At 60.0% G+C, this 40,657-nt stretch carries 45 protein-coding genes; 12 read left to right on the forward strand and 33 right to left on the reverse strand.

All coding sequences use genetic code 11. From position 1 onward, the window contains the following. Positions 1–171 (reverse strand): DUF4062 domain-containing protein (locus EDD52_RS24420; protein WP_132248586.1); only part of this gene is annotated, 171 nt, incomplete at its 3' end. Positions 172–803: 632 nt separating this feature from the next. Next, positions 804–1,097, reverse strand: coding sequence for a hypothetical protein (locus EDD52_RS20990; RefSeq protein ID WP_132248587.1), 294 nt, complete (start codon positions 1,095–1,097; stop codon positions 804–806). Positions 1,098–1,724: 627 nt separating this feature from the next. Here EDD52_RS20990 and EDD52_RS20995 point away from each other — a divergent pair. From EDD52_RS20995 to EDD52_RS24135, 4 genes are all read left to right on the forward strand, one after another. Continuing rightward, on the forward strand, positions 1,725–2,282 hold the full coding sequence (locus EDD52_RS20995) for a helix-turn-helix domain-containing protein (RefSeq protein ID WP_165907617.1): 558 nt from the start codon (positions 1,725–1,727) through the stop codon (positions 2,280–2,282). Beyond that, the gene (locus EDD52_RS21000; protein WP_132248589.1) at positions 2,272–4,680 is read left to right on the forward strand and encodes a relaxase/mobilization nuclease domain-containing protein; all 2,409 of its coding nucleotides are present in this window, start codon (positions 2,272–2,274) and stop codon (positions 4,678–4,680) included. Before EDD52_RS20995 ends, EDD52_RS21000 begins: the two co-directional genes overlap by 11 nt. Positions 4,681–4,692: 12 nt before the next feature. Further along, a complete protein-coding gene (locus EDD52_RS21005; RefSeq protein WP_132248590.1) occupies positions 4,693–6,750 on the forward strand; it encodes a type IV secretory system conjugative DNA transfer family protein in 2,058 nt (685 codons plus the stop codon). Positions 6,751–6,951: 201 nt separating this feature from the next. Beyond that, positions 6,952–7,671: a thermonuclease family protein gene (locus EDD52_RS24135; protein ID WP_243652047.1), complete on the forward strand. Its 720-nt coding sequence runs from the start codon at positions 6,952–6,954 to the stop codon at positions 7,669–7,671. 220 nt (positions 7,672–7,891) lie between these two features. Here EDD52_RS24135 and EDD52_RS21015 read toward each other — a convergent pair whose 3' ends face one another. Continuing rightward, the gene (locus EDD52_RS21015; RefSeq protein WP_132248591.1) at positions 7,892–9,103 is read right to left on the reverse strand and encodes an MFS transporter; all 1,212 of its coding nucleotides are present in this window, start codon (positions 9,101–9,103) and stop codon (positions 7,892–7,894) included. A gap of 355 nt (positions 9,104–9,458) precedes the next feature. After that, entirely contained in the window at positions 9,459–10,010 is a 552-nt protein-coding gene (locus EDD52_RS21020; protein ID WP_243652048.1) for a DUF305 domain-containing protein, read from the reverse strand. Between the two features lie 96 nt (positions 10,011–10,106). On the opposite strand from EDD52_RS21020, the gene EDD52_RS21025 reads away from it, so the two are divergent. Beyond that, positions 10,107–10,382, forward strand: coding sequence for a metal-sensitive transcriptional regulator (locus tag EDD52_RS21025; RefSeq protein ID WP_132248592.1), 276 nt, complete (start codon positions 10,107–10,109; stop codon positions 10,380–10,382). Between the two features lie 96 nt (positions 10,383–10,478). Here the strand turns inward: EDD52_RS21025 and EDD52_RS21030 are convergent, their stop codons facing one another. From EDD52_RS21030 to EDD52_RS21060, 7 genes are all read right to left on the reverse strand, one after another. Beyond that, on the reverse strand, positions 10,479–11,906 hold the full coding sequence (locus EDD52_RS21030) for a multicopper oxidase family protein (RefSeq protein ID WP_132248593.1): 1,428 nt from the start codon (positions 11,904–11,906) through the stop codon (positions 10,479–10,481). A 14-nt stretch (positions 11,907–11,920) separates the two neighbouring features. Next, positions 11,921–12,799 (reverse strand): copper resistance D family protein, encoded by an 879-nt coding sequence (locus EDD52_RS21035; protein ID WP_132248594.1) that lies wholly within the window; start codon positions 12,797–12,799, stop codon positions 11,921–11,923. A 3-nt stretch (positions 12,800–12,802) separates the two neighbouring features. Next, positions 12,803–13,147, reverse strand: coding sequence for a copper resistance CopC family protein (locus EDD52_RS21040; protein WP_132248595.1), 345 nt, complete (start codon positions 13,145–13,147; stop codon positions 12,803–12,805). Next, positions 13,144–13,608: a c-type cytochrome gene (locus tag EDD52_RS21045; protein WP_132248596.1), complete on the reverse strand. Its 465-nt coding sequence runs from the start codon at positions 13,606–13,608 to the stop codon at positions 13,144–13,146. Before EDD52_RS21045 ends, EDD52_RS21040 begins: the two co-directional genes overlap by 4 nt. Next, entirely contained in the window at positions 13,605–14,099 is a 495-nt protein-coding gene (locus EDD52_RS21050) for a DUF411 domain-containing protein (RefSeq protein WP_132248597.1), read from the reverse strand. The genes EDD52_RS21045 and EDD52_RS21050 overlap by 4 nt, the downstream gene beginning before the upstream one ends. Before the next feature lie 92 nt (positions 14,100–14,191). Further along, positions 14,192–14,473, reverse strand: coding sequence for a hypothetical protein (locus EDD52_RS21055; RefSeq protein WP_207906072.1), 282 nt, complete (start codon positions 14,471–14,473; stop codon positions 14,192–14,194). A 99-nt stretch (positions 14,474–14,572) separates the two neighbouring features. Next, a complete protein-coding gene (locus EDD52_RS21060; protein ID WP_165907618.1) occupies positions 14,573–15,160 on the reverse strand; it encodes a hypothetical protein in 588 nt (195 codons plus the stop codon). Between EDD52_RS21060 and EDD52_RS21065 the strand changes: the two genes are divergently transcribed. Continuing rightward, a complete protein-coding gene (locus tag EDD52_RS21065; RefSeq protein ID WP_165907619.1) occupies positions 15,159–15,746 on the forward strand; it encodes a Crp/Fnr family transcriptional regulator in 588 nt (195 codons plus the stop codon). The two genes, EDD52_RS21060 and EDD52_RS21065, sit on opposite strands and share 2 nt — an antisense overlap. A gap of 313 nt (positions 15,747–16,059) precedes the next feature. Here the strand turns inward: EDD52_RS21065 and EDD52_RS24475 are convergent, their stop codons facing one another. Then, a complete protein-coding gene (locus EDD52_RS24475; RefSeq protein WP_481374238.1) occupies positions 16,060–16,368 on the reverse strand; it encodes a TSCPD domain-containing protein in 309 nt (102 codons plus the stop codon). A gap of 226 nt (positions 16,369–16,594) precedes the next feature. Here EDD52_RS24475 and EDD52_RS21070 point away from each other — a divergent pair, with 226 nt between their 5' ends. Further along, entirely contained in the window at positions 16,595–17,698 is a 1,104-nt protein-coding gene (locus EDD52_RS21070; protein ID WP_132248601.1) for a Gfo/Idh/MocA family protein, read from the forward strand. A gap of 315 nt (positions 17,699–18,013) precedes the next feature. On the opposite strand, the gene EDD52_RS24145 is transcribed toward EDD52_RS21070, so the two are convergent. The 5 genes from EDD52_RS24145 to EDD52_RS21095 all read right to left on the reverse strand — a co-directional run bounded on the left by EDD52_RS24145 (position 18,014) and on the right by EDD52_RS21095 (position 21,994). Beyond that, complete coding sequence (locus tag EDD52_RS24145; RefSeq protein WP_243652051.1) at positions 18,014–18,232, reverse strand: site-specific integrase; 219 nt, start codon at positions 18,230–18,232, stop codon at positions 18,014–18,016. Positions 18,233–18,704: 472 nt separating this feature from the next. Continuing rightward, positions 18,705–19,451, reverse strand: coding sequence for a sulfite exporter TauE/SafE family protein (locus tag EDD52_RS21080; RefSeq protein ID WP_132248602.1), 747 nt, complete (start codon positions 19,449–19,451; stop codon positions 18,705–18,707). A 59-nt stretch (positions 19,452–19,510) separates the two neighbouring features. Further along, positions 19,511–20,557, reverse strand: a complete 1,047-nt coding sequence (locus EDD52_RS21085) for a LacI family DNA-binding transcriptional regulator (RefSeq protein WP_165907620.1) — start codon at positions 20,555–20,557, stop codon at positions 19,511–19,513. Between the two features lie 49 nt (positions 20,558–20,606). After that, a complete protein-coding gene (locus tag EDD52_RS21090) occupies positions 20,607–21,383 on the reverse strand; it encodes an inositol monophosphatase family protein (RefSeq protein ID WP_165907621.1) in 777 nt (258 codons plus the stop codon). Positions 21,384–21,391: 8 nt separating this feature from the next. Beyond that, complete coding sequence (locus EDD52_RS21095) at positions 21,392–21,994, reverse strand: AAA family ATPase (protein ID WP_132248605.1); 603 nt, start codon at positions 21,992–21,994, stop codon at positions 21,392–21,394. 186 nt (positions 21,995–22,180) lie between these two features. On the opposite strand from EDD52_RS21095, the gene EDD52_RS21100 reads away from it, so the two are divergent. The 5 genes from EDD52_RS21100 (at position 22,181) to EDD52_RS21120 (ending at position 27,819) form a co-directional block, all read left to right on the forward strand. After that, positions 22,181–23,770 carry an ABC transporter substrate-binding protein gene (locus tag EDD52_RS21100; protein ID WP_132248606.1) on the forward strand — a complete coding sequence of 530 codons (1,590 nt, stop codon included), beginning with the start codon at positions 22,181–22,183 and terminating at the stop codon, positions 23,768–23,770. A 70-nt stretch (positions 23,771–23,840) separates the two neighbouring features. Continuing rightward, complete coding sequence (locus EDD52_RS21105) at positions 23,841–24,812, forward strand: ABC transporter permease (RefSeq protein WP_132248607.1); 972 nt, start codon at positions 23,841–23,843, stop codon at positions 24,810–24,812. After that, positions 24,809–25,774 carry an ABC transporter permease gene (locus EDD52_RS21110; RefSeq protein WP_132248608.1) on the forward strand — a complete coding sequence of 322 codons (966 nt, stop codon included), beginning with the start codon at positions 24,809–24,811 and terminating at the stop codon, positions 25,772–25,774. Before EDD52_RS21105 ends, EDD52_RS21110 begins: the two co-directional genes overlap by 4 nt. Positions 25,775–25,787: 13 nt before the next feature. Next, the gene (locus tag EDD52_RS21115; RefSeq protein ID WP_132248609.1) at positions 25,788–26,804 is read left to right on the forward strand and encodes an ABC transporter ATP-binding protein; all 1,017 of its coding nucleotides are present in this window, start codon (positions 25,788–25,790) and stop codon (positions 26,802–26,804) included. After that, positions 26,797–27,819 (forward strand): ABC transporter ATP-binding protein, encoded by a 1,023-nt coding sequence (locus EDD52_RS21120; RefSeq protein ID WP_132248610.1) that lies wholly within the window; start codon positions 26,797–26,799, stop codon positions 27,817–27,819. The genes EDD52_RS21115 and EDD52_RS21120 overlap by 8 nt, the downstream gene beginning before the upstream one ends. Positions 27,820–28,144: 325 nt before the next feature. Here the strand turns inward: EDD52_RS21120 and EDD52_RS21125 are convergent, their stop codons facing one another. From EDD52_RS21125 to EDD52_RS21195, 16 genes are all read right to left on the reverse strand, one after another. Next, the gene (locus tag EDD52_RS21125) at positions 28,145–28,492 is read right to left on the reverse strand and encodes a TSCPD domain-containing protein (RefSeq protein WP_132248611.1); all 348 of its coding nucleotides are present in this window, start codon (positions 28,490–28,492) and stop codon (positions 28,145–28,147) included. 99 nt (positions 28,493–28,591) lie between these two features. Further along, the gene (locus EDD52_RS23775; RefSeq protein WP_165907623.1) at positions 28,592–28,738 is read right to left on the reverse strand and encodes a hypothetical protein; all 147 of its coding nucleotides are present in this window, start codon (positions 28,736–28,738) and stop codon (positions 28,592–28,594) included. After that, positions 28,738–29,757, reverse strand: coding sequence for a TrbL/VirB6 family protein (locus tag EDD52_RS21130; protein ID WP_132248612.1), 1,020 nt, complete (start codon positions 29,755–29,757; stop codon positions 28,738–28,740). The genes EDD52_RS23775 and EDD52_RS21130 overlap by 1 nt, the downstream gene beginning before the upstream one ends. Before the next feature lie 6 nt (positions 29,758–29,763). After that, the gene (locus tag EDD52_RS21135; protein WP_132248613.1) at positions 29,764–30,195 is read right to left on the reverse strand and encodes a hypothetical protein; all 432 of its coding nucleotides are present in this window, start codon (positions 30,193–30,195) and stop codon (positions 29,764–29,766) included. Then, on the reverse strand, positions 30,192–31,166 hold the full coding sequence (locus tag EDD52_RS21140) for an ATPase, T2SS/T4P/T4SS family (RefSeq protein WP_132248614.1): 975 nt from the start codon (positions 31,164–31,166) through the stop codon (positions 30,192–30,194). Before EDD52_RS21140 ends, EDD52_RS21135 begins: the two co-directional genes overlap by 4 nt. After that, positions 31,163–32,608, reverse strand: coding sequence for a TraB/TrbI/VirB10 family type IV secretion system protein (locus tag EDD52_RS21145; protein WP_132248615.1), 1,446 nt, complete (start codon positions 32,606–32,608; stop codon positions 31,163–31,165). Before EDD52_RS21145 ends, EDD52_RS21140 begins: the two co-directional genes overlap by 4 nt. After that, positions 32,601–33,281, reverse strand: a complete 681-nt coding sequence (locus EDD52_RS21150; RefSeq protein ID WP_132248616.1) for a TrbG/VirB9 family P-type conjugative transfer protein — start codon at positions 33,279–33,281, stop codon at positions 32,601–32,603. Before EDD52_RS21150 ends, EDD52_RS21145 begins: the two co-directional genes overlap by 8 nt. Next, the gene (locus EDD52_RS21155) at positions 33,281–33,931 is read right to left on the reverse strand and encodes a VirB8 family type IV secretion system protein (protein WP_132248617.1); all 651 of its coding nucleotides are present in this window, start codon (positions 33,929–33,931) and stop codon (positions 33,281–33,283) included. The genes EDD52_RS21150 and EDD52_RS21155 overlap by 1 nt, the downstream gene beginning before the upstream one ends. A gap of 13 nt (positions 33,932–33,944) precedes the next feature. After that, entirely contained in the window at positions 33,945–34,739 is a 795-nt protein-coding gene (locus EDD52_RS21160) for a type IV secretion system protein (protein WP_132248618.1), read from the reverse strand. A 1-nt stretch (position 34,740) separates the two neighbouring features. Next, positions 34,741–35,904: a lytic transglycosylase domain-containing protein gene (locus tag EDD52_RS21165; RefSeq protein ID WP_243652049.1), complete on the reverse strand. Its 1,164-nt coding sequence runs from the start codon at positions 35,902–35,904 to the stop codon at positions 34,741–34,743. Between the two features lie 6 nt (positions 35,905–35,910). Continuing rightward, the gene (locus EDD52_RS21170) at positions 35,911–36,249 is read right to left on the reverse strand and encodes a hypothetical protein (RefSeq protein ID WP_132248619.1); all 339 of its coding nucleotides are present in this window, start codon (positions 36,247–36,249) and stop codon (positions 35,911–35,913) included. Beyond that, positions 36,246–38,615, reverse strand: coding sequence for a VirB4 family type IV secretion/conjugal transfer ATPase (locus EDD52_RS21175; protein WP_132248620.1), 2,370 nt, complete (start codon positions 38,613–38,615; stop codon positions 36,246–36,248). The genes EDD52_RS21170 and EDD52_RS21175 overlap by 4 nt, the downstream gene beginning before the upstream one ends. Continuing rightward, on the reverse strand, positions 38,605–38,889 hold the full coding sequence (locus EDD52_RS21180) for a VirB3 family type IV secretion system protein (protein ID WP_132248621.1): 285 nt from the start codon (positions 38,887–38,889) through the stop codon (positions 38,605–38,607). Before EDD52_RS21180 ends, EDD52_RS21175 begins: the two co-directional genes overlap by 11 nt. Before the next feature lie 33 nt (positions 38,890–38,922). Beyond that, positions 38,923–39,240 (reverse strand): TrbC/VirB2 family protein, encoded by a 318-nt coding sequence (locus EDD52_RS21185; RefSeq protein WP_132248622.1) that lies wholly within the window; start codon positions 39,238–39,240, stop codon positions 38,923–38,925. Between the two features lie 18 nt (positions 39,241–39,258). Beyond that, the gene (locus EDD52_RS21190; RefSeq protein WP_243652050.1) at positions 39,259–39,885 is read right to left on the reverse strand and encodes a lytic transglycosylase domain-containing protein; all 627 of its coding nucleotides are present in this window, start codon (positions 39,883–39,885) and stop codon (positions 39,259–39,261) included. Beyond that, positions 39,864–40,238: a hypothetical protein gene (locus EDD52_RS21195; RefSeq protein WP_132248623.1), complete on the reverse strand. Its 375-nt coding sequence runs from the start codon at positions 40,236–40,238 to the stop codon at positions 39,864–39,866. The genes EDD52_RS21190 and EDD52_RS21195 overlap by 22 nt, the downstream gene beginning before the upstream one ends. Between the last annotated feature and the right edge of the window lie 419 nt (positions 40,239–40,657).

The raw sequence follows: 40,657 nt of genomic DNA on the forward strand, positions 1-40,657 counted from the left end.
AAAGGCGTCGCAGTTGCGGATGTCCTCTCGCACTCTGGCAAGTGGTGTGCGGCTCTCGGCGCCGTAATATTCCATCTGCAGGACGAGGCAGCCTAGGCGACGCAGGGCGACCTCGGCGGAACGGCGGTAGGGTTGCAGATCGCGGAAGGTTGACGAAAGATAGATGCGCATGAGCTGACCTTTCCCAAGTGAGTGTCGGTCGACAGCATGGTGCCATTCGCAACCCCCACAGGCAACGCTTGTCGAGCCGATGCCGCCACTACAAGCGGTCAAGCACCTCCGACAATACTTGCCCGGGATACGTTTCTCTAAGCGTGATGCTCAAATTCGGTGCGCGCCCAATCGGTGAACCGGCAGCGCGCCTCCTGGCATTTGCATTACATAGCCCATCTGGATGACGTCGGCATTGCTACGCTGGCAATTGAGGATCGGTCGCTCGCAGTGTCCGCCTCACGAAAAAAAATGACGATGCTATTCTCTGCTAAGACCGGCGTTGGCTCAAGTTTTCTGAATTGTGGATAACTACAGCATTCCTGCATTGAGCAGAAAAAAGGCGGCATCCGGGAGGAGGTGGATGCCGCCTGATACTTTGGATTGGCTCAGGGAGGAGGAAGAACCAATCTCTGTAGTTGAAGATAGGGATCTTGCTGCGACTGCACAATGGCGGCAGCCAAGTTTCGCTGCGGTGCAGCATAGATTTGGGCGAATGTGCATCGTTTTTCAGCTGACCCAGGGGAAGCTTAAGTTTCCCAGTAACCCGGTTTGCCCTACGCTGGAGCTGATCGGCGACGAACATTTTCCTGTCACTTGTTCCCGTCGATCCACTTCGACATCAGACCCTTGTCGCGGAAGCACTCGTCCGGGACTGCCCGACGCTTGATCCGGGCAAGCTTTTCGGCAAAGGCGACCTGCTTTGAGGTCGGGCGGCTGTCTTGCGTGACAGGTTTCAGTTTTGCCTGGGCCTCGATCCAGGCACTGAGGGACCGGCGATCCTGTTGGGCGTCCCACGGCAGATGGGTCCGGTTGCGCGATGCGAGCGCGCGCGCATAGGCGATCTGCTTTGGCGTGGCGGGCAGGACATAGCTGGTGTTTTCCATCCGGTAACTCCCTTTCTGGGTCACCCAACAAAATAGAACATAAAGGGAACAAATTCAAGATGGCGCTCGAGATCAAGAGGTTTGAGACGCAGGAGGAGGGCGGGGCGGGTCAGGCCTGAGGCTGCCCGACAGAGGGTGTCCGGGGGTGATCTCGTCGCTCGTTCCGGAGTTTGGGTCTGTCTCTCGCGGCGACGTCAGCTTGTGACCAGTGATCTGTTGACGAGTGGTTTAGCAGCTAGTGATTGGTGACCTGCCAGGCAATGACCTGTGATGCCATGCAGCAGCGACCATGCCAGTTGTGATCCACCGACCTCTGCAGCAGTCGCGCGCTGACCATTTGCTCTGCGCTGCGGCAGCTGCCCCAGCCGTCTTCCCGCCACCCAACCTCTCCATCCAACGCACCACCTCCTTCAACCCTTCCCAAGCAAATTGGCGCGGCCTTTGGCCGCGACTGTCTTTGTTTGGGCGACCGCTTTGGCGGTCGTTCGGTCGGTTTCCGACCGAGAAAGAATACTCTCGCGCCGAGTCAACCCAAGGTTGATTTGCGGCGCTCAACGGCGTATTCTTTCAATTGCAGGATATGTGCATTGCATACGCAACAACATGTGCCAGGCCGGTGACGCACCGATGAAGAAGCTGAAAGCTCAACAAAGAGACCAGATTTTCCGGCTGCTGCGGCAAGGTGCCAGCCAGGCCGACATTGCCCGCGATTTTGGCGTCCATCGCTCGACCGTCAGCCGGTTGGAGCGGCGGCGGATCGCGTTGACCGATGAGAGCCGGGCAGGGCCTTCGGTGAGTGTGCGCATCTCGGAGAAGGAGCTTCTGGAGATGGAGGAGGCGGCGCGGCGTCTGAAGTTTCGCAATCGGTCGGAGTTTCTGCGTGCGGTGATCCGTGCGGCTCTGTCTTTTCCAGAACTTGATGAGGGTGTTTCGACCGAGCTGTCGGCGGTGAAGGCATCGTTTGACCGGGCAGGGGGCAATCTTAACCAGGTTGCCCGCAACATGAGCGCGTCGATGAAGAGGCTGGGGCGTGCTGAGCCTTCGGCCAAGGAACTGGCGCAGATCTACGCGCTGCATGACGAGGTGATCGAGGTGCGCCGGGCGCTTGTCGCCTTGTTGGGCCGCAGCCAGAAGCGGTCAGACGTGCTGAGCCGGATGATTGCGGAGGGCTGCGATGCGCTATGAGATCTCGCCCGTAGATGCCATTATGGGGCGGCTGGTCGACCGGCCTGCGCGCGGATCGTATCGTTACAACAACCGGAATGGGCGCGGGGCTGGATCGAGGTCGCGCAACCTGGTGCGGGCCACCACGGGGCGGCCGTCCGCCGTGTTCAAGCTGATCAAGAAAGGCGGTTGCGTCGACCGCAAAGGGCTCAAGGGCCAGCTGGACTACGTGTTTTCCAAGGCCGAGCGGGTGCTGGATTCCCAAGGCCGGTATGAGGGTCAGGACACGCTCTCCGACACCGACATGAACCGGGTGACGCGGCAGTGGTCGGTGGATTGGTGGGGCACGGCCTCTACCGGCTATACCAGCCACCTGTTGCTGAGCTACCCGATCGGCACCAGCCCCTATGACGTCGCCGCGATTTCCAAGGCGGTCTGCGAAGAGAAGTTTCAGTCCGGCAAGGTCAGATATGATTACGTCGCGGGGCTGCACACGGACCGCGACCATCCGCATGTTCATGTGATCGTCAACAGGCGGGGCAGCGACAACCGGTTGCTGACACTCCGCCAGGGCACGGACATGTCCTATCAGGGGTTTCGCGAGGCGATGGTTGCGCATGGCGAGGCGCTTGGCGTCCACATGGCCTCCGAGAGCCGGTTTGACAAAGGTCTGGTGCACCGCGCGCCAACGACCAGAGAGATTTACGACGCCAAGGTAGAGGGGCGGGAGCCTCGGGAGCGGGTCCGGACGGGTCCGGATCTCGCATTTGCCTTGGGACAGATTGAAGAGCGGGCCGATATCGTCGGAGCACTGTCGGTCCTTGCTGCACAAGATCACCTGCCGACGATTTCCCGGGCGTTGCAGCGCGCCGAGACATTGCTCCGAAACGGTGAAACCATTCTCGGAGGAAAGGCCATGGCCGCTGAAGACACGAATATTGTTCTGTCCGAAGCCGAGGTGCTGGATGCAAGGTTGCACGCCCTCGATGAAACGCTCAATGACTTGCAGGTAGAGATCAACGAGGCTGATCCGGCTCTGAGGCCGGGGTATCAGCAAAGGGTGATCGAGATCATGGCAGAGCTGTCTGTCGTCAACCCGGGCAGTGCTGCCTCGCAATTGCTGCGCGTGGCCCCCGGTGAGGTCAGCCCCTACCATGCGGGTCTGCTCAAGGATGCCGAAGGATTGTCTACACCGCAGCTGCGTCAGCAGGTGGGTGAGATCCTGGACGGGACCGGGATCAACCCAGACGAGGTTCTGGCGCGGATCGAGGTCGGTGCCGAGCGCGAGTATCTGGAAAGGGCGTGGACCAGCAGTGACGTTCAAAAATTTGCGGCGGCGCGCAATCTCGATCTCTATGACGACGCCCAGCGGGAACAGGCGGTTGCCACTCTCTCGGAGAAATATCACGTGCTTCGACAGGCTCTGGAAGAGGCCAATGTCTTGCATGAGACGCCCGAGGACGCAGTTCTCGAAGAGGTAAATGATCGGTTCCGCGTAGAGACGGATGCACGTGCGGAGGCGGACGCTTTGCGCGCGCAGGCGGGCATCGAAGGGATCGCCGCCCAAACCCGTGAGGAATGGAATTCCGCAGACATTGTAGAGAAGGCGCGCTCGGAAGCGATTTTGGACGGGATTACAGCCGAGGTGGCCCGCCTGAGGGCGCAAGGTCACTCCAAGGCGTATATTTCCGAACGCAGTTTCGAGATTGAAGACGCCGTTACCCGGCGGATCGACACCTATCCCGCGCTTGCTGAGCTTGCCCCCGAGGAACGCCGCGACTTTGAAGTGCTGGAGCGGCGGTTTGCCGAAACCGACTTCAACTACGGGTCTTCGGATGATCCCGTTATCCGCGATTATGGGCGGGAGCAGGTCGCACAGGCCAGCTCTGCCTTTGAGGCTTACGCGGCCAGATCGTCGTTTCATGCAGAGCTTGCGTCCCGCGCCTGGGACGTTTCCACAGACAGTGTGATCCCGCCTGGCAGCTATGTTCGCGAAGATCAGCGGCGCTACATCGTCGCAGATCGCGAAGAAACGCTGGAGGAAACAGATCTTGAACTCAAGCAGGAGGCCCCTGCCGACCGTGCGGCCGTAAGACGACTTCAGCAGCTGGAAGATGCCTTGCTGCGCCGCAGCCGCGGCATGGAGATCGGATCGGTCGAGGAACGCGCCGCCCTCGCGGCTTGCGTTCGGGGTCAGCTGAGCGACTTGCAGATCGAAGAGATCAAGGCGGGACGCATCGAGGCATTGGCAGAGGTGACGGACGATCCGACCGAGCAGAACTACCTGGCCCTGGAAGTCCTTGATGATGAGATCCGGCGCGGAAACCCGATCAATGAACGGGTGCTGCATGAGGCGCGCGTGCGGGTTGTCGAGGACCGGTTCCGGGGACGTGAAGAAGACGACTACGTCCACGAATAGGAGGAAGGTGTCATGAAACGGCTGTTTATGGGATACCTTCTCTTTTCTCTTGTGGGCCTGTCGCTGGCCTACCTCATGGTGGGTGTCTATCTGGCCTGGGTGTTCGACCGGGGCGTCGACCATCTCTTCTTCGTTCAGCACTTCTGGTGGCTGCGCGCCAACTTCCCGGCCGCGGCCGATATGTCTTTCGTCATTCTGGGCGGCGGGGTCATCGCGGGGCTGGGGCTTGCGCTGGCAGTGGTGAGCGAGTCTCTGTCAACCTTCGGCGTCACGCATTGGCAGAGCAAGGCCGAGCTGCGGCGGAGCAAGATGCTGGAGAAGCCGGGGAGCGGGTTCCTTCTGGCGAAGACCGCAGGCAAGACCTCGAACGCGCCCTTCATCTGTTCGAAGCAGTATCCGCATTGCATGATCGTCGCCCCCACCGGCCGGGGGAAGGGCAGGGGGTTCGTGATCCCCAATCTTCTGACCTTCAAAGGCTCGACGGTGACGCTCGATGTGAAGGGCGAGAATTTCGAGAAGACCGCGCGGCGCCGCGTGGCAATGGGCGACAAGGTGTTCCGCTTTGCGCCGACGAACTTCAAGGTCAGGTCGCATCGCTACAACCCGCTCTTGCGGATTTACGAGATGCCCAACGAAGACCAGCGGATGTTCGAGCTGGACAAGATGGCGAACCTGTTTCTGCAAACCGAAAACCCCGCCAACCAAAGCCTGCTGCGCGGCGGGATCACCGCCTTCATCGCGGCCGGAATGCTGGCCTTTCAGCGTGGCACGCCCACGATGGGAGAGATCTACCGGATCGTGAATGGCGGCGGGAATGAGTTTGGTCCGCAATATGCGCTCTACGCGCTTGAAGCCAAACACAAGGCGGTGCAGCTCATCTGGACGTCGCTGAGCAAGATGAACGAAAAGACCCTGTCCAGTTTCATCTCCTTGCTCAACAATTCCGGCCTCGATCCGTGGAAGAACGCGCATTTCGACCGGATGACAAACACCAGCGATTTCGACTTCGACGCGCTGCGCAAGGAGCCGCATTCCATCTACCTGACGATCAGAGCCCAGGACATAGAACCCCTGGCGGGCCTCATCCGCCTGTTCTTCTCGGATCTGATTGCCACGCTGGAGCATCATGAACCCGACCCGGAGACAGAGCCATGGCCGGTCATGATCATCATGGACGAGTTTCACAAGCTCGGGAAAATGCCGATCGTGGCCGACTCGATCACCACGCTGCGCTCTTATGGCGGGCGGCTGGCGATCATCACGCAGACCATTCCGAAGCTCGATGAAATCTATGGCCGCAACGAACGGCTCAGCCTTGAGGGCGGGGCAGGGATCAAGTCGTACATGACGCCCTCGGAGGAACTGACCATCGAGAACCTGTCAGACGCGTGCGGGATGACAACGAAGCGACGGGTGCAGAAATCCCGGCAGGTGGGCTTTTTCCAGCGCACGACCATGACCGAGCGGACCGAAGAAGTCCCCTTGCTGACCCAGGACGAAGCGCGGCGGATGAGCAAGGATGATGTTGTGCTTGTCATCGACGGTGACATGCCGGTGAAATCCAGGGCCATCGTCTATTACGACGACCCGTATCTCAACAAGCTCTACATGGACCAGTCCGGACCTTACCCCGAGCGGGATGCAACCGCTGACCGCCTCGATGATCTGGAAGCTGGCCGACCGGCTTACAGGGTTGAGAAACCCGCCGAAGAAGAGGCCCCCGACGCCGACCAGCAGCGCGCAAACCTGGACAAGTATGTGCAGCTGTTGAAGGAAGCGGCAGCGGCGGCGGAGAAACAGGTCGAGAATCTGAGGGACGTTATTCAGGCTGGTGAGAAGGTTGAGCCACACCCTGTGAGCCAGACCAGAGCCGCCCTGAAGCCAAAGGTCCAACCCGGCCAGTTTCAGTTTGCGTTGCCGAACTTGGAAAATCACGAAACAGAAGCCGACGACGACGTGGATCAAGAAACCCAGCCGGGCGACGACGTGGATCAAGAAGCAGAACCCGACGACGATGCGGTTCAAGAAACACAGCCCGACGACGACGACCTTCAGGGGAAATCTGTGTGACGCTCAACGAGCGTTAATCCCATGGATCATTGATCAAACGTAATCTGGCCGCACCTTTCAGGCGCGGCCAGATTAACCTTTCCGTTCACCCCGCACACCCGGAGGTCAGACGTGCGAGAACGCGCAGGAAGCCGACCCTGCAAATTTGCGAACCATAGTCTTCCTCCGGGACGGGAACGGCCCAAAGGAGACTTTCGCCGATTGACACGGCGCTTCGTCGCAGCGTTTCAGAAGTGGTCATTCGCGCATCTCGCGGCATTGAATACAACAGGCTTTGTCGAGTACTGTTCTCAAATGTTAAAATCTATTTTGAGAGCGCTGTTTAGGCCCGCTTATCGGCCAAAAGCCAAACCATACAAGAAGCCGGTTAGCGAAACGCTTGCCTACAAGGCAGGACGCAGCATCACCGCGCCTTCCGCCCCACCCAAAACGCCACAATTTGGCGCGTCGGCAAGGGGCGAGGCATTTGATGCAGCAACCGCTCACACAGTTACGCTGCCGCGCGTGCTAGAAGGGCCAGCTTACGTTACAGATGGTGATACAATTACGATCCAAAAGACCCAAGTGCGTCTTTACGGTATAGACGCCCCGGAACTCGATCACCCCTACGGCAAGAAGGCCAAGTGGGCCATGGTGCGCCTGTGTAAGGGCCAAAATATACGCGCCGAAATCACTGATGAAGACGAATATGGCCGCACAGTTGCAAAGTGCTTCCTACCCGATGGTCGTGATCTATCCGAAGAATTGGTTAAGCTAGGACTCGCTATCGACTGGCCAAAGTTCTCAGGTGGTAAATATAGCAATCTTGAGGTTGCAGGCATCCGCAAGAAGCTTTGGCTTGCCGACGCCCGACAAAAAGGCCGCATGCATGTTTGGGAAAAGTTTGACGCGCGAAAGAATGGTGAAAGCAAGGAAAAGTGAAGAACCGGCCCGGAGCCGCCGTCCACCAGAGCTGCCTGATGCTGCGGTGCGGCCCGTCGAACCGGCCGTTCGCTGCAAGTGCAAAAAATGAGGGTGTTCGAACTCACACAACGCGGACTTTGGTGACCTTTGCGCCATGGCCTCTTTGGACCTTATATCGGAAAAATAATGGGCGCAGGGCAGCGCGTCGCAAAGAAGTTGCTGTTGCAGTGAAGTGACTTCAGCGGGCGTCTGTTTCGGCGCGGGCGAGTGGCCCGGGTTCCTCGCGGATAGGGATGTGGATGAGTGCTGCCAGCAGTCCAAGAACGACCGCCGCCCACCACATAGGCGTGTAGTCCTGATTGAGGTCGTAGATGCGCCCGCCAAGCCAGGCGCCGAGGAAGCTTCCGGTCTGATGGCTTAGGAAGACCAGGCCCGCAAGCGTTGATAGAAACTTCAGCCCCTGTGTCTGTGCGACAAGCCCGATGGTGAGCGGCACAGTGGCGAGCCAGAGGAGCCCCATAATAGCGGAAAAGACGAGAACAGAACTTTCGGAAATTGGCAGCAGGATGAAGATTGCAATGACAATCGCGCGACCCGTATAAATCCCGGTCAACACCCACCTTTTTGAGAGGGCCTGACCGGCCCAACCGGCGAAGAATGAGCCCACGATGTTGAAGAGCCCGATCAATGCCAGCGACCAACCGCCGATCCACGCGGCGAGGCCGAGGTCGATTACATAGGCGGGCAGGTGCGTCTGGATGAAGGCGACATGGAAGCCGCAGACGAAGAACCCGAAGAAGAGGCAAAGATAGCTTCGGTCGGAGAAGGCCGTCGAAAGTGCGGTGCCGAAGTCTTTCGCAGAGGATCCTGAGGCTGTCGGTTTGGACACGCGGGCAATGAAGACGAGACAGGGCAGGATCAGCGCGAAGCTCGCGCCGATCAGCAGGATCGACGGTTGCCAGCCAAACCCTCCGATCATCGCCGTCGCGGCGGGCGCCGAGACGAACATGCCAAGTGACGCGGCAGCCGTGCCAAGCCCCATGATGAAGCTCCGGCGCTCTGCCGAGACGATCTTGCCGAGTGCCCCGATCACGATGGGAAAGGATGCGGCGCCTGTGCCCGCTCCTGTGAAGATGCCGGTGAGAATGAAAAGCGTCGGGTCGGTAACGATGCCTCTGAGAAGAAAACCTATCCCAGCCAGAACGGCGCCCGCGGCCAGAACTCGTGCTGTGCCATAGCGGTCGGCTACAGCCCCTGCGATCGGTTGAGAAATGCCCCAGGTGAGGAGTTGCACGGCGACGGAGAGCGAGAAGACCTCTCGACCCCAGCCCAGATCGGCAGACATTGGCGCCATGAAGATGCCGAATGTCGCCGAAAAGCCAAAGCTCAGAAAGGCGATAACGCATCCAGCAAAGATCGCGGCGTTGAGGTGTTTACTCTCTGTCGTCATGGATTGGTCTCCCAGCCGGGTGAGGCTGTCACGCCTGCTAAGCGGGATCAATGCCTCGGAAGAAAAAATAGCTTCATTGGAAGGCCAGCCTCGCGGACAGAGGGGACAACAGGGATTTGGCGGTGATCCAGCACTCTCGGCGCTTCCTACCATTCGCGACGGGGTGAAATGCTGAGGTGCGGCGCGTCGAACCTGCCATTCGCTGCAATCGCGAAATCAGGTGAATAGTGAATTCACAGATTGAGGGACTAAGCCGACTTTCTCATGCCTGGGTAGTACACGTGCGGGCGTTGTTTACGTCCCGCACCTGTCGTGTTGGGCAGCATTGTCTTTCGGCATCGGGGGTCCCTTCGCCTCAGGGTTTGTTTCGGGGAGTGCCTGGGGCTGCGTCTCCGCTGGCTTCAATTTCCAAGATATATTGCTTCATTTCCCCGATCTCGCTGCGCTGCGCCTCAATGATCGCATCGGCCAGTTCACGCACACGCGGGTCGGATATGTTCGCCCTTTCGCTGGTCATGATCGCGATGGAATGGTGCGGGATCATCGCTTTCATCCAAGCCACATCGCCTACCGTTTCCTGCGACCGGACGAAGTAAATTCCGGCAGCAAAGGCGATGGCCGCGCCTGCAAAAATCGCGACATTGGTTTTTCGGTTGGAATACATTCCAAGCATGAAGGCGAGCATGATGATTGCCATCATACCGCCCATGTAGAGGGCCATCCACATCCGCGTCTGCGAGAAAAAGATGTGATCGAGGGCGTAGGTATTGAGATACATCAGACCGTACATCACGACTGTGGAGGTGCCGATCATCGCAAAAAAACGACCGTATCCGCTGCCTTTTCCTTCATCGCTATCGTGATGCGCAGAGCTTGAAGTCATTGTCGGATCGCCAAGACGAGCCACTGTCTGTCTCCTCAATATACCCATATGGCGAATAACGGGTTTAATGGAAGTTGGTTCCAGAAAAGGGAGCGACGCCGCGCGAAGGCCAACACCGAAATGCCTTTGGACCGCCTGTTACTGCCCGATGGGCAGGTCCGCGGTGTTGCCAAGACGGTCGAGCGTGACCGCTACTGTATGGATATCTTGGCGCAGACGTCCGCGATCCGGTCAGCCGTGCTGGGCGTCGAGGATCTCGTTCTGGAAAAGCATGCCAAGCACTGTGTCGGGGACGCAATCGGAAGCGGCGACCCCGAGAAACAGCGGGCCAAGTATGACGAGATGCGTCCACCGATGATCGCCAAGGCCACGAAACCCACCGCAAGGCCAGTATGAACGATGATTTCCAACATCTCGCCCGATTGGGTCGAGAATACCGCGTAGAAAGACGCGATGCCTATCCCGCCAAGAAAGGAACCGCACCGCAGCAGGTCAACCCACCTCGAACCAGCCCATCATGCCGGACGCCTGGTGAGAGAGCATGTGGCAATGCAGCATCCACTTACCAGGGTTGTCCGCGACAAAGGCGATCTCCAGGGTTTCGTCCGCGCCGATCAGAACGGTATCCCTGACATCACCCGGCGTGTTCAGTGTCCCGCTGCGTGCCAGAACCTCGAAATGATGGCCGTGAAGATGGATGGCATGCGGGAACATAGAGCGATTGGTCATTTCCAGATGCACCGTTCGGCCACGTTCGGCGCGGAACATCGGCGCGTCCATCCCGTGCGCAACGCCATTGAAGGCCCAGACCATGCCATTCGACGCCAGTCCACGGAAATCCATGGTTTCGCCACGATAGATGGCCTCGCTCATGCCCCGCATCGCGCCGCCCTCCATCACCAGGGTTTCTCTTTGCGAGGTCGCCAGGTCAGGAGCAGGTAGCGTGCCCCAGGCAGGCAGGGGCAACACAGTCTCTTCAGAGGGTTCGGTCCGTTGCCCCGTTGCTGCGAAGGACGCAATACTTACCCGCTCTCCGTTGCCAGGATCGATCAGCAGGGCGGTTTGCGCTTCAAGTTCCAGCGGCATATCAACGACCACATCCGCGCGCTGTGCAGGTCCCAGAATGATCATTTCGACTTCGCGTGGAATAACCGGGTGGCCGTCCAATGCGATCAGACGAGGCGAGAGGCCCGGCAGGGCCAGCGGCATGATCCGCGCCGTCGCGGTGTTGATCAGGCGCAGCCGCACCCGCTCGCCTGGTCGAACGTCCAGATCGGGATAGGCCATACCGTTGACAGTAACGGTGTTGCCAATGCGTCCGCCATGGGCCGCCGCATGGAGATCATCCCAACGGTCCTCGATCAGTTCCGCATTTGCGTCGAGGAGCCAGTCATCGAGAACCAGCGTCAGTTCCCGGCTCGCGGCCCCCGGCTCACCCAGCCACGGCTCTCGGTCCTCGACAATCAAAGGGCCTGCCAAGCCGCGCGCGACCTGTTCCCAGCCGCGATTATGGGAGTGATACCAGTAGGTGCCGGGATCCCGCGCCACAAAGTCATAGTCGAAACTTCCACCCGGCAGTACAGGGGCCTGGGTCAGCGGCGCCGCCCCGTCCATTGCATTTTGGATACGGATGCCGTGCCAGTGAACCGCAGTCGGTTGCGGCAGGTCGTTGACCAACTGACGCCGGACGCGTTCACCTGCGCGCAGGCGGATTTCCGGGCCGGGGATCACGCCCGCCCCGTCCGTCGCATAGGACCAGACCGGTGTCGCCGGGTATCCGGCCGGGGCAAGCTGCGCCATGGCGGGTGCGGCCCGCAATACCGGCATGGCCGACTGCGCAATTGCAATGCGAGGAACGAGCGCCGTTCCACCAAGAGCGGCAGCGCCGGTCAGGAATGTTCTTCGGGAGCGTGATGTCATGAGGGGGTTTCCAATCACAGGTTCACCGGAGGCGTGGTGACCAAAGTCAGCGTAGCCGTCACAAGAAGAATAAGGGTGACGGCGAAAATTTCCTTACGGATCGAGCGACGCAGTCTGTCAGAGCCCGAAGGATCGCCAGAGGCCAATGCGGGCACGAGACGGAGCCTGTTCCTTGCGGCAAGGCCAAGAAGGCCAGTGACTAAGACGAGCTTGGCGATAAGCGTCCAGCCGTAGGCCGCCCCGAACAGCCCGCCCGGCGAACCGATCATCAGCCATGCGAAAGTCAGTCCGACGACAATGAGGACAGGCACCGTCCAGCTGGCGATTGTGCCGAAGCGGTGCAACAGGTTTGCCCCGACAGTCCGGCCCGCCGCGCGATGCAACGGAGCCAGCGCCCCGACCCAGAAAGCCGCAGCCAGCAGATGCGCACCTACCAGCCCGGCAAGAAGCCAACGCGGATCGCCCAGGGAATGACCGATCAGGGTGAATGAGCCCGCCACCACCAGCGCACCCAGAAGGCTCACCGCCAGCCCGAGTGTGCCCTCGATCAGAACGGCAACGATCAGCAGCTCGCCCACCCCCCGCCAGAGCGCCGCCGTGCCGAGCGGGCTGTCCCAGACGAGGCTCAGCATCATGGGATCGACAGCACCCGCCAGCCCCATCCCCGAGATGCGAGCGGAGCGAACACCGAAACGCAGGGCGAGAACCGCGAGGCCAATGGCAGCAGCGACCACGGAGAGTCTCCGGGCGAGGCGCAACACGTCGTCGGGCCCGGACCGAAAGGCCGCGACAAAGAGCGGGCCGCCCATGGCGACGAGCGCTGCCGCATATCCGGCGGCTTTTGCCAGGATTGCCAGAAGCGCCCAGGCGTCTATCGGGGCCAGCCCCTCCACCTCTCAGTCCTCGACCGTGAAGCCGAAGGTGCCCTGCATCGGGTGGCCGTCCGCTGACAGCCCGCGCCAGTCGACTGTGTAGGCCCCGGCGGGGATAACATCGGGAGGTAATGCGCGAAACGCCGTCACGGGATTGAGGCCGGTTTCGCGGGTGATGTCCAGGTCCCCGTCCGGCCCGGTGACTTTAATCGCGGTGACACGCATCGGGTCATCAAATCGCAATTCGATGACCGCAACGGTTTCCACGGTCGTCCCATCGGCCGGAGTCGTGTCTTCGGCCTTCGAGTGCGCCAGCGCGGCCGTCACTGATACCAGCGTGGCCGCGAGTGCCAGAGTGATACACTTCATTGCCTGTTCTCCATTTCGTCATGCCTGTCGCGGATCTCCCGCGGCCAGGTCGATTTGATGTAACTGAGAACGGCAATAATCTCGTCATCCGTGAGGACGTTCTCATAGATCGGCATGTTGGATTCGTAGTCAGGATCGCCGATCAGAGCGCCGGTTCCGTATTTGGTCAGTCGGAACAGCGTATCGCCGCCGTGATGCCACGTGTGTCCGGTTTTATCGTGGGGCGGTGCCGGGAGCCGCCCGTCAACACCGGGCGACCGCCAGTTGGGCTGACCTTCAAGCTCCGCGCCGTGGCAGGAGGCGCAGTTGTCAGCATAAACTGCCTGCCCAGTTGCCACCACCTGCGGGTCCGAAGGTTTGAGGAAGGCTCCTTCCGGGGCAGACGTTCCCCGCCCGAAGGCGAGGACCACTGCTCCAACCAGAACCGCTGCCCCGAGGCCGAGTGCCAAGACCCGCTTCATTGCCCGGCCTTATGGAAGACCTCGCCTTCACCGGCATCGCCGCCGAAAGCCACCACGTCGTATCGCGCGGTCGGGTCGTTCCCCATACCGGGCGAGCCGTCTGGCATCCCGGGCACCGAGATGCCGGTAATCTCCGGGCGTTCTGCGAGCAGCTTGGCCAGCGCTGCGAACGGCACATGGCCTTCGACCACATAGCCGTCGATCATCGCGGTATGGCAGGCCCACATCGTGCCGGGGATGTTGTTCTTCAGCTTCACGCTGGTGATATCACGCGTGTCCGTGACCTCGATGTCGTAGCCCTCTTGGCGGGCCAGGGCGACCCAAGCGCCGCAGCAGCCGCAGGTCGGGCTCTTGGTGACATGCATGGTGCCGTGATCTACCGCGGTGCCATGGCTGTCTGCCAGGGCCATACCGGCAGCACCAAGCGTGGCGATACCAAGCGCGAGGGCAGCGACAGGAACGAGGGTGAAAAGTGTCTTGAACGGTTTCATGAGGATATCTTTCGACGGGTGGGCGCACGGGCGAGGCCCATTCAGGTGTGATTTCATTTTCCAAGGCCGCGCCCCGAAGGACGCGGAAAGCATCACACCGCGCGCGGCGGCTCGAGAGGTCCGGAAAGCTCGATGCCGGTCAGCAGAAGGCCTTGGCCAAACAAGACTTCCTCGCAGGCAGCAGGGGTCGGCCATTGAAGGTCAGTCGCTGGAAGAAGGACAGGAATGAGATGACAGGTCAGACTGCCCTCGGTGCTTTCAGAACAGCAAACTGGATGATCGTCTGCCGTTTCAATCACCGCGGCGTGGCTATGCTCCATGATGGCCGCATGGCCCGCGTCCATCGCCGCAGAAGCGCAGGCGGTCAGCGTCATCAAGACGACAAGAAGGAGCTGGAACAACCTCATGCTCAAAACCTATGCGGGGTATATGGATTCTGCAAGTTGCCGCAAAGTCATAGCCCGTCGCGGACCTCAATGCGCGTGCGCATCTTCCCCGCGCGCCATCATCAGGTGATGTTCGCGATGATGATCCTGGCTCGCCATCAATCCAAAGAACCCAAAGCCCTTGATCCGTGCAATCACTGCGGGATCTTCACTGGTGACGCGCAATTCCATCCCGCCTTCAATCTCCAGGGCTTCCACTCTCCAGCGATCGTCCTTTGCCAGTTGCGCGGCGTGAGCCGGAACCATGCGCCGAAGCGTGGCAGTCGTTTCAACATCACCCGTGGCTGACACAGAAAGACCATTCGGCAATTCCGTCTCCGTCACGACCGTATCCGAGATCAACCGATCCATGTCGACAAGATGCGCTCGCAGGCCTGCCAGATCGACCCTTGACCAGTTGGTGTTTGGATCAGCTTCCAGCACGCGGACAACCTCGGAGAGAGCCGCGAAGGCCCCTTGCCCCGGCTCCGTCAGCAGCGCGCTCTCAGCCGGGCGATCCTGACCGTGGGCTGCGTGATCCATTCCACCGCCATGATCGGCGTGTATCGTCTGCGCCAGTGCTATGGCTGAACCGGCGACGACAGCGGTACCGGCAAGGATGATCTTCAGTCGCATGTCGAAACCCCATTCAAATTTGGCTGAACTCTACCTGATCCTGCTAAAAGGAAGTATGATATCTATCATGTACGACTGGCAGCACATATTCGATGACGCGCCGCTCCGTGCCGTTGAACAAGGGATGGTTCTGTTTCGGCGGGGAGATAGCATCACGTTCATGTACCTTGTTAAATCTGGCGCTGTAGCGCTGGAACGGCCGCTGGAAGATGGAACTGTGTTGACTCTACATGTCGCGACGGCAGGCAATGCACTGGCAGAAGCATCTCTGTTCGCCCAAGAATATCATTGTGATGCGGTTATCCGCGCGCCTGCCCAGGTCGCGATTATGCCCCGAGCGAATTTCTTGTCAGCTTTGCACGATCAACCCGGCGCGGCCCTGAGCCTCATCGAAACCCATGCCCGCGAGGTACAAGCGCAGCGCGCGCGCATCGAGATACTGCGCCTGCGTCGCGTCTCTGACCGGCTGGATGCCTGGCTGGACGTTCATGGAGAGCCTGAGAAAGGTGCATGGATCAGGGTTGCCGACCAGATTGGTGTGTCTCCACCAGCGCTCTATCGGGAACTGGCACGACGGAAAAAGTAATTCGGGAAAAGAGCAATATCGAAGAAGCAGGCAATCGCTTCGATACAACATCTCGGTAGACAAGTTCTCGGAGTCGTCTCGCAACAATGACAGAAATGAACTCAGCGTCATCTGAATGTCAGCTTCAGCTGTAAACGCCCGGTCGTATCGCAACTGCAGAGACAGTCCGGTTCCCGCCCTCTTTTCGGAAAGTTTGAGGTGCTGCGGTTGCGCTGATCACTCCCGCTTTGGGCTGTTCCCGCATCGCGCTCGTGCGATCATCCACTGCGGTGCAGCGTGTGCACTTCGCCCTTAGCCACACATTTCCCGCTACTTACCGCGTCAGCTCTTCGGCGATCAGGCCGACGATGCTGGCGTAGGCCATTGTGCCATCGGGTTGCTCGACGCGTGAGAGGGACTTGGCGACGTCTTTGGGACGCAGGCCATGTTGGAGCAACAGGGAAATCACGACGCGGGCGTCCTGGATTTGAAATTCGAGCTGGGAGCCGGATTTGAACCCTGCCGAGTAGAAGACTTCGCGTGGCCTGTCAGGCTCATCGGGATCATAGCCGATGGACAGGTGGACGTTGTGACCTTCGGGCGTGGTGACTTTCCGGTTTTCGGCCAGGCGGCGTGTCGGCAGATCATGGCGCGGATCGGGGGTCTTTTATAGCGCGGCACCGGAGCCTCCTATGATCTGGTTTCGGCAGAGACAAGGGCAAGCGGGCAATCTGGGCGGCCAAACCTGAAAAGCGCTACCTCTGAAATCCTAATCGCTGACGAAAGGTCGCTTGCGAGATGTCTGGAGGCACGATAGCTATATTGCAACCGGTTGCAAAAAGTAAATTGAAAAAAAGGGATGCGGTGAAATGGCTGAAATCGGAATAGGTATTCTGGGCGGGGGCTACATGGGCAAAGCGCATGCGGTGGCCATGTCCTCGGTAGGGGCCATCTTTGACACGGCGTTGAAACCGCGGCTGGAAATGGTCTGCGCCACCACGCCTGAAAGTGCCGAACGCTACCGCGCCGCCTATGGCTTTTCGCGGGCAACCGATGATTGGCAGGTGTTGGTGAACGACCCACAGGTCGAGGCCGTGGTGATCGCCACGCCGCAGGAAACCCATCGCGAAATTGCGGAGGCGGCCTTCAAACTGGGCAAGCCTGTCTTCTGTGAAAAACCGCTGGGCGCATCGCTTGAGGACAGTGCAGCGATGGTGGCCGCGGCCCAAGCTGCGGGCGTGGTCAACATGGTGGGTTTCAACTACATTCGTACCCCCGCCAGCCAGTTCGCCCGCAAGCTGATCGCCGATGGCGAGATCGGGGATATCACATGGTTCCGCGGCGAACATACCGAGGATTTCTATGCCGATCCGCAGGCGCCCGCGTCATGGCGCACCACCGGCATGGCGAATGGCACGATGGGCGATCTGGCGCCGCACATGATCAACGGTGCGCTGGCGCTGATGGGGCCGATCACGTGCCTGATCGGCACGCATGAGACGGTGCATCACACCCGCCCCGGTGGCGAGGTCACCAATGACGACCACGCGCAGATGATGTGCCGGTTCGAAAACGGTGCCATGGGGCAAATGTATTTCAGCCGCGTCTCGACGGGCCGGAAGATGGGCTATGCCTATGAAATCTCCGGCACGAAAGGTGCGATCCGCTTTGATCAGGAAGATCAGAACGCGCTTTGGCTCTACCGGATGGAAGGCCCCGAGGCGACGCGCGGGTTCACCAAGATCCTGACCGGCCCCGCGCATCCCGACTATGCGCCCTTCTGTCAGGGGCCGGGCCACGGCACCGGCTATCAGGATCAGATCATCATCGAGGCCAAGGACTTTCTGGAAGCGATCGCAGCGGGCAAACCGCTCTGGCCCACTTTCCACGACGGGCACGAGGTCAACCGGGTGATCGCCGCTACGCTGGCCTCGGCCGACGCCGGGACCTGGATCGACATCAACAAATTTTGACATACGGAGGAGACGGGACATGACAATCAGAATAGGCAATGCGCCCTGTTCCTGGGGCGTGGAATACGTGAACGATTAACTCACCCTAACTGGCAGTACTTGTTCAAAGAATGCGCCGAAGCTGGCTACAAGCGTATTAAGCTTGGCCCCGTAGGCTATACGCCTGAAGATCCTGCGGTGTTGGGCGAAGGGCAGGGCGTTAACGGGCTGGAACTCGTTGACAGCGTTGCATTCCGCCCCCGGGCACAACTACAACGGCTTATTCAAGCAAAACCAATGGGTTTCATTGGCGTTTTGTCCCACCGTTGTCCGGTGTCAAGAAAAGTGGGCCCTTATTTTGTTATACTTCTGGTCTCTGGAGAGGTGTTCCATACCTGCACCGGCCAGCATTTTTTGGCGTGCTGCACGGGTGTAATGCGAGGCTACTTTCGTCGAGCTCCAGCCGAAGATCGCCATCAGATGTCGTTCGGTCGCGCCGTTCTCGGCAGCGACGGCGGCACCGGCCTTGCGAAGGCCATGAGCGGAACAGTGTATTAGACCAACCGCATCGCACTGTTTGCGAAACCAGTTGTCAAAACCATTGGAAGTGACGGTTTACCAAACGCTGTAACAAGGAATGCAAGGTTGCCCGTTGGCGTCGCGTCCAGCACTGTACGCAGTTCAGGCAGAACAGGGCTTGAGAACGTTACCGGTTTGCGGCTGCTGTTCTTCTGTTGTGTCAGCAGTAGCCAGCCCTCTTTGATATGCTGCGGTCCGAGTAGCACGACATCTTTGCGCTCGGCGCTCGGGAATCCTCGGTAACTGTGCGGGACACTGCCGAGCGGGAAATGCCGATACGAAGTGCCACCTTATTGAACGTCACTGCCATTTCGATGAGACCGTCATTCTGCCATATTTTATGTCTCATCCGGGTTGCGCGGGTGCCAAAACGATAGACGGCGTGTGTGAGCAGTTGGCTGCAAGGAATCCCGGTTTTCTCCGCACTCAGTTCCTGGATCGTTGCCCCCTAACCGATCAGATGGCCAAGCGCCTTGACGACGAGGTAGGTAGACACGACGAACAACAAGAGCTGGATTATCAAGGCAAAGACCTGCTGGGGCAACCACTGCACCAACCGTCGGCCCAGAACCGCGCCCACCGATGCAACCATTGCCATCGCCAGTAGCGTCGGGACGTGAATTTTGGCAAACAGGCCGACGGCCGAATATGCGGGCAACTTGAACAGGTTAATCGCTGCAAATACCAGCGTGTTGGTCCCGGCGTATTGCAGGCTTGGCAGTTTCTGCGGCTGAACAAAACTCTGGAATGGGGGCGCGCCAGTATGGGAAATAAAGCTGGTGATCCCTGTGATTACGCCCCAGAAAACGCCTTTGATCGGATCGAACGGCATCACCAAATCCTGGTCGCGCAGCTTCTTGTGCAGGGTATGCCCGCAATAGAACAGCCCGATAAGACCGGTTGCCAGTTCCGCATAGGTCGACGAAATATAAGGCGCCAAAAATGTCGCCAGAATAACACCGGCCAGACCGGCAGGAATCAGCAGCAGCACGTTCTTGCGCGAGAACTCCTTGCGATAGAGCCAGACGCCCAACACGTCGCTGACGATAAAGATCGGCAGTAGTACCCCCGCCGCCATCAGTGGATCCATCCAGATCGAAAGGATCGGTACCGCCAGCGCGCCGGCCGAGGCCAGCCCACCCTTGGATGCTCCGACGACCAGTGACGCGAGTAGAAATAATCCGAGTGTTTCCATGTGTGGCACCGTTACGCGCCACGCGCGTTATTGTTTCGAGTGTGGGGGTGTCCGTGCGCCTAGTCCGAAGGAGCGAGAGCGATGGATGAGCGGTCGACAGCGACACAAGCAAGTTGCCGGGTTTCCCAGCCCTCCGACCAAGTATTGATCCGGTGGCTGAGAATATCCACCGTCTCTTTTACCATGGCCTCCAGAGGCTGGCGGATCGTCGACAATTGGTAAGAGGCCGCCGCTGCCAAATCAACGTCATCGAAACCGATGATCGACAACTCGTCTGGCAGGGTCAGACCGAATTCGTACCGGGCCACATCCATCAGCGCCATGGCGAGCAAATCGTTGGCGCAAAAGATCGCATCGGGCCTGTCCGATCGGCCGAGCAATTCGCGCGCGCTGTCGACGCCGGCGCTGTAGGAGTATTCGCGGGCGTGAGTCATCGCGATGACCGAGTGCCCGGCTTCCTCGATTTCCGCGTAAAAGCCCTTGCCCCGTTCGATGGCAGTCGAGGCGTTGGCCGGACCGGCCAGCAGGCCGAAACGCCGGTGCCTCGATTGCAGAAGCCGTGCCCCAGCCAACCTCCCCCCGGCGACACTGTCGGCACAGACCACATGTAGATTGGCGCGCCGCGGGCGGCGGGCAAAGGCAACCAGCGGGATGCGCCGCTTGTAACATTGTTCGGTGATATGCGGCGAGATTGCGCCCGCCGAGACGACAAGCCCGTCAACGCTGTATTGCAGGACAAGCCGGGCCATCTCTTCCAGGTCCTGCCCGTCAGAGACATTCAGCAGCAGGGTCCGAAATCCGCGTGCCTGTAACGCCCGGGTGAAATGGTCGAGTACGGTCAGATAGACCGGGTTCTTGAAGTTGGCGAGGATCACACCGACGAGGTTGGTCCTCTGGGTCATCAGGCTGCGGGCCAGCACGTTGGGCTGATAGCCCAGCTTGTCTGCGGCATCCATCACTCGCACGCGCATCTTGGCCGAAACGCTGGCGCCGGGGGTGAACACGCGCGAGACAGCTGACAGCGATACGCCCGCCACGCGCGCGACATCCTGCGCCGTGACGCGATTGGCGTTCCGTTCTGAGGCTGTGTCAGTAGTTTCTTCCATGATCCACGACCATATTATGCATTTCACAGTCGGCGCAAACGGTTCCGGCCTAGTAAAGGGGCGACACCGCGTTCCAGATCCCCGGCGCTCCAGCAAGGACCGGCCGTTTGTTGGCCGAAGCCAGGGTCGGGGCAAAGGCGTTGGTCTTCCCTCCGGCCTCGCGCACCAGCAGCATGCCGGCCAGATCGTCCCAAGGCGACACCTTTGGTTCATAAGCCGCTAGAAGCCGCCCCGCCGCTACGTAGCACAGGCCCAAAGCACAGGCGCCGACGCGGATATACATGCCGCCATCGGCCACGAGATTGCCGATGAAAGTCCCGGATTTGTGCGGCTCGCCATGTTCGTTCGCACCAACTGAAATCAGCCCTGCGCCGATGGTTGTGGCATCGGCCACGCGGATCGGCGTCTCATTCAGAAAGGCACCACCGTCCTTAGTGGCATGGTACAGCTCGTCCATGACCGGCGCGAAGATGGCGGAGACCACTGGCTCTGCATCCACCGTATAGGTCAGCACGACGCACCATTGCGGCAGACCCAACATGAAACAAGTGGTGCCGTCGACCGGGTCGATAACCCAGGCGGTATTGCCGCTGGAAGGATCGTGGGCGGTTTCCTCACCCACGATCACATCTCTTGGATAGACGCGGCGCAATCTCTCCCGAATAAGCGCTTCGACCTCCAGATCGACGTTGGTCACCCAGTCCTGGGTGCCCTTGGTCTGCACCGACAGGCTGTCGCGGTCGCGAAAGGCAGCGAGGGCAAGTGCCCCGGCCTCGCGGACGATCTCACAGGCGGTGCGGCACCGCGCTTCAAGTGTGTCTGCCATCGCGACGGTCATACGCTGTCCTGCCTTTCGTCCATCGCACCAGCCTGTTCCAAGGCGGCCCGTAGGTTGCTGCGTAGCGTGTCGAGATCGCCATTGTTCTCGATTCGCACATCCGCCGAGGCGATCAGCTCTGCATTGTTCTGGAAATTTCCGTCGGCACCGTTCGAACGCATGTCATCCTTGCGAAAGCGCTCCAACTCGGCCGGGTCTCCAGCCCGAGCCCGCCCTCGAACCCGCTGAAAGCGGCTCTCGGTGTCGAGCACGAGTGCGAGAAGAACCAGCTTCAAGCCCTTTTCTTGCGCGGTCTTGCGTAGATGGTTGAGTTCATCGAGGTTGCGCAAACCGTCTATGACAGCCTTGCGCTGCTCCATCAGATCGGTTTTCTGAATAAGGACATCTGCATAATAGTGGTTGCCGTGCTTGAGTTGCTGGTTCTTGCCGTGCAACTGCACCTGCTCGCGGGTGGGAGTGTCGATGGCAGCTTCAGCTTCGTCCCGCAGAAAGGCGGAAAGAGAATAGGGGGCGAACCCCTCTTCGCGCAAAAGGCCGGTCGTGGTCGATTTTCCAGCCCCGGAATCCCCACAGATCGCGACAATCAATCCATCGCTCATATTCACTTCTCCTTGCAAAGCCTTGCATTTGGGGCGGGAGTTCGTCCCAAAAAATGCTGTTTTGTTGGTACATTGGACAATACTCAATCAGATTATTTTTGCAAGCCCTTGCAAAAATATTCGTTCACTCGTAATCTTGGGTCAATCAAGCCGGCGCTTGCCGGAAACTTCGGGAGGAGGACTTACATGGGACATAAATTATCGGTACTTGCCTTGATCGTGGCGCAGGCGGCAGTTGTCGCGGGGCCCGCGCTGGCTGCCCCCGCAGGGGAGTTCGTGATTGCGGTTCATCAGGAGCCGCAGGATCTCGCGGCCCAAGGCGCCTACAAGGAAATCAACGCGCCCGGCCTGCGTAACGTGCTGGAACCCCTGATCGCGACCGACCCGGCAACCGGCGAATACATCCCGGTCCTGGCCACCTCGTGGGAGCGTGTGGATGACAAAACTGTCCGCGTCACCCTGCGTGAAGGCGTCAAGTTTCACGACAGCACCGACATGACCGCCGAAGCCGTCGCGGCCGCCGTCAGCTTTGTCTGGAACCCCGAAAGTTCCTTCACTATTCAGGAATACGCCGGTCCCGGCGTGATGAGCGCCAAGGCAACTGGCCCGCTTGAGATCGAAGTTACCTCGACCGAGCCGGACCCGATGCTGGAGTTCCGATTGACTCTCACCGGCATCTCCTCGGCCAAACAGATTGAAGAGCGCCCGGCGGAGCATTTCAGTCATCCCATCGGCACAGGGCCGTATGTCTTTGACGAATGGGTGCGCGGGCAATACTGGACCGCCAACGCCAACCTCGACTGGTGGGGCCTGAACGCCGAGGACGCCTACGGTGAAGCCACGCCGCAGTTCGAAACCCTGCGCTTTGTCTTCCGCCCAGAAGGGTCGGCCCGCAACGCTATGGTTCGCACCGGCGAGGCGCATCTGGCCACCAACCCATCGCCCGAGGACTGTGTCGCAGCCGAGGACAATGACGGCTATTCCTGCGTCACCGGCCCTTCGGATGCCTATCTTTACGGGCGGCTGGATCAATCTCTGCACGCCCATCCCGCGTTGCAGGACATACGGGTGCGCAAGGCGATCTTTCACGCGCTGGACTATGAAGGTATCGCAGATCTTATTGGTCTCGCCTCTGTTCCGCAGGGCCAGTTGGGCACGCCCGACATGCTGGGCTTCAACGAGAACCTGTCGCAATACGAGTACAACCCCGATTTCGCTCGCCAGCTTGTGGAAGAGGCCCGCGCCGATGGCGTTGACGTCGATGGGCTGGTTGTGGAAGTCGTCGGACGCAGCAGCACGCCGCGCGTCGGTTCGGTAACCGAGGTGATCGGCTTCTTCCTCGATCAGGTCGGCATCAAGACTGAGATCAACGTACAGCTTCCTGACGTCTTCAACCCGCGGGTCCGCATCAAGGGCTACGTTGAAGAAGCGCCCCGTGCAATGATGCAGGTGCATGTGAAGCAGAATGCCTCCGGCGAGTTCGGCACCAACATGCTGGGCAACTACGCCTGCCCCAACATCGACGATCCCTCGGGTGCTTCGCGGTCGTCGGTCCATTGCAACCCGGAATTCGATGCCAAACTCGCCACCGCGCTGACCCTGTCGGGCGACGAGCGCGATGCCGCGCTGAAGGAGCTTGTGGGCTTTCTCTACGGGCAATACCCGATCATCCCGTTGGCGCTACTCGACAAGGGATATCTGGTCGGCGACCAGTACAACTACACTTTCGGGGTGGACCACCGGTTCCTCGCGGTGAATGTGACGCCAAAGCAATAAGCCGGACACGTCCTGCGCGGATCGCCTCTTGCGGTTCGCGCCATACTGACTTCAGCCAAGGTTTTGCCCGATGCCATACCTGCTCAGACGTTTCATACAATCATTTATATTGCTGTTTTTCTTGATCTCCTTCGTGTTCGTCGTCGGTCGTATCATCGGCGACCCGGCGCTCATTATGCTGGGAACCAGCGCCAGCGAAACCGCGCTTGACCAGTTGCGCGAAAATCTCGGACTTAACCAGCCGATCTGGCAGCAATACCTGGTTTTCCTGAGCGACCTGACGCAGGGCGATTTCGGGGTCAGCTTCCGCTATGGCTTTTCGATGATGCCTTCGGATGCCCTGCGTTCCGAGGGCACACCGGTGCTGCCCATCGTGCTGAGCCGCTTGCCCGCGACCTTTATGTTGGCGGGGACATCTCTGGTCTTTGCCTTTTCGCTCGCCGTGGTGCTGGGCTGCCTCGCGGCGATGCATCCACGGTCGTGGATCGACAACCTGGTCAATGTGATCTCTCTGGCCTCGGTCTCGCTGGTGCAGTTCTGGCTGGGCCTGATCCTGATCATCATTTTCAGCGTGCACATGGGCATTCTGCCCACCGGCGGCTTCGGCACCTGGCAACATCTAATACTGCCCGCTCTGACACTGGCTGCGCGGCCCTTAGGGCGGATTTCCCAAGTGGTGCGCAGCGCCATGCTGGACGAGTTGTCAAAGCCCTATATTTCCGCCGCGCGCGCCAAGGGCGTGCCGGAGTGGCGCGTGGTCTTTGTACATGCGCTCAAAAACGCCTCGATCCCAATCGTGACCATCACCGGGGATGAGTTGTCGCAGCTTCTCACCGGGGCGATGCTGGTCGAGACGGTGTTTGCATGGCCCGGCGTTGGCCTCTTGCTGATCGACTCACTGGGGCGGCGCGACCTGCCGATGGTGCAGGCGGGCATCTGCGTGGTGGCGGCGCTGGTAATCTTCGTGAACCTCGCGGTGGACTTCGCCTATACGGTGCTGAACCCGCGCATCCAGATGGACAACCGGGGGGGGCGGGCATGAGCGCCGTTCAGACTAACACGGTTCCGCAGGTGGAAGAGCACGACCGTGCCGCTTCGATCACCGGACGGGCCTATCTCAGCGCGCTGATGCGCGACCGGGTGGCCTTTATCGCGGCGATCTTCCTTACACTGCTGCTGATCGCCGCTGCCGGGGCCGATTTCCTTGCACCCTATGATCCCAACCGGGCTAACTTGGGCGCGCGTTTTATAGCCCCCTTCGGCACGGCGCGGGATGGCGGGTTTCACCTACTGGGCACCGATGAGCTTGGGCGCGACCTATTTTCGCGGCTTATGCATGGCGCCCGCGTGTCGATGTCTATAGGCCTTTTGGGCGCACTCTGCTCCGGCGCAGTCGGCATCACACTGGGGGTTCTCGCCGGTTTCTATCGCGGCCTGCTGGAAGACCTTCTGATGCGCGCCGTGGACGGCATGATGGCGCTGCCCTCTCTCTTGATCGCGCTGTTCATCCTGTTCGTGATCGGACCGGGCTTTGGCAACCTGATCCTCATCTTCACGTTGCTGCACTGGATGGTCTTTGCCCGCATGGCGCGGTCGTTGACGCTCAACCACCAGCAGCACACCTATATCACGGCGGCTCGCGCCATCGGCGCCAGCGATACTCGGATCATCCTGACGCACCTGCTGCCTAATATGGTCTCGCCGCTGATCGTGCTCTTCACGCTGGAAATCGCGGTGCTGATCCTGTCAGAAGCGTCGCTCTCATTCCTCGGCTTCGGAGTGCAGGCGCCGCAATCCTCTTGGGGTCTGATGATCGCACGGGGACGGGAATACATCAGTTCCGCTTGGTGGCTGGTGGTCATGCCGGGGGCTGCGATCTTCTTGACCGCTCTGGCGCTGAACCTCGTCGCTGCCTGGGCGAGGGCGATCACCGACCCGGTACAACGCTGGCGCTGGCTGACCCCGCCGCGCCGCAAGAACCAGCCAATCGAAGACGATGAGTGAGCAGGAGGCCAAGATGCGTGCCATGCAACAATCCGAAACACAAGGTGCGGCTCCAGCCCCGCTGCTCGACGTCCGAGATCTGCGGGTGACCTTTGACACGCCCCACGGGCTTGTCCGGGCCGTCGGCGGGGTCAGCTGGACTCTCTCGCCGGGCGAAACGCTGGGCATTATCGGCGAAAGCGGCTCTGGCAAGAGCGTCGGCCTAGAAGCTATAATGGGGCTAATCAAGACGCCCCCGGGACATGTCTCGGGCCAGGTGATGTTCGATAGACGCGACGTGCTGACCATGCCGGAACGCGATCGGCGACAGCTTCGCGGCGAAAAGATTGCGATGATCTTTCAAGACGCGATGAGCGCGTTGAACCCCAGCCTGACCGTAGGCACCCAGATCGCCGAGGTCTATCGGCTGCGTCGCAAATGTAGCCATGCTGATGCCGAGCGTAAGGCCATCGAGCTAATGGACCGGGTCAAGATCCCCTCGGCCAAGACGCGGATCGGCAATTACCCACATGAGTTTTCCGGCGGCATGTGCCAGCGGGTCATGATCGCCACGGCGCTGGCGCTGAACCCGCAGATCCTGATCGCGGATGAGCCTACGACAGCGCTGGATGTAACCGTGCAACGCCAGATCATGACGCTACTGGCCGAGTTGCAGCGCGAGGATGGTATGGCGCTGGTACTTATAACCCATGATCTTGGGCTGGTTGCCGAAACCGTGGATCGGGCGATGGTCATGTATGCCGGGCGGCTGGTAGAAAGCGCGCCAGTGTCGGCCCTCTTCGAGGTCCCATCGCATCCCTATACTCGCGGGTTGATCCGGTCGATGCCGCGGATCGACGGCGCAAGTGGCAAATTGCACGCGATCGGCGGCACGCCCCCAGCCGCCGGACGGATGCCCAAGGGCTGTGCCTTCCACCCGCGCTGTGAAATGCGCGTCGAACGCTGCGGCATCGAACGCCCGAACCTGCGGCCCGTCGGTAAAAATCGTGCCGCCGCTTGTCACCTAGCCGAGGAGATCCCCCATGTCTGACACCCCGGTGTTCGAGGTACGTGACATTCGCAAAGACTACGTGCTTGGCAAACCCGGCCTTTTTGGCGGCAAGCTGCGCACTTTGGCTGCGGTGCGTGATGTAAGCTTTACGCTGTGTCGCGGCGAAACCGTGGGCCTTGTTGGCGAATCTGGCTGCGGCAAGTCGAGCCTCGCCCGCACCGTTCTGCGCCTCAATGAGCCGACCGGTGGGGAAGTGCGCTATCACGGGCAGAACATTCTCGATCTGCCCAAGGCCGAGATGCAGAAGCTGCGCCGCCATATTCAGGTGGTGTTCCAGGACCCTTACAGTTCGCTCGACCCGCGCTTTACCGTGCGCCGCATCCTGTCCGAACCGTGGCAGGTCTTTCCCGAGATCGTACCGCCAGAGAAGCGCGAGGCGCGTGTGGCGGAACTGCTGTCACTTGTCGGGCTGAACCCCTCGGACGCCGACCGCTATCCGCATCAGTTCTCGGGCGGGCAGCGTCAACGGATCGGCATCGCCCGGGCACTGGCGCTCGAGCCCGAGGTGATTGTCTGTGACGAAGCAGTCTCAGCGCTCGATGTTTCGGTTCAGGCGCAGGTGGTGAACCTGCTCAAGGATCTGCAGGACAAACTCGGGCTGGCCTATCTTTTCATTGCGCATGACCTGTCAGTGGTGCGTCATATCTCGGACCGTGTGATCGTGATGTACCTAGGCCAGGTGGTCGAGGAAGGCCCGACCGACGAAGTGTTTCGCAACCCCAGGCACCCCTATACCGTTGCCCTGCTATCTGCCGTGCCGCTGCCCGACCCGAAACGGCGCAACCGCGAGGTGATCGTGCTAGAAGGCGAGGTGCCGAACCCGATCTTTCCGCCCGCTGGCTGCCCGTTCCACCCCCGCTGCGCCCATGCGCGCGACATTTGCCGGTCAACGCTGCCGCCGGTGCGCAAGATTGGCGAAGCCAGCGCGCGATGTCATTTCGCGGATGAACTGGACATATCCGGGATAGCGCCGACGATCGAACACGAAAGTTGAGCGCGGGCGCCTTGAATTACGAAGGAACTGGCATTGGACAGGTAGTGGGCGAAACCTGATGGTCTCATGCCGCCATTTTTGTGTTGGAAACTGATAGCTAACCTTCAAACACGTGGGTCTCGGGTGACTGCTGGTTTGTGAGCGCCCTACGGTGACCATCTTATGCGAAGACGGTTTACATGCGAGCGTTCTCGATGTCATAGAGGCAAGCTTCTGCTCGAAACTTCGGTATCGCGTAAGCGTCCGATCTGACCGCACTATGGTGCGATCATCCACTGCGGCGCAGCGCGCGTATTTTGCCCTTAGCCACACATCCCGTCACTATTCACCGCGTCAGCTCGTCGGCGATCAGGCCGACGATGCTGGCGTAGGCCATTGTGCCATCGGGTTGCTCGACCCGTGAGAGGGACTTGGCGACGTCCTCGGGACGCAGGCCGTGTTGGAGCAACAGGGAAATCATGACGCAGGCGTCCTGGATTTGAAATTCGAGCTGGGAGCCGGATTTGAACCCTGCCGAGTAGAAGACTTCGCGTGGCCTTTCAGGCTCATCGGGATCATAGCCGATGGACAGGTGGACGTTGTGGCCTTCGGGCGTGGTGACTTTCCGGTTTTCGGCCAGGCGACGCGTCGGCAGATCATGGCGCGGATCGGGGGTCTTTTTATAGCGCGGCATCGGAGCCTCCTATGATCTGGTTACGGCCGGGATCGGGCAGGCGCGCAGCCTGACCGGCCAGCCCCAGCGACGATCCGTCACGAGACTGACCAAGACAGCCTAGAACAGCGCGGCCTTGACGACGTTGAAGACGTACACGGCAAAGACGAAAACGGTTACGACAGGGGCCGCGGCTATCATCAGTTTCCAATTGTCTTTAGCCTCGAATTCACGATCGCGCTCATATTCTTCATACCAGTCCATCATTATCTCCCTCCCTTAAATCGGGTTGCGATTGTGTTGATCCTGGCTGCGTGGGCCGCCATGGCGGCTTTGCTTTGCTGCGCCGTCTGGACGGGGTTCACGACCGTCTGTTTTACAGCACGAGCCCCGCTCGCCATCCCACCGACAGCAGAACGCTGAGCATACGCACCCACATTCTCGGAAACCTTGTCCTTGATATAGAAATTCCCGGTGATTGCGGCAACCAACATGGGTGTCACAGTGAGCAATACAGTGCACAGCAGGACCGCCATGATGACCGGCACCAGCTCCCCCAGCGAGGAAATGCCAGCCGGATCTCCGAGGGAATCTAGCGCTGATTTGATCAGACCGATGATCGTCGCAAAAACACCGGAGATCACGACGGGAAACAGGGCAAAGGCGAATATCGCGGACAACCAGCGTTCGAAGTGCGACTTGGTGAAGTCAAACATCGACAGAAGGATCATCATCGGGGCGATGCCGATGAGTATTGTCAGGGCGACGCGCGAAGCGATCAGCAGCGCCGTTGCCACGGCGGAGAACAGACCCATGAGAAACAGGAAGAGGGCGTTGAACACGGGGCCGCCAACAACGCCGAGGTTGCTGGCCGCATTCCCGGAAAACCTGCCAAGAGACTCCGTAAAGACGTCAAACTCGGCCGCAAAACTGCCATAACCGTCCGCTGCGATCCCTCCATCCAAGGCTGGTGATGCGCCATTGACGGAGGCAATCAAGGCGCCACCCACCGTTTCGAGAAAGGAAAAAACCGTGTTGGCCACGGAGTTGAATTGCGTCCAGTTTTGAAAGAAGAGGGCGATCAGGATCAGCTTGACGCCCATGCGAATGGCGTCTGACCAGAGGACAGGCTGGACTTGCATTGCGGCGTTCATGAAGACCAGGATTGCCAGAAAGGTTGCCATCAACTGCCCGAACAGACCAAGGGCGGCGGAGACTGCCCCGAACTGGCTTTGGCCCACCGCGTCCAAAAAGCTGACCACCGCGTCATAATAGGTTTCAACCATCGCCCATCACTCCTGCGATCTCAGGTGGATGCATTTTTGACGAATGGCCGGGGTGAACGCGTCGGCTGCGCGCCGTCGGTAGTCTGAGACCATATCCATTCCAATCGCGCCTGATGTAACGGGCTCCGTGATTTCCAGGAACTCTTCCCTGATGGGCTCATAGGGCGGGAAGAGATCATCGCAGGTACATACCTCAGCCGCTGCGATCTTTTCGGCCCTCTCCATGTCATAGAGCGCCATGCCGACTTGCGACTTCCAATGCTCATCGCCCCGCTGCACGGCCAGCCAGCCTGGTCGGTGCTCTTGCGACTTGCAGAACTTGCGCTGCGCCGGATCTACGTACTCCGTACGCAGCTTTTCCAGCTCCATTGGCGTCAGCTCTGTCGCCTGTGCGGTGCCCGCAAGGCAGATGATGATTGTCAGAAGTGCCTGTTTCATTCGCTGATCTCCTGTCCAGGCAAGAAAAACTCTATGATACCGCGTTGCCCTGCAACTTTAGCGGTATGAACGATAACATCAATCGACTGCCCGATGTATGACACCATTTCGGAATAGGTCATGCCGGGGGTGGCTTCGAGCGCGGCTTGCGCCAGGCGCGACACCGCCAGCCGAGCCGTGTCAGCGTGCAGCGTCGTGATCGAGCCGCCATGCCCGGTGTTGATCGCCTTGAGGAAGGTATAGGCGTCCCGGTTGCGCACTTCGCTCAGGATGATCCGGTCGGGCCGCATTCTGAGACAGGCTTGCAGCAGCTTTTCAGAACTGCGGTAGTCATCGTTTTCCAGCGAGACCAGCATGACCTTGTTGGGCTGTTGTGGCAGCAGGTCCGGGGCGTCCTCGATGGTGATGATGCGTTCCGCGTCCGAGATCATTGCCTGGAGGTGCCGCGCCACCATTGTCTTGCCCGAAGACGTGCCACCCGACACGATCAGGTTCAGCTTGTGCTCCACACAGAACCGCAGGGCCGCATCCAGAGAATTGGACTCCGCCAGCTGTTTCATCTCCCGGTTTCTTTCGGCGCGCTGCGCATCGGAGCTGATGGGCTTGCCATGCAGAAACGTGGGCTTGATGATCTCTGCCTGCGGGCTGAAGAAGCGCAGCGCCACGGCATAGCCGGTTTCCAACGCGGGTGCTGCCACCACCTGCGCCCGTATCCGCCATTGCTCGAAATCGAGGGATACCGAGAAGACAGGTTTCTGTTCGGAAAACCGAATGCTGGCCTCATTGGCAATCTGCGTCACAAGTTGCTTCAGGTCCGCAGGCGTCAAGCCAAGCCCCTCGGCCCGCGCCATGTTGACGTCGCCACGTCGCTCGACCCAGACACCGAGATCCTGGTTGATCACAATCTCGACCAGATCGTCGGTCAGAAGGGGGCGCAGGCAGGACATGGCTTGTGAGAGATAGCTGCTCATGGGAGTTGCAGATCCCGATCAAGAAAGACGGAAACCTGCGATCCCTGATGAATGTAGACGGTCGGCGGGATGGTCAGATATTCCTCGATTGCGCTTTCACTGTTGCTCGCGAGATCATCTGACACCTGTTCGAGCATGTCGCTGGTCGTTTCATTGTCAGATTGCGCGGCCACGGCGCCCGGTATCGCACCGATGAGCGAGATCGCGGCGGCCGATCCGAAGCGGGTCATGAAATGTTTGTCCACATGGCCGGTCGATCCCGATCGCCCCAGAGCGTCCGCGCCATAAGACGCAATCTGCGCCGAGCGGCCTTCCGGGGTGACGATGCGGGTCCAGACGATCAGCACACGGCTTTGGTTCAGGCTGAGTGTGGAGCGGTAGTCACCGAAGATCTTCGAGCCTCTGGGCACCAGGATGTTCGAGCCGTCAAAGCTGTGAACGTCTTCCGAGACAACGGCCCGCACCACGCCCGGCAGGCTGCTGTCGATCGCGGTTTCCAGCGCCGCCTGAATGATGGTGCCCTGAATGATCGTAATATCGGGGCGGGCAATGCGCTGAGACGTAGAGACCGGAACCGCCTTGATCTGCCTTTGCACAAACGCTTCGTCGGCCGAAAGCTCATAGCCGCTGGCCTCGCCCGATCCCGCCTCCGACCCTTGCCCGGAAAACGCGATCATTGAGGAATTGATGCGCCGCAGGCGCTGTTCTTCCGCCCGGGCGCGGGCCGCTTCGAGCTGTTCCCTGCGCTCCTTTTCCTGTTGAAACCGCAGCAGCTCGTCGGGATCTGTTGCCGGGGCAGGGGGGGTGGAATTTGCGCGGTTCAACTCTGCGGTCAACTCGTCAATGCGCAGCTGGGCCCGTTGGCGTTCCAACTCCAGTTTTTGCTGCATGTCTGACTGGAATTGCAGCTCGCGGCGTTCCGCCTCTGTGGCGGCATTGCGCAGGTCTTCGAGCAGTTTCGCCTCGCGGTCCTGCGCGTCTTTCTGTGCCGTCTCATAGACTTCGCGCAGACTGCCCAGATCCGCTTCCATGGTGGCGCGCAGCGCCTCGATTTCGGCCTCTCTCTCTTGCTGGCTTTGCTCCAGCTTCGCCGCCTGTTCGGCGTTCAGCTTCTCGATCTGCTCCTGCAAGGATCTGAGCAGTTCATCGGACCTGTTGTCGGACTGCGAGCGCGCAGGGACGGGCTGCGCGACCGGGACGACAACATTGCCAAACCCCGCATCATCATCGGGAAACTCGTCCACGCTGCCCACCGGGATTGTCGTCTCCCGCGCCTCATCGGGCAACAATGTCGAGATGTAGAAGCCGCCGCCGACCAGCGCCGCCGCGGCTGCTGCGGCCAGCACCAGCTTGCCCGCCTTGCCGCGATTGCGCGCCTTGTTGGCCTGCCCGCCAATGGAGTTCAGTCTTTCGCGGAGGTTTTCGTTTTGTTCATCAGCCATTGGTCATCTCCACAATGCAAACTTCCTGTTCACCGAGGCGCAGCGCCCATTGCCGGGACGTGCCAGACACGCGCATCACGTTGCCTTTCAGGCGCACCGAATTGACGGATCGCTCGGTATTGCCCGTGACTTTGAAAATTGCCGGGATCGGGGCGGAGGGCGAAAACCTGAAATACGTGTAGGTGCCGTTGTCCCACACGGTCATCGGCGTGATCTCGCGGCGGGCCGACACGCCGTAGCTGTCATTCCAGCGCCCGGCTTTCGTGCGGCGCGAGGCGTCTTGCTGGCGACGGGGATAGTCAAAGCGCAGAACGTAGAAAGGCGCGCGGCCTTCGGCGAGGTGGAAATAGTAGCTGCGCTGATTGGTATAGACCGTCAGGTTGGTCTCTTCTCCCTGTGCGGTTGGCTTGATTGCAAAGACGCGACCGCCGGGGATGCCTTCGAATTTGAAACTGTCCGTGTCGCCCGCGACGATCGACACGATCTGTTCGCCGGCCTCGAACTCTACGGTCGTGGCGCGGGTCAGGCTCACGATGATATTGAAGACCTGCCCATCCACGTATCGGGCCATCCTGACACGCCGGTCTAGACTGCTGGCGCGCGGCGTCGATTCAGCAAGGGCGGTATCCGCGAAGACAAGGATTGCAAGAAGAGCTGTTGCGAAGCGAACCATCAGAAATCCCTCTTGTCTGCGGTGATGTTGTAGTCGGTCACGGTGAAGCCGAACGGGTTGTCCCAAAGATCTTCGAGCGACTTTTCCTGTTCTGGCCGGAACGCATATCCGAGAACGACCGTGAACGCGCCTTCGGACATGCCGCTTTGATTGATGAGGCGTTTGACCAGGCGGACCTGCGCGCGATCATTGGTGATCTGGCTGATCGAGAGGATGTTCACCTCGATCTCTGCGCGGTCCCCGTATCTGGCGGGGATGTAGGCGTCCCCCCGGCTGTCCCAGGATCTGTTCAGGCTTGCCAGCGCGCGGTTTGAGGATTGTTTCAACGCCCTGTTGATCCGGACGTCATTGTCGATCTGGTTGTAGGTCTCGCGGTCCTTCACATAGCGATAGATCGCGGCTTCAACGACCGCGCGCTTTTCGGTGAGCGTGACGGCTTTGACCGAGGCGTTCGGGATTGCCACGCCGGTTGCCGGATCATAGGGCACGAGGACAGGGGGGCTTGGTTGATGGTAAAGCGTCACGGCCCCGGCGACGGCCATCGAGCAGGCCGCCATGAGCGCCATGCTGGCGGCTGCGATCTTCCACTGCCGCTCCCGGCGCAGAGCGCCAAAGATCAACTCGTCTTCTACCGTTTCGTGACTATCCATAACAAACGCTGCCTCAATTCTTGGGGATCGAGATGGTGGGGACCGTGAAATCACTCATGAAGCCCTGCACATCGGCCAGCGTGGCGGCGTCTGCCACGCCCGCCACGCCAACATTCATGGTCTGGACGGATGTGAGCTGCATCAGCGCGGCGAGGGCGATTGCCATCTCGGCGGTGACGCGGGTGTTGTGATCGACGCTGTCTTTCAGGTCGGTCATGTTGGAGGTGTCGTCCACGAGGGCGCGCACGCGCTCGACAATCTGTCCGGCCTCTGCGTGGGCCACCTGTGCCGCAGCAGATGTGACCGCGCCCGAGGCTGTGACTTGCGCGTTGCGCTGCGCAATCGGATTGGTCGATGTGGACAGGGCTTCCACTTCTGTCGCCGATGTGCCCGCGCGGGTATAGGCGTCCTCTACATCCGCTCTCACGGCGTCGCGGATGGTTGATGCGATGCCGGTGTAGTCGCCCGATTGCACCGATTGAATGACGTCCAGAAACGACGTGTCGAAATCCGTCTCGATCACACCGTCAAGCCCGTCGCCCATGACGAAACTCATCAGCGAGGTCGGATCTTGCAGCGCCGCCTGAATTTCTTGCAGCCTGTCATACTGGTCTTGCAGAACCTGAAGCTGGTTTTGCAATTCGGCCAGCTGCTCGTTCTGGATGCCGAAATCCTGCAACATCTGGTCCAGCTGCGCGATCTCCTTGAGGATCGACTGGCTGTCGAAGGTCGGCACGCCTTGAGCAGAGGCAGGCGATGCCAGGATTGAGATGGAAACCGCAGCGGCAATCTTGAACTTTGCCAACATTCTAACCTCCTGATGGGATGGTCGTGGATGGGATGGAAATGCGGGCCGGGGTCATATCGGCCATGAACGCTTCCGCGAGACGCATCTCGGCCATGCGCGCCTGTTGATCGGCAGAGAGCGGGATCGTCCTGGCGGCGCGCAGCTTGAGCAGGGCAGACGCGATCAGCGTCGCTTCGGCCTTCATCATGGTGTTCAGGTCATAGGCGTCCTTGGGGTCGCTGGTGCCGCTGATCCGGGTGATCAGGGCGCGGACACGCAGCAGCGCCTCGCGCGCTGTGGCGATCTGATACTGGCCGTAATAGATCGAGCTGTTGCCGACATAGGAATACTCGGCCAGAGCGTAATAGGCCGGGTCGATCGTGCCCAAGGCATCCGCGCCGCCGACCTTCGCCAGATACTCGTTATAGAACCGGGGAATGCGGGCCACATAGCCTTGCGTCTCGGAGTAGGGAGGAACGCCGCCATATTTGGTGACGGCACCCGGACCTGCGTTATAGGCCGCAAGGGCATGGATGATGTTGCCCCCGAACCTTTGCAACTGCTGCGCCAGGTAGCGCGCCCCGCCGGTGACTTGCAGATAGGGGTCTTCATAGTAACCGGGATAGACGCCGAGATACTGCGCCGTTGACGGAATGATCTGCGTGAGGCCAAAGGCGGCCGCTGGCGATCGCGCCCCGATCTGAAACGCGCTTTCCTGTTTGATGAGGGCTTGCAGCAGACACCGCCACTGGACGCGCGACAGGCCAGCGGCCCCCACTCCGGCCAGATGGTAGGTGTCTGCCGCACCCCTTATGATTATTTGCTCGATGGTTTCTCTGGCGTCACCGAACAGGTGATGCCCTGCGGGGTTTGCGAGGGGGCCGTAAACATCCTCCAGCGGGGCCACGCCGTTCACGCTGTCACCCACCATGAACGTGCCGTCATAGCTGGACACGCCCTCGAAGGCGGCCAAAATCTCGTCTATCGTCCGAAGTTGCTGTTCCTCGTATTGGCGAATGCGGTCGCGACCGACCAGCTTGTTTTCCTGAAGCGCAATATCCTCAACGCGGCTCGCGAGCTTCGACGCTTCCAGTTGCACCGCCCGCGTGTCCACGACCGGCACGCCCTGCGCCTGCGCTTGCAGGGCAAGGGCCGAACAGACGACAATGAGGGCATTGCGCATCATGACCGGTCATCCCCCGCCAGCTTTGAGGGTGCCGTCTGACTTGAGGGCGCGCGACAGCGCCTCCGTCACCTTGAGCGCGCCATCTTCCCCCAATTCGACCAAGGCCGGGGTCCGCGCGGCAGGCTGGCCTGCGACGAATGCCGAAGAAGACCCGCAAAGCTGGGGAGCGGTCCCAGGCCCTGCAAATTTGAAGGTGGGTTGTTCGGGCGGCAGGCGTTCGAAGTCGCAATTCCCGGTCAGCTTCCCGTCTTTGGTGAAGCACTTGCAGCGCGCTTCTTGCGGGGGACCGACACAGGCGGACACCAGGAGCAACCCTGCGGTCAGAAAAACGGCTTTCATCTTCATAGTGCTTTCTCCCAAAATCTTGGATTAATGCGGAAATCCTCGCCAACAACGTCTCGACCGGCCAGACCGCCGCCAAGCACGTGCAGCAGGTTGCCAAGGGACGAGAGGTCTATGTCGCAGACGGTCGAGGTGATCTGATCCCTGACGAGGCACGATCTGGTCAGCGACTTGTTCATGCAGAAGGACAGCTCTTTGTCGGTCAGCCGCAGATCGGCAAAATCGTCGGCATTGGCCTGCGGGTTCGGCAGCAGAACTTGCGTGGAAAAGCTGGAGAAAATATCCGAGCCGACCTTGCTGTCGGACAGTTGCCTTGGGTTTTGCGCCATCATGACAACAACGCAGTTTTGCTTGCGCAGACTGACAAGCCAGCCTTTGATGCGCGCGGCAAAGTAGGGGTTGTCCACGGCCTTCCAGGCTTCATCAATCAGAACGACCGTCCGGCGTCCGTCGCGCAGCTGGCGTTCGACGCGGCGGAAAATGTAGCTCAGCACCGCCATGCGCTCGCGTTCGCTATCGGCATCCATGATTTGCGTCAGATCGAAGCCGACAATATTGCCGTTCAGGGAAAAGCTGTCCGGACGGCCAGACCCGAAGACCCAGCCATACCGCCCGCCGTGCTGCCATTCCTGCACCAGCATCGAGAGCGCCCCGTCGTCGTCGGTCATGTTGAACTGCTTGGCAAAGTCGGTCCAGTTTCTCAGCCCGGCAGGCGCGTCCGCATTGGCCTGGCACACTTCGATGATCCGCCGGTTCTGAGTAGGGGTCATGGTGCCGTTCGGATTGATGATCCGCGACAGCCAGTCGGCCAGCCATCCGACGCCTTCTTCGTCCACCTCGACCGAGAGCGGATTGAGCCCGGTTGGCTCGCCTGCAAGGATTGTCGAGTATGTTCCGCGAAGGCCGCGCGTGGCCATTTCCAGACCGCGCCGGTAATCGAAGACGAAAATCCGCGCGTCCACGCGGGCCAGCTGCGCCATGAGAAACCCGGCCAGAAGCGATTTGCCGGTGCCTGTCTTGCCGATGATGATCGAGTGGCCCGCTGTGGGTGCGCCGCTTGGTGAGCCGTTCTCATGGAAGTTGAACTGGCGCAGAGATCCATCGACAGTGGGGAAGAGGGCGACGGGCGAGGCCCATGGAACGTCACCTCTGCCCGCGCCGAGGTTGGAGCGGTGCAGCGAGCAAAAGTCGGCCATGTTGGTGTTGGTCGTGACGGCCGTGCGCGCCCGCATCCAGCCATTGCCCGGCCATTGCGAAAAGTAATGCGCCTTGAGCAGCCAGCTGTCGCGTATGAGCTTGACGCCCGCGCCTGCCGCAACCCCGTCCATCAGGGACAGGGTTTCCTTGAGTTTCTGTAGGCTTGGAGAGATCAGTGAAACTGTTGCGTGATGTTCGCCAAGCCCTTGGGAGCCGGTCAGAACATCCTCTTCCAGCCGTGCGGCCTGTTCGGCCAGCGAGACCCGCGCGTCATCTGTCGATCGCATGATCTTGCGTTGGCGCGATACAAGGTCGGCCGCCTTGTTCTTGGAAAGAGGCGAAAAACTCTGCGAAATGACATAATCGCAGGGCAGCGCGAACTCATCGAACATCGTCACCCAGGTTTCCGGGCTGTAATCCTTGATCGCGCGCAAATCGCCGTAGCGCGTGCCGTGGACGCCATCGAAGAGCTTGAAGTGATCGGCTTCAAACGTCACCCGCTCGTTGAAGACCACATCGGCCAGCACCGAGAGGTTTCTGGGGTGGCGGATTGGCGTCTCGACGCCGGTCTGGATCGAGTTGAGAAAACCCAGCAGCTCGCCGGATTGTTCGCTGAGAACCCGTGTTGACATATCGCCAAGGGCTGCACGGAAGAAGCGTATGATTTCCGAGACCTGCTCGATGGACCTCGCGTCTTTTGCCCGCGTATCCGACTTGTTCTTTCTCGACAGTTCTCCCACCGCCCGGCGAATGCTGGACGCTGTGGGGTGCTTCATTACGGAAATGGTCAGGCTGCGGTCGCGCAGGCCGCGCCTGGTCAGGTGGTCGCGCCAGCGCCGGTCGATCTCTTCGGCCATGCCGCCGCTCATGATGGGGGCCACAAGATCATTCGCCGCCAGAGCGCGGCTGATCTTGTGGACATAGATGGCAAACCCGGCGGGGATCTGACCGATCACCGAGGCGATGGCATCGCGCACCACTTCAAGCTCGTTTGTCCTGGTCGTCAGAGAGTCCAGCCCTTCGACGCGCAGGCATTGCAGGATGCCGTTGTCGCGCAGCCGGATCGTGGTGTCACTGATCAACGATACATAAGGCAGGTGCATCATGCCCGCAGGCACCAGCTTGTCACTTGCCACGAAGCTGAGCAGGGAAGGCGAAAGATTAAGGGCCATAGCTGTCGCCTCCGAAAATTCGTTTGCTTTGCGTGGGCGGCACAGCCGCCGTGCCTTTCAGGAAGGCTTCAATCGCCTTGTCGTCCTGCTGCGAGGCGACGCGCAGGCCGATGTACCAAAGGGCACACCAGCCAAGCGTCCAGAGGCTCGAAAACCAGATGAGGGGAAGGACGCAGACCACGAGCAGAAGAATGCCGTAGCCATAGGGCAGGCCAAGCAGCCGTGGGGATTTGGTCAGCGCAAGGTAGAGCGTGTTGCGACCTTCCGATCTCATCCGAAAGCTCCGTTCATTTCCAAAGGTGCCCGTTTACGGGCTGGCGGTTGCGGACACGGTTGTTCCGAGCCAGATGGAGTCGACGATTGTGGGGATGCCGCCGATCAGGACGATGATGACCAGAATGCCAATGACGCGCCCCCAATCGAGGACGTTGACCGCCCCGGCGATCAGCGCGCCCACCGCCACGATGGTCATGAACAGACGACCCGTCAGACCCGTCAGCGCGTTGATCACGGAGACGAAGAAATTGTTCAGCCCCGATGTATCGATGGCCTGCGCATAGGCAGGGGCCGCCAATACACATGCCAAAAGGCAGATGCTGGCAAGTTTGATCTTGTTTTGTTCCATATGGTTTTCCTCTCGGTTTTAGCTGCGAAGTCTGGACCAGACGCCGAGAACCTTTCGGACGTGGCCTTGGGTTTCGCGATAGGGCGGTATGCCACCATGCCGCGACACCGCATCCGGCCCTGCGTTGTAGGCCGCGAGCGCCAGAGCTGGTGTTCCGAATTGATTGAGCATCGACAGAAGATACCGCGCGGACCCATCGAGGTTCTGTTCGGGGTCACGCGGGTTCACACCGAGATCCTTTGCCGTCGCAGGCATCAGCTGGCCCAGACCGATCGCACCCACATGGGAGCGCGCGTTGGTCCTGTAGGCGGACTCAATCTCGATATTGGCCTGAAACAGCAGCAGCCAGTCGAGCCCGCTTATTCCCGCTTCGCGAAGCGCGGGGTGCGACGCATACCGCTGCCCGACGCGCCGGATCATTTCTACGACTTCGGGCTTGGCGTGGGCGCGGGCTGGCATTGGCGCAGGTGCGGCCAGCGATGCCTTCTGCTCATCGGGCTGAGGTTCTTCAGGGGAGGTGAAGGCAACCAGGTTGCGCGGCTTGGAACCACCCGTATTGAAGTTGATGACGAAGGAGTCAGCCGCCGCAGAAGAGGCTGCAAACAGACCTCCGATAATAAACATTATGGTGAGTTGTGGCGCCATTCGGTGGCTCCCGAGTGTTGTTCAGGCGAAGACGAACCGGCGACACGCTTCCAAATCCCGGTGTCGCCATCACACAATGGGATCTCAGGAAAATTGATCCCCAGCCGTATTGCCAGGGAGGCAAGTCCGGGAACAGTCCTGATTGTCTTGGTTTCGTGGGTTCGAGAGATAACGACCGGAGTTTTGTAAACGCCGTCGTCTTCGCTGGTTGTCGCGAGATACAAAATCCACTCCCCTTTGATGACTGATCCGGACCTACAGGCCGAACTCATGCATCTAACTTCCAGCCAGCTCTTCTCATCTAACTCATTGGCAATTTTTGAGATCGGCAGAGAGGGGATGGTCGGTTTCATAGCTGCTCCGTTTATCACGCAAGAAGAAAACAAGAGTCGGGTGTTCGGTGCAGCGCCCTGCCGCCCCGTCCATGTTTTGCGATTTGTTGGTCTTGGACCTTTAGCGGCGCCTCAAGTCAAAAACAACTTATGACACCAATAACAGGTAATCAACAAGAAAAAGGGCACGCCGAAAACTGGGCCCCTGGACTGCGTAATCAGGGATGAAGCGTCCACCGATTACGGGGTATTCGCACACCCTTTTTGACCAGATGCTGTTGGTAATCTCTAACAGGCTACCTTCCGCCCTGCTGTCACCAAGGAAGCCCGTTGAAGAAGGATCGAGGTTCAGTAAAGCCCTCGTCGATCCGCAAGATAGCGGCAAGCTTGGCGATCCTGCGTACCGCTCGTCGGGGTTATATTACTCGCGCTAACGAGCT

The sequence above is a fragment of the Primorskyibacter sedentarius genome, from assembly GCF_004342065.1.
Lineage (GTDB): Bacteria > Pseudomonadota > Alphaproteobacteria > Rhodobacterales > Rhodobacteraceae > Primorskyibacter > Primorskyibacter sedentarius.

Excerpts from the sequence above, each read along its gene's own strand:
- EDD52_RS21090 (WP_165907621.1), bottom strand. The coding sequence starts at position 21,383 with ATGGCAGACACACTTGAAGCGCGGTGCCGCACCGCCTGTGAGATCGTC.
- EDD52_RS23775 (WP_165907623.1), bottom strand. The coding sequence starts at position 28,738 with ATGATGGACTGGTATGAAGAATATGAGCGCGATCGTGAATTCGAGGCT.
- EDD52_RS20990 (WP_132248587.1), bottom strand. The coding sequence starts at position 1,097 with ATGGAAAACACCAGCTATGTCCTGCCCGCCACGCCAAAGCAGATCGCC.
- EDD52_RS21180 (WP_132248621.1), bottom strand. The coding sequence starts at position 38,889 with ATGAGATCGGAAGGTCGCAACACGCTCTACCTTGCGCTGACCAAATCC.
- EDD52_RS21070 (WP_132248601.1), top strand. The coding sequence starts at position 16,595 with ATGGCTGAAATCGGAATAGGTATTCTGGGCGGGGGCTACATGGGCAAA.
- EDD52_RS21140 (WP_132248614.1), bottom strand. The coding sequence starts at position 31,166 with ATGAGCAGCTATCTCTCACAAGCCATGTCCTGCCTGCGCCCCCTTCTG.
- EDD52_RS21125 (WP_132248611.1), bottom strand. The coding sequence starts at position 28,492 with ATGCCGCGCTATAAAAAGACCCCCGATCCGCGCCATGATCTGCCGACG.
- EDD52_RS21165 (WP_243652049.1), bottom strand. The coding sequence starts at position 35,904 with ATGATGCGCAATGCCCTCATTGTCGTCTGTTCGGCCCTTGCCCTGCAA.
- EDD52_RS21115 (WP_132248609.1), top strand. The coding sequence starts at position 25,788 with ATGCGTGCCATGCAACAATCCGAAACACAAGGTGCGGCTCCAGCCCCG.
- EDD52_RS21185 (WP_132248622.1), bottom strand. The coding sequence starts at position 39,240 with ATGGAACAAAACAAGATCAAACTTGCCAGCATCTGCCTTTTGGCATGT.
- EDD52_RS21160 (WP_132248618.1), bottom strand. The coding sequence starts at position 34,739 with ATGTTGGCAAAGTTCAAGATTGCCGCTGCGGTTTCCATCTCAATCCTG.
- EDD52_RS21150 (WP_132248616.1), bottom strand. The coding sequence starts at position 33,281 with ATGGTTCGCTTCGCAACAGCTCTTCTTGCAATCCTTGTCTTCGCGGAT.
- EDD52_RS21095 (WP_132248605.1), bottom strand. The coding sequence starts at position 21,994 with ATGAGCGATGGATTGATTGTCGCGATCTGTGGGGATTCCGGGGCTGGA.
- EDD52_RS21005 (WP_132248590.1), top strand. The coding sequence starts at position 4,693 with ATGAAACGGCTGTTTATGGGATACCTTCTCTTTTCTCTTGTGGGCCTG.
- EDD52_RS20995 (WP_165907617.1), top strand. The coding sequence starts at position 1,725 with ATGAAGAAGCTGAAAGCTCAACAAAGAGACCAGATTTTCCGGCTGCTG.
- EDD52_RS21025 (WP_132248592.1), top strand. The coding sequence starts at position 10,107 with ATGCCTTTGGACCGCCTGTTACTGCCCGATGGGCAGGTCCGCGGTGTT.
- EDD52_RS21190 (WP_243652050.1), bottom strand. The coding sequence starts at position 39,885 with ATGGCGCCACAACTCACCATAATGTTTATTATCGGAGGTCTGTTTGCA.
- EDD52_RS21170 (WP_132248619.1), bottom strand. The coding sequence starts at position 36,249 with ATGAAGATGAAAGCCGTTTTTCTGACCGCAGGGTTGCTCCTGGTGTCC.
- EDD52_RS21135 (WP_132248613.1), bottom strand. The coding sequence starts at position 30,195 with ATGAAACAGGCACTTCTGACAATCATCATCTGCCTTGCGGGCACCGCA.
- EDD52_RS21030 (WP_132248593.1), bottom strand. The coding sequence starts at position 11,906 with ATGACATCACGCTCCCGAAGAACATTCCTGACCGGCGCTGCCGCTCTT.
- EDD52_RS21105 (WP_132248607.1), top strand. The coding sequence starts at position 23,841 with ATGCCATACCTGCTCAGACGTTTCATACAATCATTTATATTGCTGTTT.
- EDD52_RS21175 (WP_132248620.1), bottom strand. The coding sequence starts at position 38,615 with ATGGCCCTTAATCTTTCGCCTTCCCTGCTCAGCTTCGTGGCAAGTGAC.
- EDD52_RS21120 (WP_132248610.1), top strand. The coding sequence starts at position 26,797 with ATGTCTGACACCCCGGTGTTCGAGGTACGTGACATTCGCAAAGACTAC.
- EDD52_RS21015 (WP_132248591.1), bottom strand. The coding sequence starts at position 9,103 with ATGACGACAGAGAGTAAACACCTCAACGCCGCGATCTTTGCTGGATGC.
- EDD52_RS21100 (WP_132248606.1), top strand. The coding sequence starts at position 22,181 with ATGGGACATAAATTATCGGTACTTGCCTTGATCGTGGCGCAGGCGGCA.
- EDD52_RS21110 (WP_132248608.1), top strand. The coding sequence starts at position 24,809 with ATGAGCGCCGTTCAGACTAACACGGTTCCGCAGGTGGAAGAGCACGAC.
- EDD52_RS21155 (WP_132248617.1), bottom strand. The coding sequence starts at position 33,931 with ATGGATAGTCACGAAACGGTAGAAGACGAGTTGATCTTTGGCGCTCTG.
- EDD52_RS21000 (WP_132248589.1), top strand. The coding sequence starts at position 2,272 with ATGCGCTATGAGATCTCGCCCGTAGATGCCATTATGGGGCGGCTGGTC.
- EDD52_RS21130 (WP_132248612.1), bottom strand. The coding sequence starts at position 29,757 with ATGGTTGAAACCTATTATGACGCGGTGGTCAGCTTTTTGGACGCGGTG.
- EDD52_RS21145 (WP_132248615.1), bottom strand. The coding sequence starts at position 32,608 with ATGGCTGATGAACAAAACGAAAACCTCCGCGAAAGACTGAACTCCATT.
- EDD52_RS21055 (WP_207906072.1), bottom strand. The coding sequence starts at position 14,473 with ATGACGCTGACCGCCTGCGCTTCTGCGGCGATGGACGCGGGCCATGCG.
- EDD52_RS21040 (WP_132248595.1), bottom strand. The coding sequence starts at position 13,147 with ATGAAGTGTATCACTCTGGCACTCGCGGCCACGCTGGTATCAGTGACG.
- EDD52_RS21050 (WP_132248597.1), bottom strand. The coding sequence starts at position 14,099 with ATGAAACCGTTCAAGACACTTTTCACCCTCGTTCCTGTCGCTGCCCTC.
- EDD52_RS21080 (WP_132248602.1), bottom strand. The coding sequence starts at position 19,451 with ATGGAAACACTCGGATTATTTCTACTCGCGTCACTGGTCGTCGGAGCA.
- EDD52_RS21065 (WP_165907619.1), top strand. The coding sequence starts at position 15,159 with ATGTCGAAACCCCATTCAAATTTGGCTGAACTCTACCTGATCCTGCTA.
- EDD52_RS21060 (WP_165907618.1), bottom strand. The coding sequence starts at position 15,160 with ATGCGACTGAAGATCATCCTTGCCGGTACCGCTGTCGTCGCCGGTTCA.
- EDD52_RS21045 (WP_132248596.1), bottom strand. The coding sequence starts at position 13,608 with ATGAAGCGGGTCTTGGCACTCGGCCTCGGGGCAGCGGTTCTGGTTGGA.
- EDD52_RS21195 (WP_132248623.1), bottom strand. The coding sequence starts at position 40,238 with ATGAAACCGACCATCCCCTCTCTGCCGATCTCAAAAATTGCCAATGAG.
- EDD52_RS21085 (WP_165907620.1), bottom strand. The coding sequence starts at position 20,557 with ATGGAAGAAACTACTGACACAGCCTCAGAACGGAACGCCAATCGCGTC.